Source organism: [Actinomadura] parvosata subsp. kistnae (assembly GCF_900323885.1).
In the GTDB taxonomy this organism is placed as follows: Bacteria; Actinomycetota; Actinomycetes; order Streptosporangiales; family Streptosporangiaceae; genus Nonomuraea; species Nonomuraea composti.
Window position 1 is genome coordinate 1 of record NZ_OOHJ01000022.1, and the last position, 57671, is coordinate 57671.

50 protein-coding genes, 4 pseudogenes and 1 riboswitch (1 of these 55 running past the window's edge) are annotated in these 57671 nt (G+C 72.4%); of the genes and pseudogenes, 7 read left to right on the forward strand and 47 right to left on the reverse strand.

From position 1 onward, the window contains the following. Positions 1-621: 621 nt before the first annotated feature. The 19 genes and pseudogenes from KIS93_RS42730 to mraZ all read right to left on the reverse strand — a co-directional run bounded on the left by KIS93_RS42730 (position 622) and on the right by mraZ (position 22864). On the reverse strand, positions 622-783 hold the full coding sequence (locus KIS93_RS42730) for a hypothetical protein (protein ID WP_186404755.1): 162 nt from the start codon (positions 781-783) through the stop codon (positions 622-624). Next, on the reverse strand, positions 780-2063 hold the full coding sequence (locus KIS93_RS42735) for a hypothetical protein (protein WP_186404756.1): 1284 nt from the start codon (positions 2061-2063) through the stop codon (positions 780-782). The genes KIS93_RS42730 and KIS93_RS42735 overlap by 4 nt, the downstream gene beginning before the upstream one ends. Before the next feature lie 763 nt (positions 2064-2826). Then, positions 2827-3705, reverse strand: a complete 879-nt coding sequence (locus KIS93_RS42740) for a DivIVA domain-containing protein (RefSeq protein WP_080041053.1) — start codon at positions 3703-3705, stop codon at positions 2827-2829. Positions 3706-3809: 104 nt separating this feature from the next. Continuing rightward, positions 3810-4097, reverse strand: coding sequence for a YggT family protein (locus tag KIS93_RS42745; protein WP_080041054.1), 288 nt, complete (start codon positions 4095-4097; stop codon positions 3810-3812). Positions 4098-4177: 80 nt separating this feature from the next. Continuing rightward, positions 4178-4678 (reverse strand): cell division protein SepF, encoded by a 501-nt coding sequence (locus KIS93_RS42750; protein ID WP_080041055.1) that lies wholly within the window; start codon positions 4676-4678, stop codon positions 4178-4180. A 138-nt stretch (positions 4679-4816) separates the two neighbouring features. Continuing rightward, entirely contained in the window at positions 4817-5509 is a 693-nt protein-coding gene (locus KIS93_RS42755) for a YggS family pyridoxal phosphate-dependent enzyme (RefSeq protein WP_080041056.1), read from the reverse strand. A 145-nt stretch (positions 5510-5654) separates the two neighbouring features. Further along, positions 5655-7160: a cell division protein FtsZ gene (gene ftsZ / locus KIS93_RS42760; protein WP_080041057.1), complete on the reverse strand. Its 1506-nt coding sequence runs from the start codon at positions 7158-7160 to the stop codon at positions 5655-5657. Positions 7161-7496: 336 nt separating this feature from the next. After that, a complete protein-coding gene (locus KIS93_RS42765) occupies positions 7497-8165 on the reverse strand; it encodes a cell division protein FtsQ/DivIB (RefSeq protein WP_080041058.1) in 669 nt (222 codons plus the stop codon). Between the two features lie 369 nt (positions 8166-8534). Continuing rightward, on the reverse strand, positions 8535-9932 hold the full coding sequence (gene murC / locus KIS93_RS42770) for a UDP-N-acetylmuramate--L-alanine ligase (RefSeq protein ID WP_080041059.1): 1398 nt from the start codon (positions 9930-9932) through the stop codon (positions 8535-8537). After that, positions 9929-11005 (reverse strand): undecaprenyldiphospho-muramoylpentapeptide beta-N-acetylglucosaminyltransferase, encoded by a 1077-nt coding sequence (murG, locus tag KIS93_RS42775; RefSeq protein ID WP_080047029.1) that lies wholly within the window; start codon positions 11003-11005, stop codon positions 9929-9931. Before murG ends, murC begins: the two co-directional genes overlap by 4 nt. 12 nt (positions 11006-11017) lie before the next feature. Continuing rightward, positions 11018-12289: a putative lipid II flippase FtsW gene (gene ftsW / locus KIS93_RS42780; protein WP_080041060.1), complete on the reverse strand. Its 1272-nt coding sequence runs from the start codon at positions 12287-12289 to the stop codon at positions 11018-11020. Continuing rightward, entirely contained in the window at positions 12273-13652 is a 1380-nt protein-coding gene (gene murD, locus KIS93_RS42785; RefSeq protein ID WP_080041061.1) for a UDP-N-acetylmuramoyl-L-alanine--D-glutamate ligase, read from the reverse strand. The genes ftsW and murD overlap by 17 nt, the downstream gene beginning before the upstream one ends. Next, positions 13652-14707: a phospho-N-acetylmuramoyl-pentapeptide-transferase gene (gene mraY / locus KIS93_RS42790; RefSeq protein WP_080041062.1), complete on the reverse strand. Its 1056-nt coding sequence runs from the start codon at positions 14705-14707 to the stop codon at positions 13652-13654. Before mraY ends, murD begins: the two co-directional genes overlap by 1 nt. Beyond that, positions 14704-16139, reverse strand: a pseudogene (locus KIS93_RS42795) (UDP-N-acetylmuramoyl-tripeptide--D-alanyl-D-alanine ligase). Before KIS93_RS42795 ends, mraY begins: the two are co-directional and overlap by 4 nt. Further along, on the reverse strand, positions 16139-17668 hold the full coding sequence (locus tag KIS93_RS42800; RefSeq protein ID WP_080041064.1) for a UDP-N-acetylmuramoyl-L-alanyl-D-glutamate--2,6-diaminopimelate ligase: 1530 nt from the start codon (positions 17666-17668) through the stop codon (positions 16139-16141). Before KIS93_RS42800 ends, KIS93_RS42795 begins: the two are co-directional and overlap by 1 nt. A gap of 40 nt (positions 17669-17708) precedes the next feature. After that, positions 17709-19442 (reverse strand): peptidoglycan D,D-transpeptidase FtsI family protein, encoded by a 1734-nt coding sequence (locus KIS93_RS42805; protein ID WP_471633770.1) that lies wholly within the window; start codon positions 19440-19442, stop codon positions 17709-17711. 1069 nt (positions 19443-20511) lie between these two features. Further along, positions 20512-21255, reverse strand: coding sequence for a hypothetical protein (locus tag KIS93_RS42810; protein WP_080041065.1), 744 nt, complete (start codon positions 21253-21255; stop codon positions 20512-20514). After that, complete coding sequence (gene rsmH / locus KIS93_RS42815; RefSeq protein ID WP_080047031.1) at positions 21245-22210, reverse strand: 16S rRNA (cytosine(1402)-N(4))-methyltransferase RsmH; 966 nt, start codon at positions 22208-22210, stop codon at positions 21245-21247. Before rsmH ends, KIS93_RS42810 begins: the two co-directional genes overlap by 11 nt. 222 nt (positions 22211-22432) lie before the next feature. Next, a complete protein-coding gene (gene mraZ, locus KIS93_RS42820) occupies positions 22433-22864 on the reverse strand; it encodes a division/cell wall cluster transcriptional repressor MraZ (protein ID WP_080041066.1) in 432 nt (143 codons plus the stop codon). Positions 22865-23290: 426 nt separating this feature from the next. Here mraZ and KIS93_RS42825 point away from each other — a divergent pair, with 426 nt between their 5' ends. From KIS93_RS42825 to KIS93_RS42835, 3 genes are read left to right on the forward strand one after another with little or no spacing between them, the layout of a single operon-like run. Continuing rightward, the gene (locus KIS93_RS42825; protein ID WP_418115041.1) at positions 23291-24325 is read left to right on the forward strand and encodes an AAA family ATPase; all 1035 of its coding nucleotides are present in this window, start codon (positions 23291-23293) and stop codon (positions 24323-24325) included. After that, the gene (locus KIS93_RS42830) at positions 24322-25584 is read left to right on the forward strand and encodes a DUF58 domain-containing protein (protein ID WP_080041068.1); all 1263 of its coding nucleotides are present in this window, start codon (positions 24322-24324) and stop codon (positions 25582-25584) included. The genes KIS93_RS42825 and KIS93_RS42830 overlap by 4 nt, the downstream gene beginning before the upstream one ends. Next, on the forward strand, positions 25581-28013 hold the full coding sequence (locus KIS93_RS42835) for a transglutaminase TgpA family protein (protein WP_080041069.1): 2433 nt from the start codon (positions 25581-25583) through the stop codon (positions 28011-28013). Before KIS93_RS42830 ends, KIS93_RS42835 begins: the two co-directional genes overlap by 4 nt. A 193-nt stretch (positions 28014-28206) precedes the next feature. Here KIS93_RS42835 and KIS93_RS42840 read toward each other — a convergent pair whose 3' ends face one another. The 7 genes from KIS93_RS42840 to KIS93_RS42870 form a co-directional block, all read right to left on the reverse strand. Continuing rightward, positions 28207-28614, reverse strand: coding sequence for a DUF3040 domain-containing protein (locus tag KIS93_RS42840; protein WP_080047032.1), 408 nt, complete (start codon positions 28612-28614; stop codon positions 28207-28209). Positions 28615-28844: 230 nt separating this feature from the next. Further along, positions 28845-30086: a DNA polymerase IV gene (locus KIS93_RS42845; RefSeq protein WP_080041070.1), complete on the reverse strand. Its 1242-nt coding sequence runs from the start codon at positions 30084-30086 to the stop codon at positions 28845-28847. A 58-nt stretch (positions 30087-30144) separates the two neighbouring features. Beyond that, positions 30145-30828: a methyltransferase domain-containing protein gene (locus KIS93_RS42850; RefSeq protein WP_080047033.1), complete on the reverse strand. Its 684-nt coding sequence runs from the start codon at positions 30826-30828 to the stop codon at positions 30145-30147. A gap of 446 nt (positions 30829-31274) precedes the next feature. Continuing rightward, positions 31275-31685 carry a transcription antitermination factor NusB gene (gene nusB, locus KIS93_RS42855; protein WP_080041071.1) on the reverse strand — a complete coding sequence of 137 codons (411 nt, stop codon included), beginning with the start codon at positions 31683-31685 and terminating at the stop codon, positions 31275-31277. A gap of 1 nt (position 31686) precedes the next feature. Then, complete coding sequence (gene efp, locus KIS93_RS42860) at positions 31687-32247, reverse strand: elongation factor P (protein ID WP_080041072.1); 561 nt, start codon at positions 32245-32247, stop codon at positions 31687-31689. A 26-nt stretch (positions 32248-32273) separates the two neighbouring features. Then, positions 32274-33311 (reverse strand): M24 family metallopeptidase, encoded by a 1038-nt coding sequence (locus KIS93_RS42865; protein WP_080041073.1) that lies wholly within the window; start codon positions 33309-33311, stop codon positions 32274-32276. A gap of 128 nt (positions 33312-33439) precedes the next feature. After that, positions 33440-35209, reverse strand: a complete 1770-nt coding sequence (locus tag KIS93_RS42870) for a serine/threonine-protein kinase (protein ID WP_186404758.1) — start codon at positions 35207-35209, stop codon at positions 33440-33442. A gap of 155 nt (positions 35210-35364) precedes the next feature. Here KIS93_RS42870 and KIS93_RS42875 point away from each other — a divergent pair, with 155 nt between their 5' ends. Next, on the forward strand, positions 35365-35970 hold the full coding sequence (locus KIS93_RS42875; protein ID WP_080041075.1) for a DUF2975 domain-containing protein: 606 nt from the start codon (positions 35365-35367) through the stop codon (positions 35968-35970). Next, positions 35970-36179 carry a helix-turn-helix domain-containing protein gene (locus KIS93_RS42880; protein WP_080041076.1) on the forward strand — a complete coding sequence of 70 codons (210 nt, stop codon included), beginning with the start codon at positions 35970-35972 and terminating at the stop codon, positions 36177-36179. Before KIS93_RS42875 ends, KIS93_RS42880 begins: the two co-directional genes overlap by 1 nt. Positions 36180-36224: 45 nt before the next feature. On the opposite strand, the gene KIS93_RS42885 is transcribed toward KIS93_RS42880, so the two are convergent. Both KIS93_RS42885 and KIS93_RS42890 read right to left on the reverse strand, forming a co-directional pair. Beyond that, positions 36225-37505, reverse strand: a complete 1281-nt coding sequence (locus KIS93_RS42885) for a dicarboxylate/amino acid:cation symporter (protein WP_080041077.1) — start codon at positions 37503-37505, stop codon at positions 36225-36227. A 216-nt stretch (positions 37506-37721) separates the two neighbouring features. Then, positions 37722-38762, reverse strand: a complete 1041-nt coding sequence (locus KIS93_RS42890) for an LLM class F420-dependent oxidoreductase (RefSeq protein WP_080041078.1) — start codon at positions 38760-38762, stop codon at positions 37722-37724. A gap of 93 nt (positions 38763-38855) precedes the next feature. On the opposite strand from KIS93_RS42890, the gene KIS93_RS42895 reads away from it, so the two are divergent. Continuing rightward, positions 38856-39743, forward strand: a complete 888-nt coding sequence (locus KIS93_RS42895; protein ID WP_230466407.1) for an endonuclease/exonuclease/phosphatase family protein — start codon at positions 38856-38858, stop codon at positions 39741-39743. A gap of 135 nt (positions 39744-39878) precedes the next feature. On the opposite strand, the pseudogene KIS93_RS42900 reads toward KIS93_RS42895, so the two are convergent. From KIS93_RS42900 to KIS93_RS42915, 4 genes and pseudogenes are all read right to left on the reverse strand, one after another. Continuing rightward, positions 39879-40297, reverse strand: a pseudogene (locus tag KIS93_RS42900) (nucleotidyltransferase family protein); the annotation flags it as partial. After that, complete coding sequence (locus KIS93_RS42905) at positions 40294-41385, reverse strand: XdhC family protein (protein ID WP_080041080.1); 1092 nt, start codon at positions 41383-41385, stop codon at positions 40294-40296. The gene KIS93_RS42905 and the pseudogene KIS93_RS42900, both read right to left, overlap by 4 nt. Continuing rightward, on the reverse strand, positions 41378-42457 hold the full coding sequence (locus KIS93_RS42910) for a vWA domain-containing protein (protein WP_080041081.1): 1080 nt from the start codon (positions 42455-42457) through the stop codon (positions 41378-41380). Before KIS93_RS42910 ends, KIS93_RS42905 begins: the two co-directional genes overlap by 8 nt. Positions 42458-42461: 4 nt before the next feature. Next, positions 42462-43328, reverse strand: a complete 867-nt coding sequence (locus tag KIS93_RS42915) for an AAA family ATPase (protein ID WP_080041082.1) — start codon at positions 43326-43328, stop codon at positions 42462-42464. A 122-nt stretch (positions 43329-43450) separates the two neighbouring features. Here KIS93_RS42915 and KIS93_RS42920 point away from each other — a divergent pair, with 122 nt between their 5' ends. Next, positions 43451-43699 (forward strand): hypothetical protein, encoded by a 249-nt coding sequence (locus KIS93_RS42920; protein WP_155128147.1) that lies wholly within the window; start codon positions 43451-43453, stop codon positions 43697-43699. On the opposite strand, the gene KIS93_RS42925 is transcribed toward KIS93_RS42920, so the two are convergent. The 15 genes and pseudogenes from KIS93_RS42925 to KIS93_RS42995 all read right to left on the reverse strand — a co-directional run. Next, positions 43696-44148 (reverse strand): PH domain-containing protein, encoded by a 453-nt coding sequence (locus KIS93_RS42925; RefSeq protein ID WP_080041084.1) that lies wholly within the window; start codon positions 44146-44148, stop codon positions 43696-43698. The two genes, KIS93_RS42920 and KIS93_RS42925, sit on opposite strands and share 4 nt — an antisense overlap. A gap of 19 nt (positions 44149-44167) precedes the next feature. Next, a complete protein-coding gene (ribH, locus tag KIS93_RS42930) occupies positions 44168-44635 on the reverse strand; it encodes a 6,7-dimethyl-8-ribityllumazine synthase (RefSeq protein WP_080041085.1) in 468 nt (155 codons plus the stop codon). A gap of 13 nt (positions 44636-44648) precedes the next feature. Next, entirely contained in the window at positions 44649-45866 is a 1218-nt protein-coding gene (locus KIS93_RS42935; RefSeq protein WP_080041086.1) for a bifunctional 3,4-dihydroxy-2-butanone-4-phosphate synthase/GTP cyclohydrolase II, read from the reverse strand. Beyond that, positions 45863-46522 (reverse strand): nicotinamide mononucleotide transporter family protein, encoded by a 660-nt coding sequence (locus tag KIS93_RS42940; protein ID WP_080041087.1) that lies wholly within the window; start codon positions 46520-46522, stop codon positions 45863-45865. The genes KIS93_RS42935 and KIS93_RS42940 overlap by 4 nt, the downstream gene beginning before the upstream one ends. Then, positions 46519-47109, reverse strand: a complete 591-nt coding sequence (locus KIS93_RS42945) for a riboflavin synthase (protein WP_080041088.1) — start codon at positions 47107-47109, stop codon at positions 46519-46521. The genes KIS93_RS42940 and KIS93_RS42945 overlap by 4 nt, the downstream gene beginning before the upstream one ends. Further along, on the reverse strand, positions 47109-47597 hold the full coding sequence (locus KIS93_RS42950) for a RibD family protein (protein ID WP_335673925.1): 489 nt from the start codon (positions 47595-47597) through the stop codon (positions 47109-47111). The genes KIS93_RS42945 and KIS93_RS42950 overlap by 1 nt, the downstream gene beginning before the upstream one ends. Continuing rightward, positions 47566-48651 (reverse strand): bifunctional diaminohydroxyphosphoribosylaminopyrimidine deaminase/5-amino-6-(5-phosphoribosylamino)uracil reductase RibD, encoded by a 1086-nt coding sequence (gene ribD, locus KIS93_RS66195; protein ID WP_246005446.1) that lies wholly within the window; start codon positions 48649-48651, stop codon positions 47566-47568. The genes KIS93_RS42950 and ribD overlap by 32 nt, the downstream gene beginning before the upstream one ends. 115 nt (positions 48652-48766) lie before the next feature. After that, a riboswitch (FMN riboswitch) is annotated at positions 48767-48897 on the reverse strand. 77 nt (positions 48898-48974) lie between these two features. Further along, complete coding sequence (locus tag KIS93_RS42960; protein ID WP_080041089.1) at positions 48975-49784, reverse strand: oxygenase MpaB family protein; 810 nt, start codon at positions 49782-49784, stop codon at positions 48975-48977. A 474-nt stretch (positions 49785-50258) separates the two neighbouring features. Beyond that, on the reverse strand, positions 50259-50921 hold the full coding sequence (gene rpe / locus KIS93_RS42965) for a ribulose-phosphate 3-epimerase (protein ID WP_080041090.1): 663 nt from the start codon (positions 50919-50921) through the stop codon (positions 50259-50261). A 49-nt stretch (positions 50922-50970) separates the two neighbouring features. Beyond that, entirely contained in the window at positions 50971-51960 is a 990-nt protein-coding gene (locus KIS93_RS42970; protein ID WP_080041091.1) for a phosphatase PAP2 family protein, read from the reverse strand. 33 nt (positions 51961-51993) lie between these two features. Then, positions 51994-53465 (reverse strand): annotated as a pseudogene (locus KIS93_RS42975) (RsmB/NOP family class I SAM-dependent RNA methyltransferase). A gap of 43 nt (positions 53466-53508) precedes the next feature. Continuing rightward, positions 53509-54434, reverse strand: a pseudogene (gene fmt / locus KIS93_RS42980) (methionyl-tRNA formyltransferase). Between the two features lie 4 nt (positions 54435-54438). Next, positions 54439-54987, reverse strand: coding sequence for a peptide deformylase (gene def / locus KIS93_RS42985; RefSeq protein ID WP_043638609.1), 549 nt, complete (start codon positions 54985-54987; stop codon positions 54439-54441). Positions 54988-55120: 133 nt separating this feature from the next. Next, entirely contained in the window at positions 55121-56458 is a 1338-nt protein-coding gene (locus tag KIS93_RS42990; RefSeq protein ID WP_080041094.1) for a hypothetical protein, read from the reverse strand. A gap of 37 nt (positions 56459-56495) precedes the next feature. After that, positions 56496-57671 carry the 3' portion of a hypothetical protein gene (locus KIS93_RS42995; RefSeq protein ID WP_080041095.1) on the reverse strand. The gene runs 294 nt beyond the window's last position, so only the last 1176 of its 1470 coding nucleotides appear in the window; its start codon lies beyond the right edge, outside the window; the stop codon is at positions 56496-56498.

Below are 57671 nucleotides of genomic sequence, written 5' to 3' on the forward strand. Positions count from 1 at the left end.
CGCGGCGTGGTGGCGCGAGGGCGTGCCGGCCCGGCGCAGGGGGCTGTGGACGCCCGCACCGCCCTGCCCCCGCGCCCTGCGCCCTGCGCCCTGCGCCTGCATCCTGTGACCGCGCCCCAGCCTCGCCCGGTCCGCACGCAGCGCGCCTGCACCCATGCGCCCTGTGTTCGCGCGCCGCTGTGGCCCCCGCATCCTGTGCCCCCGCACCCTGTGGCCCCCACCCGTGGCCGTGCGCCACTGCACCCGCCTGCGCCCAGCGCGTCCAGCGCCCCCATGCCCTCGACCTTCGTGCACCGCGCCGCACTCTCACACGCCCGAGCACTTCATTCGCGCCGCTCTCGTACGCCGCGCACACGTGCACTCCGCAGCCGTATAGCCGCAGCCGTACAGCGGCAGGATCCCGGTCCGGCGCCCCCGCGCCCTCGCTCTTCGCGCCCCGTGCACTCGCCTTGGTGCCTTCCCAGCAAAGCCCGCACCCTGCGTGGCCCACACCGCGTGGCCTGCACCCCGTGGCCCGCGCCTTAGCAGGAGCCCGCCCGCCGCCCCCTCCGCCAGGCCGGAATGCCGAAAGGCCCCCGGCAGGACGCTGGAGGCCTTGGTGGTGGAGCTCAGGTGGTGGGCTCAGCCGACCGTTTCGCGGTCGTGCTGGCACACCGAGCAGCTGGTCAGTCCGGCTGCCTCGGCGGCGGCGAGTGTCATCGTCTCCACGCCGGTCTCGCCCGCGCCGCGGATCAACGGGCAGGCGGTGCTGTGGTAACGGCGGGTGCCTATGATGACCTTCACCGTGCCCTGTCGTTCCCCCTTATCGCCCTTGGTGGGCTCTTCACCCGGCTTTCCGGTAGCCGCGCCGCCGGCAGCGTTCTTGGGCGGCTCGCCCTTGGAGACCCCTGCCTTGGGGCGGGCGGGCGCTCGGGCTCGGGGTCGGACGTGCTGGACTTGGGCTTTCCAGGTGCGGACGATCCCGGAGCGGTCGCGGGCTTGGACGGCTTGGCGCGAGCGCCCGGGGGCAGCGGGCCCTTGGGCTTGGCGGTCGACTCGGCCGAGGACGCGGGCCGCTCGTGCAGCACCACGGTCTCCCCCGACGCGGGCGGCTCCTCCATACGGCCGGACGGGCGCTTGGTGGCTGACTCGCCGGACGACGTCTCGGTCACCGGCATGCCGGACGCGGTCACTCGGGGCTGCGGCGCCGTGTCGGGCCCCGACACGTCATCGTCGTCGACCTTCCACGCGGCCACCCCGGACGCCACCCCGGCCCGGCCACCGGCCTGCTCGCCCTTGCCGCCGGACGGCTGGGGCCGGCCGGCCGGGCTCTGCGGCTGCTCACCGGTGCTCGCGGTCTTGGTCTCGGCGGATGTCTGAGGCTTGCCACCGGAGGTCTGCGGCTTGGCGCCGGCGGACGTCTCAGGCCCGGCGCCGGCGGTCTGCGGCCTGGCGTCGGGTGTTTGAGGCTTGCCGCCCGCCTGCCCCGGCTTGCCCGCCGCACCGGGCCGCGGCGCGGCGGCACTGCCGGTCTGCGTCGGCTTGCCACCCGGCTGCTCAGGCTTGCCGCCAGCCTGCTCGGGCCTGCCGCCGGCCTGGGTCGGCTTGCCACCCGCCTGCTCGGGCTTGCCGCCGGCCTGGCCCGGTTGGTCGCCGGACTGCCCGGCCTTGCCACCGGTCTGCGTCGGCTTGCCACCGGGCCGCTCAGGCGTGCCGGCGGGCTGGCCGGAGGACGTCTGGCCGGCGGTCTGGCCGGACGACGGGGCCTGACCGGGCCGGGACTCGGGCTTCGTACCGGCTGCGGGCTTGGGGCCGGTTACGGGCTTCGTTCCGGGCTGCTCGGGACTGGCGGTGGAGGGGCGGGAGGGCTTGGGGGTCGGGCGGGCGTTGGCCGGGGAGGTCTCCGTCTCGTCGGAGGCGGCCTCGCCGGACGCGGGGTCGGCCTTGCGCGCGAAGGGCGGCGGCCGGAAGTAGGAAGTCTGGGCGTCGTCCGCCTGCTCGTCGTCCGAGCCGGGCTCGGGGGCGGCGGACGAGGGGCCTTGGCCTGGCCGGCCGCGGGGGCGGCGGGGGATCGGCCGAACCACCCGGTGGCGCCTTCCTCGTGGGAGGCGGCAGGCTCCGGGCTGGGGGTGGAAGCCTTGGTGTCGGGCTTCGGCGGGGCGACCGGCGGACGTGCGTCGCGGGTCTCCGCGGAGCTTTCGGCCCTGCTCGCCGTGGGAACGTCGGCGGGGCCGGAGGTGACGGCGGGCTCGGGGTCGGCGGCAGGTGGTAGCTGCCGTCCGCCGAGCGCTGCGTCCGGCAGGCACGCCGTGCAGGGCGTGAAGCCCTCCTCGCGTGCCTCTTCGTAGGTGAGCTCCTCGTGATCCCGGCCGATCAGCTGCCTGCAGCCGGGCACGTGGTAGCGCTTGCGTCCGGGGATCACCAGCACGATCGCGTCCGGCGAGATGCCGCCCGGCGCGGGACGGCGCGGACCGGGGGCCGGTGCGGTCGCCGTCCGCTGCGGCGCGTGGGGAGGCGCCTGCGGATGCTGCCGTGGCTGCGGATGCTGCTGGTGAGCCATCGGACCGGTCTGGTTGTACGGCGGCGCGGGCGGCGTGAGCCCCTTCGGGGGGGTGGCCGGCGCAGCGGCCTGCCCACCTCCGGGAAAAAGCTCGTTGCGCCGCAGGAAAGCCCCGATCACCAGGAACAGCGCGGACAGCACGCTGACCACGATGGACCACATGATCAGGAACGGCTTCGCCAGTACGAAGCCCGCGATCAGCAGAACCACTGCCGCGAGCACCAAACCAGCACTGATAAGGATCACAGGGGGCTCTTTCGAGTGACAGGTCCTAGTGACCCTTTACTCTACCGGCGGTCGTTGTGCGGACCGTCACTGCCGGGGAAGGCGCCCTGCGGTGCCTCGCCGCCGAACGGGCTCGGGCCACCGGGGAGAGGCGGCTGGCCGCCCTGGGGCACGGCGTGCGACATGGCGGGGGCCTGACCCTGCGGACCACCGGACATGACCGGGAACCCGCCGCTGCCCTCGGCGGAGACGTTGAGCTCGGCGAGCTGGTTCTCCAGGTAGAGCTTGAGCCGGCTGCGGTATTCGCGCTCGAAGCTGCGCAGCTCCTCGACCTTGCGCTCGAGCTCGTCGCGGGTCTGGACCAGCGAGCCCATGGCCTGGCGGTGGCGCTCCTGGGCGTCGCGCTCGAGCGTCTCGGCGCGGGCGCGGGCGTCGCCGATGACCTGCTCGGCCTGGCGGCGGGCCTTGGTGAGGATCTCGTCGGCCTCGCGGCGGGCGCGGGTGACGGTCTCGTCCGCCTCGCGGCGGGCGTCGGCGATCGCCTGGTCGGCGGTCTGCTGGGCGAGCGCGAGCACGCGGGCCGCGGTGTCCATGTTGTCCTCGGCGGGAGGCATGCTCATCGCCACGGGGACCGGCGGCTGCTGCTGCACCGGCGGCGGCTCGGGGGCCCGCATGGGCTCCGGCTGCGGCGGCGCCATCATCTCGGGCTTGGGCTGCTCCTGGACCGGGGCGGAGGCCATGGGCATGTTCATGCCGCCCGGTACCTTCCCGCGCAGGCACTCGGCCAGCTTCGCGCGGAGCTCCTCGTTCTCTTGGATCAGGCGGTCGAGCTCAGCCTCCACCTCGTCGAGGAAGGCGTCGACCTCTTCCTCGTCGTAGCCCGGCCGGAGCCGGGTGGTACTGAACTGCTTGTTCCGCACATCAGCGGGCGTCAGCGGCATTTTTTGGTCTCCTTGGCGCGCTTGGAGTCTGTCCGGAGGACGGTAACCCGAATCACTTCAGCGCGGACACGAGTTGGATCACGACCGGCGCCTCACCGGCCCGGTCATCGCAGGGTCCCGGCGATCTGGATCAAGATCAGGACCACGATGAACAGGACAGTGAAGCTTAGGTCAAAGGCCACCGTACCCAACCGGAGCGGAGGAATGAAACGGCGGAGGAACTTGAGGGGTGGGTCCGTCGCGGTGTAGGTGGCCTCCGCCAGCACCAGGACGACGCCGGAAGGCCGCCACTGGCGGGCGAAAGCCTGCACCGTCTCAAAGATCATCCTGCCGATGAGCAGCACCAAATAGAGAGACAGGACAACGACCAAGATCCCACCGATGATCTCCACGGCCCGGCCGCGCCTCCACTTCTGATGTGCCCTCCCGGCCTCGGTGAGACCGGGTTGGGTCCGATAGGCATACAGAGACTCTAACTCTGGTTGAAGAACCCGCGTTCCGCGATTCGAGCCTTGTCCTCGGCAGTCACCTCGACATTGGCAGGGGACAACAGGAACACCTTGTTGGTAACACGTTCAATGCTGCCGTGTAGGCCAAAGACCAGACCTGCCGCGAAATCCACGAGCCGCTTGGCGTCGCTGTCAACCATCTCGGTCAGGTTCATGATGACCGGGGTGCCGTCGCGGAAGTGCTCGCCGATCGTCCGGGCCTCGTTGTACGTGCGGGGGTGCAGGGTGGTGATGCGGGCCAGATCGGTCGTACGGCGCTCGACGATGGTCGTGGTGGGTCTCGGCGCGGGGACCCCCGCTTCGGGCTCGTCCTCGCGCTCCTGGACCGCGACGGCGCGTTCCTCGCCGGGCCGCTGCACGTCGTCGTCGTAGGGGTAGTCGTCGGTGTAGGTCTCGTACCTCTCGTAGCGGTCGTCCTCCACGAGACCGAGGTAGACCGCCATCTTGCGCATCGCGCCGGCCATCGCTACGTCGTCCTCCTGCTCATGGTCGCACTCGCTCGGGCCCGTCGCCGTGTCCGAGGCGGTAGCCGTACCCCCTTGGAGCTCACCGCTGCTCGACCTCTACTTGGTCATGGGCCTGAAGACCCACTTGAGGGGACATTACCTGACGAAGGGCTTGCGACGACCGAGCAACGCCGTACCGACCCGTACGTGTGTCGCGCCGTAGGCGATGGCCTCGGCGAGATCCTCGCTCATCCCCGCCGAGATCATGGTGGCCCTGGGGTGCTGCTCCTGGAGGCGCAGCGCGAGGTCGCGCAGCCGGGCGAACGCCTTGGCGGGGTCCTCCCCCAGGGGCGCGACCGCCATGACGCCGCCGAGCCACACCCCTTCGGCCAGCGCCACCTCGTCGGCGAGCTCCAGCAGGTCGGCGGGGCGCACCCCGCCTCTGGCCGGGTCGTCGTCGAGGGCGATCTGCACCAGGCAGCCGATCCTGCGGCCCTGGCGCACCGCCTCCTTGCTGATGGCCTCCACCAGCCTGAGGCGGTCGACGGAGTGGATCACGTCGGCGTACCCGACCACGGAGCGGACCTTGTTGGTCTGCAGCTGGCCGACGAAGTGCCAGGTGAGCGGCAGGTCGGCGAGCTCGCGCGCCTTGACCGCGGCCTCCTGGTCGCGGTTCTCGCCGACGTCGCGCACGCCCAGCTCGGCCAGGACGCGGACGTCCTCGGCCGGTCGCGTCTTGGTGACGGCGATCAGCGTGACCTCGCCCCGGTCGCGCCCCACCGCGTGGCACGCCTCGGTGATGCGCGCGTCGACCTCGGCGAGACCGGCCGCGATCTCGTCCCTTCTCACGTGCCTCTCCCCCTCACTCAGGTGTCCTCGCCGGCATCACGGACGCACACCGTGCTTGACGTACGCACACCGTGCTCGACGTACGCACGACGGCGCCGCTCCCGTGTCCCTGGGGGGAGCGGCGTCAGGCGCGGCTACTTGACGGCTATTTGAGGAAGTCGGGAACGTCGAGTTCCTCTTCCTGCTCCTCGAAGATCACTCGAGGACGTTTGGGCGGCTCCGACATGCGGGAGGTGATGGGCGTGGGCGGGTTGGCGGGCTCGGGCGCGGGCCGGGGGATCGAGACGGGGCCGGACGGCTCGTCGGCCGGGTCGTCGGCGGGCCCGGAGTCGCGCACGGAGTCACGTACGGTGTCACGCCCGGAGTCACGCACGGCCTCGCGCAGCGGCTCGCGCGGCGTGTCGCGCACCGGCTCGACGGGGCGCACCGGCTCGGGGCGGGGCGGCTCGGGCCTGAACTCGGCACGCGGCTCCGGCCTGAAGTCCGCGCGCGGCTCGGGACGCGGCTCGGGGCGCGGCTCGGGCCGGAAGTCCGCACGAGGCTCAGGACGGGGCTCAGGACGCGGCTCAGGGCGCGGCGCGGGCGGCTCGGACTTGATGCTCGGGGCGGCCGCGCTGGGCCGCGGAGGCGACGCAGGAGCGGGCGCGGACGGCGGCGCGGGCGCGCGGCCCATCGGGCGTGGCGCCTGCTTCTCCGCGGGGCCTGGCACGTCGTCGAAGCCGGCCGCGATCACGGTCACGCGCACCTCGTCGCCGAGGGCGTCGTCGATGACCGTGCCGAAGATGATGTTGGCGTCGGGCGCGGCGGCCATGGAGACGAGCTGGGCCGCCTCGTTGATCTCGAACAGGCCGAGGTCGGAGCCGCCGGCGATCGACAGCAGCACGCCGTGGGCGCCGTCGATGCTGGCCTCCAGCAGCGGGCTGGAGACCGCCATCTCGGCCGCCGCCACCGAGCGGTCGTCGCCGCGGGCGTGGCCGATGCCCATGAGGGCGGAGCCGGCGCCCGACATGACCGACTTGACGTCGGCGAAGTCGAGGTTGATCAGACCGGGGGTGGTGATGAGGTCGGTGATGCCCTGCACACCCGACAGCAGCACCTGGTCGGCGGCCTTGAACGCGTCGAGCACGCTCACCTGCCGGTCAGAGATCGACAGCAGCCGGTCGTTGGGGATCACGATGAGGGTGTCGACCTCGTCGCGCAGCGTCTCGATGCCCGCTTCCGCCTGCGAGGCCCTGCGCCGTCCTTCGAAGCTGAACGGCCGGGTCACGACACCGATGGTGAGCGCGCCGAGCGATCTGGCGATGTTGGCCACGACGGGGGCGCCGCCCGTGCCGGTGCCGCCGCCCTCACCCGCCGTGACGAAGACCATGTCGGCCCCCTTGAGGACCTCCTCGATCTCCTCGCGGTGGTCCTCGGCCGCCTTCCGGCCGACGTCGGGGTTGGCGCCCGCGCCCAGTCCGCGCGTGAGCTCGCGGCCCACGTCGAGTTTCACATCGGCGTCACTCATCAGCAGCGCCTGGGCGTCGGTGTTTATCGCGATGAACTCGACGCCCTTGAGTCCCTCCTCGATCATCCGGTTGACGGCGTTGACTCCGCCGCCGCCGATGCCGACGACCTTGATGACCGCGAGGTAGTTCTGCGGTGCTGCCACGACGAGGGGCCTTTCCGCTCGTTGACTTGCCATTTCGGTGCGGATTGTCTCCGCTTTTTGTTAGTTCGGGTAACTCTCAACCTCAGGTTGAGATTTAGATTTATGTCAACCTGAGGATTGATACGGACAGTAGGAGTTACGCTCCAGGCGGGTCAACTAACCGCGCCGCAAGCACGTCCGGCGTGTCGCGGGCTGTCCGTTTCGCTCCGCAGTCTCGCCTGGTGGCGGCCCTCCTTCGCCGAAAGTCCGGCTTACAGGCTCTCACGTCGCGACCCCCGCCTCGCACAGGCTCGGCGATGCCCTTGCCGCTGAGTTGCCAGACCCTGACGATCACGATCACTTCAGGGTCACCACGTCGGGCGAGCTGACGTCGTACATCGTGGCCGACCTTTCGCGCTTCAGCAGCGTGCTCAGGATGCGGCCCTTCTCCTCGGGACGGTCGGGGCCGCCCCACAGCACGGTACGGCCGTCCGACAGCACCAGCGTGACACCCTCGGCGGTGCCCGCGCGTACCTGCCTGACCTTGGCCGCCACCTCGTCGGGCACCGCCTGCACGACCTTGAGCGCCGCCATCATGGCGGGGTCGCCCTGCTGCGGGCGGTCCACCTTGAGCAGCGGCAGCATGGGCGGCGCCGTCTGCCTCAGCTCGATCACCACGCCCTGGCCGTCGACGATCGCCACCTTGTCGCCCGCCGGGACGGCGGCGACCGGCTCGCGCTCGACCACCTCGATCCTGAGCGTGCCCGGCCAGATCCGGTCGACCTTGGCGGAGGCGAGCTGTCTGATGCCGAGGACGCGGGTCTGGACGTCGGCGAGGTTCACGGTGGCGAGGGGATGCAGATCCGCCACGCCGGCCTGCTGCTCGATGCGCTCGCTGGGGACTGTGAGATTTCCCACGATCTCGATCGAGCGTACGCCGAGCACGGGCGAGAAGAACACCAGCCACGCGGCCGATCCCACCACCCCTGCCGTCAGCAGTACCAGGAACGCCGTGCGCGCCTTCATCGCCCTCCCCACCACACGCGGCTCATGTCGGCACCGAACCTACGCCGACACGCGGCCCTACACCCGCGCGCCACGCCCAAACACCGACCGTCCGGGTCGCCGCCGCGGCGCACCCTTCGCCGTCCAGCACCGCCCGCGCCACCGCACGGGCTGAGGTCCTTCGAGGGGTGGCCCGCCGGAGAGGCGTCGCCCTCCGGCGCCCCACAGCCGAGCACCCGGCGGACCTGCGTCGAGCACCCGGCGAACCTGCGTCGGGAGCCCGGCGGGCGGGCGGCGGGGGCGCGGCAGGCCGGCGTCGAGGGCCCAGTGGGCCTGCGTCGGGGGCGCGGCACGCCGGCGTCAGGAGCCGAGCGGGCCGGCGTCGGGGCGTCAGGACAGGCGGGCCACGATCTGCGGCCCCAGCTCGGTCACGTCCCCCGCCCCCATCGTCAGCACGATGTCGCCGGGCCGGGCCCGCTCGGCCACCAGCCCCGGCACCGCCGAGCGGTCCGGCGCGTACGCGACCCGCTCCGGCGGCAGCGGCACCCGCCCCGCGACCATGGCCCCCGACACCCCGGGCTCGGGATCCTCCCTGGCCCCGTACACGTCGAGGACGATGGCCTCGTCGGCCAGCCCGAGCGCCGCGCCGAACTCGTCGGCGAAGAACCGGGTGCGCGAGTAGAGGTGCGGCTGGAAGATCGCGATGACCCGCCCGGTGCCGGAGTAGGACGCGACGACGTCGCGCGCCGCCTTGAGGTCGGCGGTCAGCTCGGTCGGGTGGTGGGCGTAGCTGTCGAACACGGCGATGCCCCCGGCCTCGCCCTTGGCCTCGAAGCGCCGCTTGGCCCCGGTGAAGGCCCCCAGGCCCTCCCTGATCTCCTCGAACGGCAGCCCCAGCTCGTCGGCCACGGCGATCACCGCGGTGGCGTTGAGCGCGTTGTGGGCCCCGGGGACGGCCAGCCGCACCTCGCCCCGCCCCTCGATGGCGAAGACGGTGCCGAACCCGTCGGGCCGGACGCCGGACACGCGGTAGTCGTCGCCCTGGAGGCCGTAGGTCTTGACGCGCAGCCCGCGCTCCCTGGCCCGCCGCGCCACCTCGGCCGCGCCGGGGTCGTCGGCGCAGGCGATGAGCAGCGAGCCGACCCGGTCGGCGAAGCGGGCGAAGCTGTCGTGGACGGCGCGCGGGTCGCCGTAGTTGTCGAGGTGGTCGGCCTCGACGTTGGTGACGACGGCGATGTCGGGGGCGAGCATGAGGAAGGAGCCGTCGCTCTCGTCGGCCTCGGCGACGAACATCCGGCCCTGCCCGTCGTCGGCGCCGAGCCCGGTGGTGACGAGCTGGCCGCCCACGCAGTAGGACGGGTCGGCGCCGCACTTCTGCAGCGCGACGGTGAGCATGGAGGTGGTGGTGGTCTTGCCGTGGGTGCCGGCGATGGCGACGGCGGTGCGCCCGGCCATGACGGAGGCCAGCGCGGCGGCCCGCGGGATGATGCGCAGCCCCTGCTTGAGCGCCTCGCCCAGCTCGGGGTTGGAGTCGCGGATGGCGGTGGAGACGACCACGGTGTCGACGTCTCTGATGTGGGAGGCGGCGTGGCCGATGTGCACGGTGGCGCCCAGCTCGCGCAGCTCGGTGATCAGCTCGGAGCTGCGCGCGTCGCTGCCGGTCACCCGCACGCCGCGCTTGAGCAGGATGCGGGCGATGCCCGACATGCCGGCGCCGCCGATGCCGATGAAGTGCACCCGGCCCAACTCTTCGACGGACACGGGGTCGACCAGCTTCACGAGACTCATCGGGCTATCTCCAACACTTTCCTGGCAAGCATGATATCGGCGTCCTTCCTCCCCAGTCTGGAGGCGGCCTCCGACATGACGGCGACCCGCTCGGGGTCGCGGAGGATGGGCAGCAGGTTGTGGATGATCCATTCGGGTGACAGCTGGGCGTCGTCGACCAGCAGGCCGCCGCCGCCCGCGGCGATGCGCTCGGCGTTGAGCCGCTGCTCGCCGTTGCCGTAGGGCAGCGGGACGTAGGCGGCGGGCAGCCCGACCGCGGTCAGCTCCGCGCAGCTCAGCGCGCCGCTGCGGCACAGGGCCAGGTCGGCGGCGGCGTAGGCGAGGTCCATCCGGTCGACGTAGGGCAGCAGGACGTACTGGGGGTCGCCGGGCGGTGGCTCGTGCGGGGCGGTGTTCTTCGGGCCCAGCACGTGCAGCACCTGGATGCCGGCCCGGCGCAGCGCGGGGGCGGCGGCGAGCGCGGCCTCGTTGATCGACCTCGCGCCCTGCGAGCCGCCGAACACCAGCAGCGTCGGCCGGTCGTTCTCCAGCCCGAACCAGGAGCGCGCCTTGTCGCCGGTGGACAGCCGGTCGAGCGTGACGATCTCGCGCCGCAGCGGCGTGCCGATGAACTCGGCCTTGGGCAGCGCGGCGTCGGGGAACCCGCTGAAGACGTGGTCGGTCAGCCGGGCGCCGAGCCGGTTGGCCAGGCCGGGGCGCGGGTTGGCCTCGTGGACGACGATCGGCACGCCGCGCCGCTTGGCCGCCAGGTAGGCCGGGGTGGCGACGTAGCCGCCGAAGCCGACGAGGACGTCGGCCTTGACCCGGTCGAGGATCGCCGCGGTGGCGTTGATCGCCCCGGCGAGCCGGCCCGGCACGGTGAGCAGGCTCGGAGTGATCGCCCTGGGCAGCGGCACGGCCGGCACCAGCTCCAGCTCGTAGCCCCTGGCAGGCACGAGCCGCGTCTCCAAGCCGCGCTCCGTGCCCACGCAGGTGATGCCGACGCTGCGGTCTAGATGACGCAGCGCGTCCGCAAGGGCGAGCGCGGGCTCGATGTGCCCGGCCGTCCCCCCACCGGCGAGGACCACCCTCATCTCGGTCACTCCCTAACGTGTCGCTCGGCCTCTGGACGTACCCCCCAGGCCAAGCCAGCTTAGGGCCCGGGCGGCCGGTCCGGGGCCACGAGCGGCCAAGGCCTCGCGTGCGCCGGGCTCCCGTTTGGCGAACGACAGCAGCATGCCGAGCGCGGCGAGCGTGGGCAGCAGGGCGGAGCCGCCGTACGAGACCAGCGGGAGGGGGATGCCGGTGATCGGGAGCACGCTGAGCACGGCCCCCATGTTGACGGTCGCCTGGCCGACGATCCAGGCCACCATGGCGGCGGCGGCGAGCCTGATGAAGGCGTCGTTGACCCGGATGGCCACGCGCAGGCCCGCGTAGCCGAGCAGCCCGAACAGGGCCACGACCATGAGCGTGCCCATCAGCCCCAGCTCCTCGCCGACGATGGCGAAGATGAAGTCGCTCTCGCCGTGGGGCAGCCAGCTCCACTTCTGGCGGCTGCTGCCGAGCCCGAGCCCGAACCAGCTCCCGGAGCCCATGGCGATCTGCCCCTGGACGGCCTGGTAGCCGGCGCCCTGGGCGTCGGCCCACGGGTCGAGGAAGGCGCCGATGCGGGCCATCCGGTACGGCTCCACCCTGATCATGATGACCGCGGCCAGCACCGCCAGCGCCATGATGCCGCCGAACAGCTTGACCGGCGCCCCCACCACCCACAGCAGCGACAGGAAGATCATGAACAGCACGAGCGTGGTGCCGAGGTCGCGGCCGAGCATGACCATGACGGCCAGGATCGCGGTGCCGGGCATGAGCGGGATCAGCAGCTGCCGCCACTCGATGCGGCCCTGCCGCGCCCGCCTGGCCAGCAGGTCGGCGCCCCACAGCACGAGCCCGAGCTTGGCCGGCTCGGACGGCTGGATGGTCAGCGGGCCGATGTAGATCCAGCGCTGCGCGCCCAGCTCGGACGAGCCGATGAACAGCACCATGACCAGCGCGATGATCGACAGCGCCATGAGCGGGTAGCCGGCCCAGCGGAAGAACTTGACGGGCAGGCGGGAGCACACGTACATGACGGGCACGCCGACCGCGGCCGACAGCGACTGCTTGATGAACCACGAGAACGGGCTGCCGGTCTTCTGCAGCGCCTCGATGCTGGAGGCGGACAGCACCATCATCAGCCCGAGCGCGAGCAGCAGCGCGCTGCACATGATGATCAGGTAGTAGGTGGTCAGCGGCCGGTCGAGCAGCTCCTTCAGCGCGCCGAGCTGCTCGCGCAGCCAGCCCTGCGGGTTCGCGCCCGGGGCGCTCTCAGCGCTCGTGCTCATGGTGTCGCGTCCTCAGGCCACGTACGGCACGCGCGAAGGCCTCCCCCCGCGCCGGATAGTTCGCGAACATGTCGAGCGAAGCCCCCGCCGGGGAGAGCAGCACGGTGTCTCCCGGGGAGGCCAGCCGCGCGGCTTCGGTGACGACTTTTTCCATCGCACCAGTGTCCCGATCCGGGATGTCCACGAGCGGGACATTCGGCGCGTGTCGCGCGATGGCTTCGGCGATCCTGGCGCGATCGGCGCCGAGCAGCACGGCGCCGCGCAGCCGGGGGGCGGCCTGGCGTACCAGGTCGTCGACGTCGGCGCCCTTGAGCTGGCCGCCCGCCACCCACACGATCGACGGGTACGAGGCCAGCGCCGCGGCGGCGGCGTGCGGGTTGGTGGCCTTGGAGTCGTCGACGTAGTCGACCTCGCCGATCCGGTCCACGTGGGCCAGCCGGTGCGGGTCGGGCACGAAGTCGCGCAGGCCCTGGCGGACGGACTCGGAGGGCACGCCGAGCGAGCGGGCCAGGGCGGCGGCGGCCAGCGCGTTGGCGACGTTGTGCGGCGCGAAGGGCCGGATGTCCGCCAGCGTGGCCAGCTCCTCCGCCGCCTCGACGGGGTCGGCCACGAACGCCCGGTCCACCAGCAGGTCCTCCACCACGCCGATCTCGCCCCGCTTGGGCACGCGCAGGGTGAACCCGACGGCGCCGGGGTAGGGGGCGGCCAGCCGGGCGGACTCGGGGTCGTCGGCGTTGAAGATCACGGTGCCGGCGCGCTCGAAGATGCGGCCCTTGGCGGCGGCGTACGCCTCCATGGAGCCGTGCCAGTCGAGGTGGTCGGGCGCCACGTTCAGGACGGCCGCGGCGTGCGGGGCGAGCGTGCCGGACCAGTGCAGCTGGAAGCTGGACAGCTCGACGGCCAGCACGTCGTACGGCTCTCCGACGGCCTGCACGACGGGCACGCCCACGTTCCCCACGGCCAGGGCCTTGCGGCCGTCGGCCTGGAGGATGGCGGTGAGCATGCGGACGGCGGTGGTCTTGCCGTTGGTGCCGGTGAGCGCCAGCCAGGGGGCGGCCTGCCCGGGCCGCAGGCGCCAGGCCAGCTCCACCTCGCCGACGACCTCGACGCCGGCGGCCAGCGCGGCGGCGATCAGCGGGTGGTGCGGCGCCCAGCCGGTGGTGACCACCCGCGTCACCCCTTCGGGCAGGGCCGGCTCGCCGAACCGGGTCTCCACGCCGATCCTGGCCAGCTCGGCCGCGGCGGCGAGCTGCCGCTCGCCCTCCGCCGCCTCGACGACCACGACCCGCTCGCCGCGCGCGGCCAGCACCTTCGCCACGGCGGTGCCGGACACTCCGAGCCCGGCCACACAGGTGTAACTCATTACTTGGGCATCCACTCCACGTAGAACAGCCCCAGCCCGAGCGCCGCGCACAGGATCGCGATCAGCCAGAAGCGGACCACGATCGTGGTCTCGGCCCAGCCCTTGAGCTCGAAGTGATGCTGCAGGGGGGCCATTCTGAACACACGTTTCCCGGTCATCTTGAACGACCCGACCTGGATGATGACCGACAGCGTGATGACCACGCACAGGCCGGCGAGGATGATCAGCAGCAGCTGCGTACGGGTGGCGATGGCCAGCCCGGCCAGCACGCCGCCCAGCGCCAGCGACCCGGTGTCACCCATGAAGATCTTGGCCGGCGGGGCGTTCCACCACAGGAACCCGATCAGCGCCCCCAGCACGGCGGCGGCCACCACGGCCAGGTCGAGGGGGTCGCGCACCCAGTAGCAGTTGGGGCCGAGCTGGTCGATGCAGTTGTTGCGCAGCTGCCAGTTGCCGATCAGCACGTACGCGGCGAGCACCGCGCCGGTGGCGCCGCTGGCCAGGCCGTCGAGACCGTCGGTGAGGTTCACCGCGTTGGAGAACCCGACGATCATGATGAGCACCCAGATGGTGAACCCGACGATGCCGATGGACGGGCCGATGTCGCGCAGGAACGACACGCGGGTCTCGGCGGGGGTGATGCCGTACACGTTCGGCTGGCGGGTCACCAGGACGGCGAAGACCGCGCCGACGACGAGCTGGCCGAGCGCCTTGGCGCCGCTGCGCAGGCCGAGGCTGCGCTGCTTGTAGATCTTGATGAAGTCGTCGAGGAAGCCGACGGCGCCCAGCCCCGTCATCAGGAACAGCACCAGCATGCCCGACACGGTCGGGGGCTCCAGCATGGCCAGGTGGGACGCGCCGTAGGCGAGCAGGGCGGCCAGCACGAAGACGATGCCGCCCATCGTGGGCGTGCCCTTCTTGCCGAGGTGGGCCTGCACGCCCTCCTCGCGGACGTTCTGGCCGATGCCGCGCCGCGAGAACAGCCGGATCGCCAGCGGGGTGCCCAGCATCGAGAGGATCAGGCCCACCGCACCGGCGATGATGATGTTGGTCACTGGGTGGCACCCCCGAGCACGAGCTCGGCCGTGCGCTCCAGCCCCATGGCGCGCGGTCCCTTGATCAGCACCGCGTCACCGGGGCGCAGCCACGCGGCCAGCTCGGCCGCCGCCGCCTCGGCGTCGGGCACGTGCACGATCCGCGTCCCCGGAGCCGGGCCGCCCGGCCCTCCCGGGGCCCGCCCGCCTGGGCGGCCCGCTGGGCCGCCTCGTGCGCGCCCGCCAGGACCGGCTCGGCATCAGGGCCCGCGATGATCAGCCCCGCCAGCCCCGCCCCGCCGGCCAGCCGGCCGAGCTCGGTGTTGAGCGCGGGCCCGTCGTCGCCGAGCTCCCGCAGCGCCGCGATGACCGCGAAGCGCCGCCGCCCCTTGCCCAGCACCTCGAACGCCGAGAAGGCCGCCTTCATGGAGTCGGGGTTGGCGTTGTAGGCGTCGTTGACCACGGTGACGCCGTCGGGCCGGTCGGTGACCTCCATCCGCCACCGGCTGCTCGGGGTGGCCGCCGACAGCTCCTCGGCGATCGTGGCGACCGGCAGGCCCAGCTCGTAGGCGGCCGCCGCCGCGGCGAGCGCGTTCTCGACGGCGTGCTCCCCGTAGAGCTTCAGCGCCACGTGCGCGGTGCCCGACGGGGTGCACAGGGTGAACGAGGCGCGCCCGCGCGCGTCCACCACGACCCCCTCGGCCCTGATCGCGGCCTGCTCGCCGCGCCCGTAGTAGGTGACCCGCGCGTCCGTACGGGAGGCCATGCCGCGCACCAACGGGTCGTCGGCGTTGAGTACCGCCACGCCGGCCCGCGGCAGCGCCTCCACCAGCTCGCCCTTTGCCTTGGCGATGGCCTCCTTGCCGCCGAACACGCCGAGGTGCGCGGTGCCGACGTTGAGCACGACGCCGATCTGCGGCGGCGCGATGCGGGTCAGCTCCTTGATGTGGCCGATGTTGCGCGCGGCCAGCTCCAGCACCATGTAGCGGGTGTCGAGGTCGGCGCGCAGCACGGTCAGCGGGTGGCCCAGCTCGTTGTTGAAGCTGCCCTTGGGGGCGATGGTGGCGCCGACCCTGGCGGTGAGCCGGGCCAGCAGGTCTTTGGTGCTGGTCTTGCCGGCCGAGCCGGTCACGCCGATGACGGTGACGTTCGGGAGCATGCGGACCTGCGCGGCGGCCAGCGCGGCGAGCGCGGCGGCGGCGTCGGGCACGATCACGGCGGGCGCCTCGACCGGCCTGGTGGCCAGCACGGCGACGGCTCCGGCCCGGACGGCCTGCGCGGCGAAGTCGTGACCGTCGACCCGCGCGCCCTTGATGGCGACGAACAGGGATCCCGGTTCTACGGCCCGCGAGTCGATCACGACGGGCCCGCGCACCACCGCGCGGGGATCGGCCATGCCCGACAGGGCGCCCGAGGTCATCTCGGCGATCCTGGCCAGAGGCAACGGGATCATTAGTGCTTCCTGCTTTCCTTGCGTGCGTCGATCGCTTCGGCGACCACTTCGCGGTCGTCGAAGGGGATCACCTCGCCTGAAACGTACTGGCCCTGCTCGTGACCCTTGCCTGCTACGACGATCACGTCGCCGCGCCCGGCCCGGGCGATCGCCAGGCCGATGGCGGCCGCGCGGTCGGGCTCAATGATCACATGAGCGCGGTCGTGCTGCGGAACGCGGAGCGCTCCCTCCATCATCGTCGCGAGGATGGCCAGTGGATCCTCCGAGCGCGGATTGTCGCTCGTGAAAATGGCCACATCCGCCAGCTCGGCGGAGATTTCCCCCATGATCGGGCGTTTGCCCTTGTCGCGGTCGCCGCCGCAGCCGAGCACGATCGTCAACTTGCCTTCGGTGACCGTACGCAGCGAGCGCAGCACCGACTCCACCGCGCCCGGCTTGTGCGAGTAGTCCACGACGGCCTGGAAGTCGTCGTGGGCGCCCGTGACGCGCTGCATGCGCCCCGGCACCCCGGTGAGAGTCCCGACGCCGTGCACGGCCGTGTGCAGCGGCACCCCGGCCTCCACGAGCGTGACGATCGCGCCGAGCGCGTTGGCCACGTTGAACGGGCCGGGCAGCGCCACGCTCGCGTCGGCCTCCACCCCGCCGGGCCCGACCACGCGGAACGTGCTGCCGTCGGAGCCCAGCCTGGCCTCCACCGCCCGCCACTCCGCCTCCGGGTCGCCCAGCGCCGAGAACGTCGTCATCGGCACCTTTGCCAGGTCGAGCAGCTCCCGGCCGTAACGATCGTCGAGGTTCGTCACCCCGACGCGGCTCAGCTCCGGCTGGAACAGCTTCGCCTTCGTCGCGAAGTACTCCTCGAAGGACTTGTGGAAGTCGAGGTGGTCCTGCGACAGGTTCGTGAACAGGGCCACGTCGTAGTAGATGCCGTCGACCCGGCCCAGCGCGAGCGCGTGGCTGGAGACCTCCATGGCGGCCGCCGTGACGCCCTCCTCGCGCATCAGCGCGAACAGGCCGTGCAGGTCGCTGGCCTCCGGCGTGGTCAGCGTGGGCTGGAAGCGCAGGTCTCCCGCGTGGATCTCGACGCCGCCCACCAGGCCCGCCCGGTGCCCGGCCGCCCGCAGGCCCGCCTCCAGCATGAACGTGGTGGTGGACTTGCCGCTGGTGCCCGTGACACCGAGGACCTGGATGTCGTGGGCCGGCTGCCCGTACACCCAGGACGAGATCTGCCCGAGCAGGGCGCGCGGGTCGGGCACGATGAGCACGGGCAGCCCGGTGGCCACGGCCGCGTCGCGGCCGGCGCGGTCGGTGAGCACGGCCACCGCGCCGCGCGCCATCGCGTCGGCGGCGAACGTGGCGCCGTGCACCCGGTTGCCGGGCAGCGCGACGTACAGGTCACCGCGTCTGACGTTACGGCTGTCGATGGTGACGCCGGTCAGCGCGGCATGAGGCGACCTCGAAGTGCCCGAATCGGCGTCGAGCATGGTCGCGAGCCCGGTCAGCGGGCGAGGCGGGCTGGTCGTGGGACGCATAGACGACGGGGGACGCACGGCGAGAGCGTACCTTCCCTGGTCACTGTCCGGCGCGCGTACGCACCGTCGGCGCGGCGGAGCCTGTGGGAGGAATCTTCTTGCTCTTGATGGCGAACGTCATCACATCCTTGAACACGGGGGCCGCCAACTGCCCGCCGAAGTGGCCTTTCTTCGGATTCTGCAGCACCGACAGCACCACCAGCCGCGGCTTGTCGGCCGGCGCGAACCCCACGAACGAGGCCGTGTAACCGTCGTAACGGCCGAGCTCAGCATCGTAGCGGTTGGCCGTGCCCGTCTTGCCCGCCACCCGGTAACCGTCGATGGCGGCGAGCTGGCCCGTGCCCTCCTCGCCCACCGCGCTCTCCAGCATCGTCGCGATCTCCTTGGCCGTCGTCTCGCTCACCACTCTGGTCTGCTTACCGGGAGCCGCCGGGACGAACCTGCCGGAAGCGTCCGTCGTGCCCGCCACGATCTGCGGCTCGATCTTCACGCCGCCGTTGGCGATCGTCTGGTAGACGCTGGCCATCTGCAACGCCGTCACCGACACGCCCTGCCCGTAGGCGACCGTACAGCTCTGGCTGCCCGACCACTTGCGGTAGTCGGGCAGCAGGCCCGCCTCCGCGCCCGGCACGCCGCCGCCCGGCGCCGTGCCGAAACCGAACGCCTTCAGCATCTCGTACAGCTTCTGGCTGCCGACCTTGCGCGCCGCCATGACCGTGGCCACGTTGCTCGACTGCGCCATCGCCTGGCGGAACGTCAGCGCCTCCACCTTGTGCGCGTGGGCGTCACGCAGCACCTGGTCATAGCACTTGATGCTGTCGGGCACCTGGTACACCGTGTCGGGCGTCACCACCCTGGCCTCCAGCGCGGCGGCGGCGGTGATCACCTTGTTGGTGCTGCCCGGCTCGAACACGTCGGCGGCGGCCTTGTTGATGTAGCGCGACTCGGGGGCCTTGCGCCAGTTGTTCAGGTCGAGCTCGGGGGCGTTGGCCATGGCGATGATCTGCGCCGTCTGCACGTCCATGACGATCACGGTGCCGCTGTCGGCCTCGGACTTCCGCACCTCCTCGGCGATCGACTTCTGGGCCGCCCACTGGATGTCGCGGTCGATCGTCAGCCGCACGTCCTGGCCGTCCACCGGCGCGGTGCGCTGGCTGCTCGTCATCGGGATGCGCTGGCCGTCGCGGCCCGTCTCCACGCGCTGCTCGCCGTCGCGCCCGGCCAGCAGCGAGTTCTTCGCCTGCTCCATGCCGCCCAGGCCGTTGCCCTCGTCGCCGACGAACCCGATCAGGCTGCCCGCCAGGTCGCCCGCCGGATACAACCGCTTGTACGTCTTCTTCGCCGACAGCGCGGGCAGCTCGCGCGCCTGCAGCAGCCGGGTGGCCACCACGGGATCGACGTCCCTGGCCAGGAGCTGGTAGTGGGTGCCCGTCTTCGCCAGCTTGGCGTTGATCTCCTGCTCGTCCTTGCCGAGCTGCTGCGCCAGGATCTTGGCGATCTTCGGACGCACCGCGGCCGGCACCTTCGTCGGGTCGACCGACACCTCACGGGCCTCCACCGTCACCGCCAGGTCGTGGCCGTTGACGTCGGTGATCGAGCCGCGCTTGGCCGGGATCGTCTCCGTGTGCTGGCGCTGGTCGGCCGCGGCGGCCTCGTACACCTTGGAATCGAGGCCCTGCATCTGGATCAGGCGGCCCGCGAAGATCGACAGGACGAACGTCATGCCGATCAGGCCGAAGTTGATCCGCCTGCGCGGGCTGCCCAGCCGCAGCACCAGTGGCGGGCGCGGCGGCTTGGGCGGCGGCCTGCGCGGGCCGCGCGGCGGCGGGACGTCGCCGCCCCTGCGCGCCGCCCGCTCGCGCGCCTCCCCGCCGGCCCGCCCGGCCTCCGCCCTGGTACGCCCCGCCTCCGGCCTGGTACGGCCCGGCTCCGGCCGCTCCCGGACGGGCTCCCGCCGCGCCCCGCGCGCTCCGGCACCCGCGGCACCCGCGCCCACCGGTCCGGCACCGCGACTCCCGGCACCACCGGCCGCGGCACCGCGGCTCCCAGCGCCACCGGCCGCGGCACCGCGACCCCCAGCACCGCCGGACGCCGCACCGCGACCCCCAGCGCCACCGGACGCGGCGCCCCGTGTACCGCCTGGGGCGGTCCCACGGCCTCCAGCGCCACCGGAGGCCGGGCCGCGCGAACCGGCCGGCCGGTCGTCAGCCCTGTCGCCGGCCCGATCGCCTGAACGGCCGCGCGCCCGCTCGTCACGCCCCTGCACGCGCCCCTTGAGCCGCTCGGCGTCCTCACGCCCCTGAGCGCCCCGCCCGCGCGGGCCGTCGCCGTCGTCGCGGGCCGCTTGCGCGCGCCGTCGGCCGGCTCCTGCCGGGACCGGCCCCGCACGTCGTCCCCACGCTCGCGCCCCGAACGGCCGCGCACGTCGCGCGCGTCAGGGGCGTCGTCACCCCGGTCGCGCCGCGCCCGGCCACGCCCCTCGTCGCCGGAGTCACGCCCCGGACGGCCGCGCGCGTCATCGCCCGGGTCACGCCCGGAACGACCGCGCGCGTCGTCACCGGAGTCGCGGCCGGTGCGGTCGGGGCGGTCGCGGTCCTCGTCGCGGCCGAACGCGTCGGGCCCGAACGGCAGATCGAGGGGGTCGCGCGGGCGTCGCGGCGGGTTCTCCGGCGACGCCGGACGCCCAGTGCCATCAGATCGGGTGCCGTCAGATCGGGAGGCGCCCCCTTGGCGTCCCGTCCGGCCCGGACCTCCCGGCGTACGACGAGCGGCGCCGGGCCCTCCTTGAGAGCCGGCGCCGCCAGCGCCGCGGCCGGGACCCTGCCCCCTGCCGCCTGATTCCCTCACCGCTCCGTGTCCACCTGGCTAGCCTGGTCGCCCGCGCTGCTCCAGCTGTTGACCTCGTCCCAGTCGCGGTTGTAGCCCTGCTTCTCGGCGAGGTCGGCGATGTTCTCGGGCTGCGTCTTGAGCTGGTACTTCTGGTCGATCTGCTCGTTCTGCAGGCGTGCTTCCGCGATCTCCTGGCGCAGGGTGGCGTCGGTGATGGCGTCCTTGGCGAGCATGGTGTTGAGCAGCAGCAGGCTCACCAGGCCGCCGCAGAGGAGCCCGACGACGAGCAGCACGAACGGCGCCCGCTGCCGGCGCGCGGGACGGCGCCGCGGCGCGGGACGGCCCGGCCCTGCCTCGGCACGCGGGCGCCCGCCCACCGGCCGCCGGCTCGCGGCCTGGCCGCGCACCCGCTCGACGAGCGGCGTGCCGCGGCCCTTGCTCCGCACCCGCTCAGCGGCCGGCGCCTCACGACCGGCGGCACCGCCCACCCGCTCACCGGCCTCACGACCGGCGGTGCCGCGGGCGCGCGCCGGCGCCGTGCCGCTCGCGTCACCGCGGGCGCGCTCGGCGGCCGGCCGTCTCCCGGCGGCGTCGGCGCGGGCCTGCTCGGCGGCCGAGCGCTTGGCCTCGGGCTCGTGCCGGGTGTCGGGACGGGGACGCGGCTTGGGCTGTTGCGTGGTCGCCGAGCGGCGCGTGCCCGTCTTGGGCACGGTGCGGCGGCCGGGCGTGCCCTTGCCGGTCTCCTGCTCAGTCGTCAACACGGATCCTCTCTGCCGCCCGTAGCCGGGCCGAGGCCGCCCGCGGGTTGCGGGCGAGCTCTTCGTCGCTTGGGAGCTCCGCTCCCCTCGTCAGCAGGCGGAACCTCGGCTGGTGAGCCGGTAGCGGGACGGGCAGCCCGGGGGGGCTGGTGTCCCTGGTTCGCGCCGTGAGGGCCTGCTTGGTGAGCCGGTCCTCGAGTGAGTGGTAGGAGAGCACGACGACTCTCCCGCCGAGCACGAGCGCGTCGAGTGCCGCGGGCAGCGCCGCCTCCAGGGCGGACAGCTCCGCGTTCACCTCGATGCGCAGTGCCTGGAAAGTGCGTTTGGCGGGGTTTCCCCCGGTGCGCCGGGTCGCGGCGGGGATGGCGTCGCGGACGATGTCCGCCAGCCGCTTCGTCGACGTTATTGCCTCTTTGGCGCGTTCCTTGATGATCAGGCTCGCGACACGCGGGGCGAATCTCTCCTCGCCGTAGTCGCGCAGGATGCGGGTCAGCTCCGCGGCGCTGTAGGTGTTGACGACCTGCTCGGCGGTCAGCTCTTGGGAGGTGTCCATGCGCATGTCGAGCGGCGCGTCGTAGGAGTAGGCGAACCCGCGCTCGGCCTCGTCGAGCTGCGGGGAGGAGACGCCGAGGTCGAAGAGGGCGCCGTCGATCGCGGTGCGGCCGGTGCGGGCCAGCACGTCGGCCAGGTCGGCGGAGGAGGCGTGGACCAGCGTGGTGCGCTCAGCGTAGGGGGCGAGCCTGCGGGTGGAGAAGTCGATGGCGAAAGGGTCGCGGTCGATGCCGATCAGGTGCAGCGACGGGTAGGCGGCGAGCAGGGCCTCGGAGTGGCCGCCGAGCCCGAGGTTGGCGTCGACGACGACGGGTGCGGGCCCGGAGAGTGCGGGGCCGAGCAGCTCCAGAACGCGCTCGAGCATCACCGGAACGTGACCGCCGATGCCGGCGTCGTCACTCATCTCCAACCCCCCTCTCGCGTCCTTGCTCGCGGATGACGCGTTCATCGATCGTTCGCCGGTCCTTTCCTGGGTCCCCACCCGGAGCCGCCCGGCCAGGTCCCCATCCGCACCCTCTTCGTGGACGCCTGCCATCTGACACCGGGGAAGGTGCATCAGCTGGCAGACAGTGGTTGCGGGTGGAGACCTCGCCGAACGACATCACCGACGGATCGACCGTGGTCACTACAAGATCCCTGGCAGCACCTCCTCCGACAGCTCGGAAAACGCCTGCTCCTGCTCACTGAGATAGGTGTCCCAGGCCTGTGCGTCCCAGATCTCCAGCCGGGTGTTGGCCCCGATGACGACGCAGTCACGCTCCAGCCCCGCGTATTGACGCAGGCTCTGCGGGATCGTGATGCGTCCTTGCTTGTCTGGTTTCTCGTCGGACGCGCTGGCGAAGAAGACGCGGCTGTAGTCACGCACCGCCTTGGCGGTGACCGGGGCGGTGCTGAGAGCCTCGGTAATGCGCTGGAACTCCTCCACGGGAAACACGTAGAGGCATCGCTCCTGGCCTTTGGTGATCACAAGACCCTCCGCCAGCTCCTCACGGTACTTAGCCGGCAGGAACAGCCGTCCCTTGTCGTCCAGACGCGGTTGATGGGTGCCGAGGAACATCGGCCCCACCTCCCGTGCCTCGTGAAGCGCTCAGCGCTGGTGCACCGGGCTCTCCACTGCGCACCACCATACTCCACTTCTCCCCACCGTCAACTGATTCGAACCGTCTTCATCATCGGTTTCCGTTGCGTTACCGCAGGTCAGAGCGATGGCGTGGGGTGGGGGGCGGTGGGCGGGCGGCCAACCCTCATGGGCGTGTCGAGAGTTGCGAACGCCGTGGAAATAGGGGCTGCGGGCGCGGTGGAGGCTCAGGGTGGGGGAAAGTGGGGCGCCCGGTGGGGGTGTAGCGGGCGGCACAGTGTCACTGGATTCGCACTGCTATGCCACAAGAACAGGAACTTTGCCGGTGTTCGCTGGAATATCCGCAAATGTCGCTCAAGAACCCGCAGCGTCGTAGGGTCGTACACACAATGGAAAAGGAATGGCATGGCTCCCGCAAAGGCACCGTACCGGGACAGCCGTCGCACTTCTCATGGAGGCCTGGTGGCAGTAACCCATGACGTCCCTCCCCAGCTCGACGAGCTGGTCTCCACAGCCCACCGGATTCGGCAGGCCATCGAATCGGTGATCGAGGGCAAGAGCGACGCCGTCCGCCTCACCCTGACCGTCTTGCTCGCGGAGGGCCACCTCCTGATCGAGGACGTGCCGGGCGTCGGCAAGACGATGCTGGCCAAGGCACTCGCCCGCTCGATCGACTGCCCGGTGCGCCGGGTGCAGTTCACCCCCGACCTGCTGCCCAGCGACATCACCGGGGTGAGCGCCTACAACCAGCAGACGCGCGAGTTCGAGTTCAAGCCCGGGCCCGTCTTCGCCAACATCGTCGTCGGTGACGAGATCAACCGTGCCTCACCCAAGACGCAGTCCGCGTTGCTGGAGTGCATGGAGGAGCACCAGGTGACGGTGGACGGGCACACCTACCAGCTCGACGCGCCGTTCATGGTGATCGCCACCCAGAACCCGATCGAGATGGAGGGCACCTATCCCCTTCCCGAGGCGCAGCGCGACCGCTTCACCGCGCGCGTCGCGATGGGCTACCCCGAGCCGACCGCCGAGCTGGAGATGCTCGACGTGCACGGCGGCACCTCGCCGCTCGACAAGCTCGAACCGGTGGCGACGACGGCCGAGGTGCGCGCCCTGATCGAGGCCGTGCGCGGCGTCTACGTCTCGCAGGCGGTCAAGAAGTACGCCATCGACCTGGTCGTGGCCACCCGCCACTCCCCCGACCTGCGGCTGGGCGCCTCTCCCCGGTCCACGCTGCAGCTCGTACGGGCCGCGCGGGCGCACGCGGCACTGGCGGGCCGCGACTACGTCATCCCCGACGACCTCCAGGACCTGGCCATCCCCGTGCTGGCCCACCGGCTCCTGCCGAGCGTCGAGGCGCAGGGGCAGCGGCGCCTGCCGGAGCAGGTGGTGACGGATCTGGTCAGGCGCGTCCCGGTGCCGGAGACCCGCTCCTCATGAGAGCCGGACTCAAGGCGCTGACGTCCAGGGGCAGATCGTTCCTGGCCTCCGGGATCGCGGCGCTGCTCATGGCGTTCCTGCTGGGCGAGAACGACCTGTTCAGGATCGGCGTCCTGGTGACGGCGCTGCCGCTGCTGGCCGCGATGGTGGTGGCGCGCACCCGCTACCGGCTGAGCTGCGCCCGGCGCCTGGACCCGCCGAGGGCCGAGGTGGGCGGAGAGGCCACCGTGACCCTGCGGCTGGAGAACGTCACGAGGCTTCCCACCGGGCTGCTGCTCATCGAGGACACGGTGCCGTACGCGCTGGGCGTGCGGCCCCGGTTCGTCCTGGACCGGGTCGAGCCGCGCGGCGTGCGGGAGATCGACTACCGGGTCCGCTCGGACCTGCGCGGCCGGTACACGATCGGCCCGCTGTCCATCCGCATCGCCGACCCGTTCGGGCTGGTGGAGCTGACCCGCTCGTTCACGATCAGCGACACGCTGGTGGTGACGCCGCACGTGGCGGCGCTGCCGCACGTGCGGTTGTCGGGTGAGTGGACAGGCGGCGGCGACAGCAGGACCAGGAGCGTCGCGGCGGCCGGCGACGACGACGTGGCGCCGCGCGAGTACCGGCAGGGCGACGACCTGCGGCGGGTGCACTGGCGCTCGACGGCCCGCTACGGCGAGCTGATGGTGCGCCGCGAGGAGCAGCAGTGGCAGAGCCGCGGCGCGCTCCTGCTGGACACGCGCCGGCACGCGCACCGCGGCGAGGGCCCGCGCTCGTCGTTCGAGGTGGCCGTCTCGGCCGCGGCCTCGATCGGCGTGCACCTCGCCCACGAGGGCCTCGGCCTGCGGCTGGTCACCGACCAGGGCGCCGAGCACCTGACCGACTCGGGCCTGAGCTACTCGCTGCTCGACACCCTCGCCGTGGTCCGGCACAGCCCGGCCCGCTCCCTGGAGATGGGCATCTCGGCGCTGCGCTCGGGCGGCGGCGACGGCCTGATCGTGGCGGTGCTGGGCGCGATGGACGCCGACGAGGCCAGGGAGCTGGCGCGGCTGCGGCACAGCGGCATCACCGCCGTGGCCGTCCTGCTCGACGTCAGCACGTGGGAGAGCCGCGACCGGGCCGCCGAGGAGAACCACCTGGCCGTGCAGACCGTGCTGGCCGGCTACGGCTGGCGCATCGTGCGGCTGCCCGCCGGCACCTCGATCGCCTCCGTGTGGCAGGACGCCGCCAACCGCGGCAGGTACGCGCTCAACCCCGCCGGAGGAGCGGCATGAGACTGACGATCGCCGCCGGGGTGGCCTCGTTCACCGCGGCGTTCCTGCTCTCCCCGCTCTTCCAGGGCGGCGGCTGGTTCTGGACGTCCCTCGGCGTCGTGCTGGCCGTGGTGGCGGCAGGCCTGGTGAGCAGCCGCCTGTCGCTGCCGGCGTGGGCGGCGCCGCTGCTGGGGCTGGCCGCGACGTGGATCTTCCTGACCCTGTCCTTCGCCTCCGACAAGGCGTGGGCGCTGGTGGTGCCCACGAAGTCCTCGGTGGTGGAGCTGGGCAGGCTGCTCGCCGTCGGCTGGGCCGACATCCAGCGCTTCGCGGCCCCCGTACCGGAGACCGAGGGTGTCACGCTGCTCACGGCGGGCGGCGTGGCGCTGATCGCGATCGCCGTGGACCTGCTCGCCGCGCGGGTGCGGCGAGCAGCTCTGTCGGGACTGCCGCTGCTGGCGCTGGCGACGGTGCCGGCCACGATCCTGTCCGAGCCGATCAGCTGGTGGGCGTTCATCGTGGCCGCGCTCGGCTTCATCAGCCTGCTGATCGCCGACGGGCGCGAGCGGGTGGGCCACTGGGGCCGCGCGGTGCTGGTGCGCCGCACCCGCCAGGCCACCTCCGGTACGCCGTCCGCGGCCCGGGCCGCCGCCGACACGAGCGGGCTGCGGCTGTCGGGCAAGCGCATCGGGTTCGCCGCGATCCTGCTGGCCGTGCTGCTGCCGGCGGCGCTGCCGGCGATGGAGCCGGTGTCGTTCTTCACGTTCGGCGTGGGCGGGCGCGGGTCGGGCCCGGGCAACTCGATCAGCATCCCGAACCCGATCGCCAACCTGAAGGGCCAGCTCGACCTGCCGGAGCGGCGGGTGGTGCTGACCTACGCCAACAACGACAACAAGCCCCGCTACCTGCGCATCTACGCGCTGGACACGTTCGACGGCCAGCAGTTCGGCATGACGCAGCCGAAGGGCGCGCCGCAGAACAGGACGGAGAACGGCCCGCTGCCCGAGCCTCCGGGACTCGGCCCCGAGCCGAAGATCAACAACGTCGTCACGAACATCAGGATCAGCGACGAGATCGCGCGGCTGCGGTTCCTGCCGCTGCCGTACCCGCCACGGGAGATCAGGGTGGACGGCGACTGGCGGGCCGACGTGGACACGCTGATGGTCTTCTCCACCCGCGAGGAGGCCGCCGGCCTGGAGTACGAGGTGGCCACCAGCGAGCCCCAGCCGACCGTGGACCTGCTCGACTCCCTCGACGGCATCCGCCCCGAGGTGGACCCGCGCTTCCTCGCCCTGCCGGAGGACCTGCCGCAGGAGGTCAGGGACCTGGCGGAGGAGGTCACGGCGGGCGCCACCACCACCTACGACGCGGCGCTGAAGCTGCAGGAGTTCTTCACCAAACCGGGCAACTTCCAGTACGACCTGCGCACCCAGGGGCACAGCAGCTCCGCGCTGCGCGACTTCCTGATCCGTGACCGGGTCGGCTACTGCGAGCAGTTCGCCGCGTCGATGGCGGTGCTGGCCAGGCAGGTGGGCATCCCGTCGCGGGTGGCGATCGGCTACACGGGCGGCGTGCAGGTCGGCGAGCGGTGGGAGGTGGGCACGAACGACTCCCACTCGTGGCCTGAGCTGTACTTCGAGGGCGTGGGCTGGCTGCCGTTCGAGCCGACCCCGTCGGGAGCGGCCGGGCAGGGCAGCGCGCGCGTGCCCGTGTACGCGCAGCCGCGGCCGGTGGAGACGACCGGGACGAGCAGCACGCCGACGCCGGGGGCGAGCAGCTCCGCCGCCGACGAGCCGCAGAGCCCGACGGCTCGGCGCAACATCCGCGAGCTGGACCGCGAGGGCACGGTCGCGACCGGCACGCTGCCGCCCGACGACTCGATGCCGCTGATCGCCAAGATCGGGATCGGGCTGGCGGCGCTGCTGCTCCTCCTGCTGATCCCGGCGGCCGCGCGGCTGGTGACCAGGAGCCGGCGGGTCCGCAGCCTCGGCTGGAAGGTGTCGGAGCCCTCCGACGAGCTGACGGCCAGGATGGTCTCGGGCCGCGGCCGGCTCACGGTGGCGGCCGCGTGGGCGGAGCTGGACGACGTGCTGTACGACTACGGCATGGCCCGCGAGACCAGCGAGACCCCGAGGGCGCTGGCCCGGCGGCTGACCCAGCAGTACGAGCTCGACGCCGAGTCGGCGGCGGCCCTGTCGGCGATCGCCTCGGCGGTGGAGCGGGTGCTGTTCGCCCGGGACCCGGGCCGGATCGAGCCGATGAGCAAGGACCTGCGCAAGGTGCGGCAGGCGCTGGCGGCCACGGTGTCACGCGGCAGGCGGATGCGGGCGGTGCTGCTGCCCCCGTCGACGCTGCGCCGGCTGCGGCTCCTGGGCGAGCGGCTGCTCGACGGGTTCGACCTGCTGGAGACGATCAGGCTGCGGCGGACGGCGGCCCAGAAGGGCGGCTGAGCCGCGGAAAGCGCGTGCGCGGGCGTCCATCGCCCGCGCACGCGGGGGCGCCTGCGATGTAGCTGGGAACATCCGAAGTCGCTGGAAAGCTCACCGAAGCCGCTGGGAACACCCGAAGTCGCTGGGAACACACCGACCGCACATGCGGCCGTCCCCGGGAAGGGGGGCGGCCGCATGTGCGGTCGTGCTTCGTTCAGCGCTCGTCGTGACGACGGCGCCAGCGCTCTTCCATGCGCTCCATGAAACTGCCCCGGTTGCCCCTGCGGGCCTGCTTGCCCGGAGGAGGTGCCGTGCCTGAGGCGGGGGCGGTGTCACCGAACCCATTCATCTTTTTCCAGCTGGACAGGCCCCACAGACACGCGGCGAGCATGACCACGAAACCGCCGACGCCGAGCGGGATCAGGGCAGCGCCACTCGACACCACGCCGACCATCATGATCACGACGCCGAGAGCAAAGCCGATGGAGGCTTTGATCAGGCGACGCTTGTAATGGCTGCGCGGGTCACTGATCCTTACGGTGTTGGCCCACTTCGGGTCCTCGGCGTAGAGGGCCTGCTCGATCTGGTCGAGCAAGCGCTGCTCGTGCTCAGAGAGCGGCACGGCGCCTCCCAAGGACGGCCCCAGGACGGGGAAGACGGCAACGGACGACACGGGGTGTCCGAACCTCGCGGTCGGTTATCCCCAGAATACGAGGCTGTAGACGTAGGCGAAAGCAAACGTCCAACGCAGACCAAACCGGAGGTGACGTCATGGCTCTATTGTGGCCCATCTCGCCCCCCTCTCCCCAAAATCCTGACACGGGCGCCCCCAGCATGTCCGGACATCGAACGTCATGTCTCTATTTCATCAAGCTTGCCACGTACTAGCGACGCCGGGAGCACCGCATCGGGCCCGAATCTCCGGATCGCCTTGTCCATGGCCTGCTCCGCCTCGCGCCACCCGGTCTCCTTCTCCCCCAGAGCGAGCTGGCGGGTGGCCTCGTCGGCCGGCCGGAGATTCTCCATCCGGACCCCCACCAGGCGCAGCCGCACCCGGTCGAGGCCGGCCGCCTCGAACAGCTCGCAGGCGGTGGCGTAAATCACCTGGGCCACGTCGGTCGGCTCACGCAGCGTGCGCGAGCGGTTGATCGTGGTGAAATCGGCTCGGCGAAGCTTCACACTTACAGTTCTTCCCACGTGACCGGCCTTACGCATGCGGGCCGCCACCCGCTCCGACAGGCGCAGCAGCTCCCGCTTGATCACATCGGGGTCGTCGACGTCGGCCGCGAACGTCTCTTCGTTGCCGATGCTCTTGTCGGGAACGTGGGCGGTGACGGGCCGCTCGTCACGCCCCCAGGCCAACGCCGCCAGGTGGGCCCCCACGGCCTGCCCCAGCTCCCGCTGCAGCGTGCTGGACGGCACTCTGGCCAGATCTCCGACCGTGCGGATGCCCAGGCGTACCAGGGACTGCTCGGTGCGCTCACCGACCCCCCACAGGGCCGAGACGGGCAGCGGATGGAGGAAGTCGACGACCTGGTCGGCGGGCACCACCAGCAGGCCGTCGGGCTTGCACTGCTTGGACGCCAGCTTTGCCACGAATTTGCTGCTCGCCACGCCCACGGAGCACGTGATGCCGTAGCGGTCGAGCACCTGCTCCCTGATCATCGCGGCCACGGTGGCGGGCGGGCCCAGCCGCCGCCGCGCGCCGCCGACGTCGAGGAACGCCTCGTCGGAGGCGATCGGCTCGACCAGCGGGGTGATCGAGTGGAAGATCTCCATGACGCCCTTGGAGACCTCGGAGTATTTGCCGTGGCTGGGCGGGATGATCGTGGCCTGGGGGCACAGCCGGCGCGCCCTGCTCATCGGCATCGCCGAGTGCACGCCGAAGGCCCTGGCCTCGTAGGTGGCGCTGAGCACGACGCCGCGCCCGGCGGGCGAGCCCACGATCACCGGGCGGCCGCGCAGCTCGGGCCGGTCGAGCAGCTCGACGCTGGCGAAGAACGCGTCCATGTCGACGTGGAGGATCGGGCAGCCGCTGTCATCGACCCCGGTCCGCGGAGCGGGGCCGATGCCGGTGATCTGCTTGCGAGACACGCCTTCGAGTCTATCCGAACAGGCGTTCTACACCGAGGGGGGCCGGCACAGATCTTCCTCAGTTGCGGTGGCCGAGGACGTGGAGCTGCGTGGCGATGTCACGCAGCACGGGATGGGTCGCGGCGACCTGCTCCAGCGCCACCAGCGACTCCGCGGCGCCCGGCTCGCCATCGACGAGCCTGCTGGGCACCAGGTCGGCGAAGACCCGCACACCGTGGATCGCGCCGACCGTGAACCCGGTCGCGGTCAGCAGCTCGACGAGCGTGTCGGCGGCGAAACGCCTCGGCGTGGGGTCGCGGTCGCCCCACGTGCCGCTCGGGTCGTCGAGCACCGCCCTGGCCTCGTCGAACTGCCCCGACAGCGCCCGGTGGATGGCGCTGCCGACCGGGTTGGCGGCCAGCACGCTGACGGCCCCGCCCCTGCGCAGCAGGCCCGCGACCGCGGTCAGCGCGCTGATCGGATCCTCGACGTACTCCAGGACGCTGTGGCACAGCACCAGGTCGGCGGCGTCGCGGCTGAGCAGCTCGCCCAGGTCGGCGGCGTCGCCCTGCAGCCCGCGCACGCTCACGCCCTGCTCCTTGGCCCGACGCTCCAGCGCGGCCAGCGAGTCGGGGCTCGGGTCGACGACGGTGACGGCGTGGCCCAGCGCGGCCAGCGGCACGGCGAAACCCCCGGTGCCGCCGCCGGCGTCGACGATGTCGAGCGACTCCCGGCCGGTGGCCGCCGTGCGCTCGGCCAGCATGGTCCGCAACGCGTCCCAGACGACGGCGGTGCGGACCGCCGGGGTCCTCGTGGTGACGCCTTCAGCACGCAACGTCGGCTCGCCTCTCTCCCCGCGAAAGTGTGCACGGCCGAAGGTGCACGTCGCGAACGGCTCTCTTCGTGGTCGGGCCCCAGCCTACGCCGTACGCGGGAGCTCCCGCTCCCCACCGCCGATACCCGTGCCATGCGAATCGCGCATCGGGCCCCGGACATGGAAAAGGGCGCGTCGCGGCTGGTGACGCGCCACTTTCCCGTACGGTCTCACTCCGGCCACACGGTCAGGCCCCCGCCCGGGCTGCGGGTGCGGTGCCCGACCGCGCGACATTACACGTCCCTCGCCTCGCGGGCCATGGTGTGGGCCGGCGTGGTGAGAACGTACCCCGAACGCGCGGCCCCGGCCCCCGAAGCCGTGAACAGAAAGGGTGTCTAAAGGGTGAGGCTTGGCTTGAGTTGTTTGAAGCGGGCCAGCAGGCCGTTCACGAACTGCGGCGACTCGTCGGTCGACAGCTCCCCCGCCAGGTGCACCCACTCGCTGATGACCACGCCCTCGGGCACGCCCGGCATCCAGAGCAGCTCGTACGTGCCGCCGCGCAGCAGGTTGCGGTCGACCGCGGGCATCCGGTCGAGTGTCCAGCCCTCGGCGTAGGTGGTGATCAGCTCGTCGATGCGCGCGTGGTGGCGGGCGACGCCCTCGACGATGGTCGAGGTGTACTCGTTCACCGGCGGCTCCTGCCGCTCCACGCGCTCGGCGAGGATCTTCAGCGGATCCTCGCCGCGCAGCTCGGCCTCGAACAGGATGTCGAGCGCTCGCCTGCGTGCTTTGCCCCGTGCCGACACCTCAGGCCCGGCCGAGGTATTCGCCGCTGCGGGTGTCGACCTTGACCTTCTCGCCGGTGGTGATGAACAGCGGCACCTTGATCTCGGCGCCGGTCTCCAGCGTGGCGGGCTTGGTGCCGCCGGTGGAGCGGTCGCCCTGCAGGCCCGGCTCGGTGTTGGCGATGGTCAGCTCGACGGCGGCGGGCAGCTCCACGTAGAGCGCGGAGCCCTCGTTGAAGGCCACCGTGGCCGTGGTGTTCTCCAGCATGTAGTTGGCGGCGCTGCCGACGGTGACGCTCGGCACGTTGACCATGTCGTAGGTCTCGGTGTCCATGAAGACGAAGTCGTCGCCGTCCTTGTACGAGTACTGCATCTCGCGCTTGTCGACGTTGGCCACCTCGACCTTCACGCCGGCGTTGAAGGTCTTGTCGACGACCTTGCCCGACAGGACGTTCTTGAGCTTGGTGCGCACGAACGCACCGCCCTTGCCCGGCTTGACGTGCTGGAACTCGACAACGCTCCAGAGCTCACCGCCCTCGAGCTTCAGCACCATGCCGTTCTTGAGGTCGTTGGTCGTCGCCACTCGTTCTTCTCCCGGGTGCGGCCGCTCTAAAGGACGAGCAGCTCCTTGGTCGTCTTCGTGAAAAGTTCCGGCCCGCCCTCACGTGTCACGAGGGTGTCCTCGATCCGGACGCCGCCCCGGCCCGGAAGGTAGACCCCAGGCTCGACGGTGATCGGAACTCGATCCTCTAGTCTACCGGTCCGCGAAGGGCCCAGGAACGGCTCCTCGTGGATCTCCAGCCCCACCCCGTGGCCGAGACCGTGCCTGAAGTGCGTCCCGTGGCCGGCGTCCTCGATGACGGAGCGGGCGGCGGCGTCCACCTCGCCGGCGCTCGCGCCGGGGGCGAGGGCGTGCCTGCCGGCCCGCTGCGCGGCGGCGACCAGCTCGTACACCTCGCGCTGCCAGGCGGCGGGCGGGCCGAGGCTGACCGTCCTGGTCATGTCGGCGTGGTAGCCCTGGTAGCGGGCGCCGAAGTCCATGGTGACCAGGTCCCCCGCGCGCAGCTCCCGCGCGGTGGGCGCGTGGTGCGGCACCGCGCCGTTCTCCCCCGCCGCCACGATCGTGTCGAACGCGGGCTTGTCGGCGCCCAGCTCCGTCATGCGGCGGTCGAGCAGGCCGGCCAGCTCGCGCTCGGTCATCCCCGGCGCGATCTTCGGGGCGACGTCGGCGAAGGCCCGGTCGGTGATCTCGCAGGCGGTACGGATCAGCTCCAGCTCGCCCTCGTCCTTGACCGCCCGCAGCAGCTCCACCACCGGCCCCAGCGGCACGAGCCCCTCCCCCAGCCGGTGGTAGGCCGCCACGCTCATGCTCGCGGCCTCGATCCCGGCGCCCGGCTCCTTCAGCCGGCCCGCCACGTCCGCCGCCTCGACCGACGGCACGTCCAGCTCGCGGGCCGCCCCGATGTAGCGGTTGTCGGTGGCCAGCAGCGCCGTCCCGTCCGCCCTGACCAGGACGGCGGCGTTCGAGCTGGCCAGGCCGGTGAGGTAGCGGACGTTGACGGGGGAGGTGACCAGCAGGGCGTGGACCTCGTGGGCGGGCAGCAGCCGGGCGAGCCGCTCCCGGCGCGCCGCGTAGTCGAAGGTCATCCGCCCAATGTACGGGTCACGCCGCTCTCGTCACCATCGCCCGGGATGCCCCGGATGTCCGCTCACGGGAGGTCAGGCAGGCGCCTGATGTCCGCTCCCGGGAGATCGGGCAGCCGCCTGATGTCCGCTCACGGGAGGTCGGGCAGCCGCCACTCCCGCAGGAACTCCGCGGCCGGGCCCGTCGGGTCCATCTCGCCCTTCTCCTGCGCCTTGGCCAGGTCGCGGTAGACGTGGGAGATCTGGTCGAGGGTGGGGCCGACCTGGCCCTCGTTGAACTTCCTGGCCGCCTTGCGGAGCTTGTCCCTGGCCTTGCCCGCGACCTTGGGGTCGATGCCGCCCATGCTCTGCTGCGCCATCAGCGCCTCGTCGAACTCCTGGAGCCACTTGGCGTACCCGCCGGGCGGGATCGCGTCGCCCAGGGTGGCCTTGGGGAGCGAGGTCTCGCGCAGGAAGTCCGGCTCCTCCTCGTTCTCGGTCGGCTCGGGCTCAGGGGTCGGGCCGATGGTGGAGGTCTGCGGCAGGATGCTGGGCTCCGGGGCCGGCGTGGTGGCCTCGGCGGTCGGCGTGCTCACCGCGACCGGCGGCTCCTCGCGCGCGCCCGCCCACATCACCATGCCGACGGTCACGGCCGCGATGGCGACGACGGCGATGCCGAGCTGGACGATCAGCTTGCGGTTCGAGGACGAGGGCCGCTCCGGCTCCAGGTCACCGGCCTGGAAAACCGCCGTGTCCCCGGCCCTGGGCGGCCCGCCCGGCCCCATCGACCCGCCCGGCCCGACCGGTCCCATCGGCCCGCCCGCCGCCATGCCACCCGGCACGGTCGGCCCGCCCGCCGCCGGGCCGCCCGGCCCCGCGAAGGCGCCGGCCTGGAAGACCTCCGTCGCGCCGCCCGCGGAGTCCCCGCCCGCGCCGGCCGCGGGGCGCGCGCCTTCGCCGCCCGGAGCGAGGCCGGGGTCGCGCAGGCCGGGGTCGCGCAGGTTGACGCCGGTCACCGGCGCCGCGGCCGGGCCCGGCTTGGGCCGGGCGATGGCGGCCAGGGCCCGGCGGATGGCCTCGCCGCTGCCGGGCCGCTGCGCCGGGTCTTCGGCGAGCATGGCCAGCACCAGCCGGTCCAGCTCGGCCGGCACCTCCGGCCTGATCGCACTGGGCGGAACGGGCATCCCTCGCCCGGCGCCCTCCTGTCCCTGCCCGGCGCCCACCTGTCCCTGCCCGGCGCCCACCTGCTCCTGGCCGGTGCCCACCTGCTTCAGCCCGGCGGCCTCCTGCCCTCGCCCGGCGCCTTCCTGCCCTTGGGCGGCGGCGCCGCCGGTCTCGAAAGGCGGCCGACCGCACAGTAGCTCGTAACACACGCACCCGAGCGCGTACACGTCCCCAGGCGCCCGCGCCGGCTCGCCGGCCGCCCGTTCGGGCGCCACGTACCGGCTCCCGGGGGGCGCGGGCTCGCGCTCGTCCATCGCGAACCCGACGACCTTGAGCACGCCACTGCTGGCCTGACGGAAGCTGTCGGGCCCGACGCGCCCGTGCACCACGCCGGCCCGGTGGGCGGCGTCCAGGCCGGCCGCCGCCTGCCCGATCAGGTCGCACACCTCGACGATCCGCAGGGGCCCGCGCGCGGCCAGCTCCTCGCCGAGGCTGAGCCCGGTGAGGAACTCCATGACAAGGAAGGGCGTCCCTTCGTGCTCGCCGACGTCGAGGACCATGGCCACGTTCGGGTGGATCACCCTGGCGACGGCCTGGGCGTGCTGCCTGAGCACCTCCCTGGTGGCGGCCCCGGCCGCCCGCGCGCCGAGCACCTTCACGGCCACGACCCAGTCGGCCCGCGTGTCGTACCCGCGCCACACCTCGCCCATCGGCCCGCTGCCGATGCGCTCGTCAAGCCGGTACCGGTCAGCGACCAATGACGGCGCACGCTCCGTCCCGTCGGACATATCCCCGCCAAATACTCGAAAATCAGGATTTCCGACCCACCATAGGGCCCTCACACCCCCACCCGTCGCACCTTCGCGCCGCACCACCCTCGACATAACGACTTTCGATATTTACGATTATCGTTATGTCTACTCGTTGGATCCTCCGGCTCGAGGTGGTGCTGAGCGTCGCCCTGACCCTCAGCGTCCTCGGCACCGTGGCCGCCCTCATCGGGAACTTCGTGATCGCCTTCGTCGGCAACGCACACGGCATCGGCATCCCGTTACAGGTCTTCGACGTCCCTTCCACGGGGATGGCGGCCGGCGGCGCCGTCGTCGAGGACGTCAGCGCCGAGGTGACGGTCCGTCCCCAGGGCGCCTCGCCCGCGGCCGGCCTGCTCTACCTGCTGATGTGGGCGCCGGGCACGGTGACGGGCCTGCTGGCGCTGTTCACGGTCGTGCGCGCGCTGGGCAGGGCCAGGTCGGGCGATCGCGCGCTGTTCTCCACGGTCACGGCCGGCCACCTGCGCAGGCTGGGCTGGATCCTCATCGCGGGCTCGATCGTGTCGGCGGTGCTCGACTCGGCGGCGCAGGTCATGCTCGCCTCCATGCTGCTGACGGAGAGCCGGCCGTTCTACCCGCCGTCGGGCGAGGTGGTCGGCGGGGTCGTGGCGGGGCTGGTGGCGCTCGGCGTGTCGGAGATCGTCCGCCGGGGCCTGGTCCTGCTCGAAGAGGTCGAGGCCACGATCTGATGGCCGAGCCCGTCATCAGGGTGCGGCTGGACGAGCTGCTCAAGGAGCGCGGCATGACGCTCACCGAGCTGTCGCACCGCGTCGAGATCACCGTGGTCAACCTGTCGATACTGAAGAACGGCCATGCCAAGGCCGTGCGCTTCTCCACGCTGGCCCGCCTGTGCGAGGCGCTGGGCTGCCAGCCGGGAGACCTGCTGACGTACGAATGAAAGAAGGGGGGCGGCCGGAGCCACCCCCCTCATGTCAGCGCCTCGTCAGGCCGTGGCGGGCTCGGGCACGCGCCGCACGGGCGCGCTGTCGAGCGGCTGCGGCGGCGCGTTGAAGGTCGCCGTGTCCAGGCGCCCCTCGGAGCGCGCCACGAGCACCGGCACCACCATCTGGCCGGTCACGTTGGTCGCGGTGCGGATCATGTCGAGGATCGGGTCGATGGCCAGCAGCAGGCCGACGCCCTCCAGCGGCAGCCCCAGGGTGCTGAGCGTGAGCGTCAGCATGACGGTGGCGCCGGTCAGCCCGGCCGTGGCGGCGGAGCCGACCACCGAGACGAACGCGATCAGCAGGTAGTCGCCGAAGCCGAGCGGCACCCCGAACACCTGGGCCACGAAGATCGCGGCCAGCGCCGGGTAGACCGAGGCGCAGCCGTCCATCTTGGTGGTGGCGCCGAACGGCACCGCGAACGAGGCGTAGTCGCGGTCCACGCCGTTGCGCTCGACCGTGACCCGCTGGGTCAGCGGCAGCGTGCCGACGGAGGAGCGGGAGACGAAGGCCAGCTCGATGGCGGGCCAGGCGTTGCGGAAGAACGTGACGGGGCTGACCTTGCCCCAGACGGCCAGCAGCGTCGGGTACACGGCCAGCAGCACGATGAAGCAGCCGATGTAGACGCCGGCGCTGAACTTGGCCAGCGGCGCCAGCAGCTCCCACCCGTACGTGGACACGGCCTTGCCGATGAGGCCGGCGGTGCCGATGGGCGCCAGGCGAATCACCCACCACAGGGCCTTCTGCACCAGCTCCAGCACGGAGCGGGCGAGGTTCAGGAACGGCTCGGCCTTCTCGCCGACGGCCATGGCCGCCGCGCCGAGGACGATCCCCAGGAACACGATCTGGAGGACGTTGACCTCGGTGAAGGCCGTCACGACGTTGGTCGGCAGGATGCCGGTGACGAAGTCGAGCCAGGTGCCCTGCGTGTCGGTGGCCTTGGCGGCGGAGGTGTCGAGGGTGACGCCCTGGCCGGGGTTGATGAGCAGGCCGAGCCCGATGGCCAGCGACACCGAGACGAACGCGGTGATCAGGAACCACATCAGGGTCTTGGAGGCGAGCCTGGCGGCGCCGTTGACGTTGCGCAGGTTGGCGACGCTGACCAGCACGGCGGTGAAGACCAGCGGCGGCACGGCCAGCTTCAGGAGCTGGACGAAGAGCGAGCCGACCTGCTTGAGCGTCTCAGCGAGCCAGGCGACGTCCCAGACCTTGGCGACGAAACCCAGGGCGATGCCGACGACGAGGCCCAGCAGGAGCTGCAGGGAAAAGGAGAATCTCTTCACGGATGAGGAAGCCTTCGCGAGAAGGGCATGCCGGAGCGGGCATGCCTGGTGAGGGGTGGACGGAAAGAGCCGTCAGCTACAGAGCGACCCGTGCAGCCGGCACAGATCGATGTGCAGCCGCTCGACGAGCCACACGAACACCAGGGAAAACCTCACGGAGCACCACAACAGCGGCGAAAAGCCCCACATTCCCCGCAAACCGGGTGATCTACCTCACTACGCGGCAAACTCCTTGATCTTCTCGATCAGCCGGAGCCGCTCCTCGTGCGTCCCGGCGATCGGCGTCACGTTCAGGGTCGTCACGCCCGACTCCTTCATCGCCTGCACCCGGTCGCGCACGTAGCCCTCGCTGCCGATCAGCGACATCTTCTCCAGCAGCTCGGCCGGCACCTGCGCGGCCGCCTCGTCCTTCTTGCCCGCCAGGTAGAGGTCCTGGATCAGCTCGGCCTCCTTCTCGTAGCCGTAGCGCCGGGCCAGGTCGTTGTAGAAGTTCTTGCCGCGGGCGCCCATGCCGCCGATGTAGAGGGCCGCCGCCGGCCGCCCGAACTCCAGCAGCCCGGCCACGTCGTCGCCGATCGCCAGGCTGGCCTGGGCGATCACGTCGAGCTCGCCCAGCTCGGGGTCGCGCTTGGCCTTGCCGGCGGCCAGGGCGGGGCCCCAGACGTCGGCGGCCTTCTCCGGCACGTAGAAGATCGGCTCCCAGCCCTCGGCCAGCTCGGCGGTCAGCTCGACGTTCTTCGGGCCGATGGCGGCCACCACGATGGGGATGCGCGGGCGTACCGGGTGGTTGATGATCTTCAGGGGCTTGCCCAGGCCGGTGCCCTGGCCGGCGGGCAGCGGGACGGTGTAGTGGCGGCCCTCGTACTGGACGCGCTCGCGCCGCCAGACCTGGCGGCAGATCTCGATGACCTCCCTGGTACGCGCGAGCGGCGCGGTGTACGGCACCCCGTGGAAGCCCTCGATCACCTGCGGCCCCGACGCGCCGATGCCGAGCGTGAACCGCCCGTCGGAGACGTAGTCGAGACCGGCGGCCGTCATCGCCAGCAGCGTCGGCGTGCGCGAGTAGATCGGCAGGATGCCCGAGGCGATCTGCACCCGCTCGGTCTTGGCCGCGATGTATCCCATCTGGCTGACGGCGTCGAAGGTGTAGGCCTCGGCCACGAACACGATGTCGAGCCCGGCCTTCTCGTAGTCGGCCAGCTCGGCCACGGACTCCTTGAAACCACCCGAGTACTTGAGTGCCATTCCGATGCGCATGCCGGGCTCCCGCTGGACCGAATGTTGTTCTGTTGCGACTCGGACATGCTATCGCGTCGGTGTCGCGGGCAGGGAGCCGCTAGCCTGGTTCGGGTGCTGAGTCGGGTCGTCATCGTCGTCTCCGTGGTGGTGGCCGCGGCCCTGGCGGGGCATGGGCTGATCCCCGCTCTCGGCGGGTTCACCCCCGTCCTGGAGAGCCTGCTGCCCTGGATCGGGCTGGCCGTCCCGGTGCTGCTCGCCGGCGCCGCCGTGGCACGTTCCACCGCCGCCGCTGCCGCCGCGCTGGTGCCCGGGCTGGTGTGGGCGCTCATGTTCGGCTCCACGCTCTTCCGCTCGCCGCCCGGCGGGCCCAGCGACCTGGCCGTCGGCACCGTGAACGTCGGCGTGCGCAACAGCGCCTCGGGCGAGGCCGTGCGCGCGATCGCCAAAGACCTCGACGTGCTGGCCGCGCAGGAGCTGACCAGGGGCGGGCCCGCGGCCAAGCAGCTCAACAAGATGTTCAAGTACCACTATCCGGTCAGCACCGTCGGCCTGTGGAGCCGCTACCCGATCAGCGAGACCAGGCCGCTCGACGTCGGCCTCGGCTGGCCGCGCGCCCTGCGCGCGGTCATCACCACCCCCAAGGGCAAGGTGACCGTCTACGTCATGCACCTGGCCTCGGCCAGGCCCGGCCACACCACCTCGCGCGACGCCTCGCTGGCGGCCGCGCGCAAGCTCATCGACGCCGACCCCAGCAAGCGCATCCTGCTGCTCGGCGACCTCAACACCGCCACCACCGACCGCGGCATGCGCGGCCTGACGCCGCCGCTCACCGACGCGCAGGTGGCGGCGGGCGACGGGTTCGGCTTCACCTGGCCGTCGGAGTTCCCGGTCACCCGGCCCGACCACATCCTGTTCAAGGGCATGACCGCCACCAAGGCGGGCGTGGCGCCGGCGACCGGCAGCGACCACCGGGCCGCGATCGCCTCCCTACGCCTGTAGGCGGGCCAGGTCCTCCGGTGTGTCGATGTCCGCCGGGTCGCCGTGCTCGTCGCACGGCACCTCCGTGACCAGCTCCGGATGCGCCTTCATGTACGCCCGCGCCCCCACGTCGCCCACGGCCAGCTCCGCCACCCCGGCGAAGTGCGGCCGGGTGATCAGCACGGGGTTCCTGCGCCGGCCGCCGTAGGTCGCGACCGCCAGCCCCTTCGCGCCCGAGCCGATCAGCGCGCGCACCGCGCCCGGCCCGATCAGCGGCTGGTCGATCAGCGCGACCACCACCGACTCGGCCTCCTCGGGCAGCGCGGCCAGGCCGACCCGCAGCGACGACCCCATCCCCGAGGCCCAGCCGGCGTTGCGCACCGTCACCGCCCCGCGCACCTGCACCGTCGCCGCGCCGAGCACCACCACGACCGGGTGGCAGCCGCCCTCCTCCAGCAGCCGCACCCCCGGTCCACCAGCCGCTCGCCCGCGTACTCGACCAGCGCCTTGGGCCGCCCCAGCCGGCTGCCCTCGCCGGCGGCCAGGAGCAGCCCGGCCGTCTTCGACGCCCTCATGGCAGCTCGTGGTGGATGCGGCCGTCCGTGGTGGACAGCGGGCGGCCCGAGCCGCCCCAGCGCAGCTGGATCAGCTCGGCGGCGATCGAGACGGCCGTCTCCTCCGGCGTGCGCGCGCCCAGGTCGAGGCCGATCGGCGAGCGCAGCCTGGCCAGCTCGTCCTCGGTGAGCCCGGCCTCGCGCAGCCGGGCCAGCCGGTCGTCGTGGGTGCGGCGCGAGCCCATCGCGCCGACGTACCCGGCGCCGGTGCGCAACGCCACCTCCAGCAGCGGCACGTCGAACTTCGGATCATGGGTCAGCACACAGATCACCGTACGCTCGTCCACCTGCACCGACGACAGGTAGTCGTGCGGCCACTTGACCACCACCTCGTCGGCGTCGGGGAACCGCTTGGCGGTGGCGAAGACCGGCCGCGCGTCGCACACCGTGACGTGGTAGCCGAGGAACTTGCCCACCCTGGCCACCGCCGCGGCGAAGTCGATCGCCCCGAACACCAGCATCCGCGGCGGCGGCGCGAACGAGTGCACGAACACCGACAGGTCGTCCAGCCGCCGCTCCCCCTGCCCGCCGTAGTGCCGCAGGCCCGTCAGCCCCTGGGCGAGCATGCCGCGGGCGTCGTCGTCCACGGCGTCGTCGAGGCGTTCGAGGCCGAGCGAGCCCTTGGCCCGGTCCGGCCAGATGACGCGGCGCGCCCCGACCTGGCCAGGGCCGGAGACGATCGTGGCCACGGCGACCGGCTCGTGCGCGTCCACCGACGCCGCGATCTCGCCCAGCTCGGGGAACGTCTCGATCGAGACCGGCTCCACCAGGATGTCGATGATGCCGCCGCAGGTGAGCCCGACGGCGAACGCGTCGTCGTCGCTCACGCCGTACCGCTGCAGGACGGGCGTCTCGATCTCGGCGGCCAGCTCGAACACCGCGCCCTCGACGCAGCCGCCCGACACGCTGCCGACCACCTCGTCACCGCGCACCGCCATCGCCGCGCCCGGCGGCCTGGGCGCGCTGCTCCACGTGCCGACCACCGTGGCCAGCCCGAACCTGAGCCCCGAGCGCCACCACTTCATGATCTCCGGCAGCACGTCACGCATGGGCGAGCCTTTCGCTGAGTTGCTCGAAGGCGGCCAGGCTGTGCCCGGCCACCAGGTCGTCAAGGTACGGCAGGGCGGCCCGCATGCCGCCGGTCAGCGGCTGGTAGTCCTCGTACCCCTTGTGCGGGTTGACCCAGATCACCTGGTACGCCTGCCTGGCCAGCCTGGCCATCTGCGTGCCCAGCAGCTCCGGATCGCCGCGCTCCCACCCGTCGGAGGCGATCACCACGATCGCGCCCCTGGCGCTGAAACGGGCGAGATACTCCTTGAGTTCCTCCCCCAGCCGGGTGCCGCCGCTCCAGTCGGGCACGACCTTCGACACCTCGTTCAGCGCGGTGCCCGGGTCGCGGTGGCGCAGCTCCGCGGTGATCGGGGTGAGGCGAGTGCCGACCGAGTAGACCCTGGTGGCCCTCGGCTCGCTCCTGACCAGCGCGTGGGCGAAGCGCAGCAGGGTCTCGGCGTACGGGGCCATCGAGCCGCTCACGTCCACGAACAGCACCACCGTGCGCGGCCTGGTGGTGTGCCTGCGGTGGCGCAGCCGGGCCACCTCGCCCTTCCTGAGCGCGTCGCGGATCGTGCGGCGCTGGTCGAGCGCGCCCCGGTGGGCGCTCTCGAAGCGCCGCGAGCGCCGCCGCGCCCGGCCGCCCTTCAGCAGCGCCATCATGCGGTGCACCTCGGCCCGCTCGGCGTCGGTGAGCCGGGCGACGTCGCGGTGCCGCAGCACCTCGATCCGGCTGGCGGTGGCCGGGGCCGTCGTGCCGTCGTCCTCGCCACCGCTCACGCCGTCGTCCTGCCGCTCGGCCAGGTGGCGGGTGACGCTCGTCGTGGCCGTACGCTGCAGCGCCGCCTTCCTGCCGCCGAAGTACGCGGCGAAGCACCGGTCGTAGCGGGGCAGGTCGTCGGGGCCGGCGCACAACGTCAGCCGCCCCGCCCAGTACACCTCCCCGGGATCGGTCACGTCGAGGTGGCCGAGCGCCTTGAGCAGGCTCTGCGTACGCTCGTGATCGGCCGCGACGCCCGCCGCGCGCAGCGTCCTGGCGAACCCCGTCATCGTGGCGGCGAGCTCGTCCATGGGCTCATCCATGCGTGAGCAGCCCGTTGCCGAGCGCCGCCGCGACGTCCTCGCGGTACTTCAGCGCCGCGCCCAGCGTGGCGGCGGCCAGGCCCGGGTCCAGCTCCTTCGCGCCCAGCGTCAGCAGCGCCTCCGTCCAGTCCAGCGTCTCGGCCACGCCCGGCGGCTTGACCAGGTCCGCCTGCCGCAACCGCTCGGCCGCCCGCGCCACCTGCACCGCCAGCGTCTCGGTGCAGCCGGGCAGCCGGCGCAGCAGGATCGCCACCTCCCGGTCGAAGCTCGGGTGCTCCAGCCAGTGGTAGAGGCAGCGTCGCTTGAGCGCGTCGTGCACCTCGCGCGTGCGGTTCGAGGTCACCACGACCACCGGCGGCGTCCTGGCCTTGACCGTGCCCAGCTCGGGGATCGAGATCGTGAAGTCGGAGAGCACCTCCAGCAGGAACGCCTCGAACTCGTCGTCGGCCCGGTCGATCTCGTCCACCAGCAGCACGCTCGGCTGCGTCTCGATCGCCTTCAGCAGGGGCCGCGCGATGAGGAACCTGCGGTCGTAGATCTCGCCCTCCAGCCGGCCCACATCCGTGATCCCGGCGGCCTCGGCGGCCTTGAGGTGGAGGAGCTGGCGGGCGAAGTCCCAGTCGTACAGCGCCTGGGCGGCGTCAAGGCCCTCGTAGCACTGGAGCCTGATCAGCGGCGCCTTCAGCAGCGCGGCGAGCGTCTTGGCCAGCTCCGTCTTGCCGACCCCCGCCTCCCCTTCGAGGAACAGCGGCCGCCCCATCCGCAGCGCGAGGAAGGCGGCCGTGGCCAGCCCCTCGTCGGCGAGGTAGGCGTGCCGGTCGAGCAGCTCGATGAGCTTGTCCGGCGACTGGATGTCCATTGCCGTGATTGTCCGCCGCAGCACCCCTTCAGGCTACGTCCCCACCCGCTTCGGCGATATTCGCCCGGCGCCCCCGTCACGGGCTGTAAACTCCTGCTCACCGCACGAAAGGACGACAAGGCGTGCCCGTACCCCCAGGCATGCCGGAGTCGTGGGACGACCACCACGTATCGCCGGCAACCAGAGAGCTCCGCAAGATCACCGCCGCCCGCAGGGCGATCGACGTCGCCCTGCAGACCCGCTTCCTGTGGATCAGCCAGGAGAAGCGCGACGCCATCGCCACCTGTGACGACCTTGAGCTGCTGCGGCAGTGGCTGATCCGCATCCTCACCGTCGACACGGTCGACGAGCTGTTCCCCGAGCCGAGCTAGTGGTCGGGGGCCTCGCCGCGTGCCTTGATCAGGGCGCGCAGCTCCGCCGTGGCGCGACGGGCGCGCTCCTTCTCCGACCCCTGGATCCCCATGGCCCCGACCGTACGCCCGTCGGCCAGGTCGAGCCGCGGCCACGGATCGCCCACCACCATCTGCACGTCCAGCACCTCCGGCCACGTCACCCGGTGGGTGCGGACGGCGTTGACGATGGTGAGCCCCTCGTCGTCGGCCTCCACGCGTACCCGGCCCAGCAGGTGCAGCACCCACGCCACCGCGCACGCGAACGCCACGATCGCCACCCGGTCGGGCAGCTTGAACGGCGGGGCGATCAGGACCGCCATCACCACCGCCCCCACCACGATCACGACCGCGAAGCCGTAGGCGACGACACGGCCCCGGCGCGGACGCCAGGTGACGGGCAGGGGCGGCGGGGACACGGGCTCTGGCACGAGGGAAACCTACCGTAGATCAGCGCAGGGTCCGCAGGAGGAGGGCGGTCTCGAGCGCGGCCACGACCGACTCGTACCCCTTGTCCTCCTTGCTGCCCGGCAGGCCCGACCGGTCGAGCGCCTGGTCCATGTTCTCGCAGGTGAGCACGCCGTTGCCGACCGGCGTCTCCTCGTCCAGCGAGATCCTGGTCAGGCCCGACGTCACCGAGTCGCACACGTAGTCGAAGTGGGCCGTCTCGCCGCGGATGACCGCGCCCAGCGCCACCACCGCGTCGCAGCGGCGGGCCAGCGCCTGGGCGACCACCGGGATCTCCAGCGAGCCCGGCACCCGCACCACGGTCGCGCTGGCGCCGCTGTCGTCGCACGCCTGCACCGCCCGCGAGACGAGCTGGTCGGTGATCTTGGCGTGCCAGCTCGCCGCGACCACCCCCACCGTCAGCCCCGAGGCGTCGGGCACCGCGACTCCCGGCCGTCCTTCCCCGCTCATTCGCTCTCCCCGTTCATGATGCTTCCGAGATGTCGTGGCCGAGGCGCTCGCGCTTGGCCGTCAGGTAACGCTCGTTGTACGGGTTCATCGCCACGGGCATGGGCTCGCGGCCGAGCACCTTGATGCCGTAGCCGTCCATGCCCTTGAGCTTGGCCGGGTTGTTCGTGAGCAGCCTGATCGACTTGACGCCGAGGTCGGCCAGGATCTGCCCCGCGTTCGAGAACTCCCGCGCGTCCACCGGCAGCCCCAGCTCCAGGTTCGCGTCTACAGTGTCGTGGCCGTCGTCCTGGAGGCTGTACGCCTTGAGCTTGGCCAGCAGGCCGATCCCCCTGCCTTCGTGCCCGCGCAGGTACACGATCACACCGCGGCCCTCCTGCGCGATGGCCGACATGGCGTTGTCGAGCTGCACCCCGCAGTCGCAGCGCAGCGAGCCGAACACGTCGCCGGTCAGGCACTCGGAATGCGCCCTGACCAGGACGTTCTCGCCGCCGTCGAGGTCGCCGTAGACGAGCGCGACGTGCTCGCCGCCGTCGAGCGCGCTGGCGTAGCCGAACGCCCGCCACATGCCGTACACGTTCGGCAGCCGCGTCTCGGCGACCCTGGTGACCATGCTCTCGGCCCGCCGCCGGTAGTCGACGAGCTGCTCGATCGAGACCAGCGCCAGGTCGTGCTCGTCGGCGAAGCGGCGCAGCTCCGGCAGCCTCGCCATGGTGCCGTCGTCGTTGACCACCTCGGCCAGCGCGCCCGCCGCCGACAGGCCCGCCAGCCTGGCCAGGTCGACGGCCGCCTCCGTGTGGCCGCGCCGGGCCAGCACGCCGCCCTCGTGGTAGCGCAGCGGGAAGACGTGCCCGGGGCGGACCAGCTCGTTCGGCTCGGTGGCCGAGTCGGCCAGCGTGCGGATCGTCTTCGCCCGGTCGGCCGCCGAGATGCCCGTGCTGACGCCGTCGCGGGCGTCCACGGTGATCGTGTACGCCGTGCGCATGCGCTCCTTGTTGTGGAAGACCATCAGGGGCAGGCCGAGCCGGTCGAGCTCCTTGCCCTCCATGGCCACGCAGATCATGCCGCTCGTGTGCCTGATCGTGAACGTGCACAACTCCGGCGTGGCCTTCGACGCGGCGAAGATGAGGTCGCCCTCGTTCTCCCGGTTCTCGTCGTCGACGACCACCACCGGCTTGCCGTGGCGGATGTCGTCGATGGCCCGCTCGATCGGGTCGAGCTTGATCTCGTTCACTGCGCCACCGCCACGCTCAGGGGCCCCGTACGGTATTCGCGCAACCACTTCACGAACCCGACCAGGACCAGCACGAAGAACACGCCGTACACCGCTCCGGAGACCACCAGCCCCGAGCTGAACGCCAGCGGCACACCCACCAGGTCCACCGCCACCCACACGATCCAGAAGTCCACCAGCGCCCGGCCCTGCGCCCAGGTGGCCATCGCGCTGCCGACGAAGATGTAGGCGTCGGCCGCCACCAGGAACGCGCCCTTCGGCAGCGGCACCTGCGCGCCCCACGACAACCCCGTGACGAAGAACAGCAGCCCCACCACGGCCGTGCCCACCAGCATGATGCCGATCAGCAGCGAGCGCTCCCACCACATGGCCGGCCGCACCGCGAGCCGCCCGCCGTCCTGCGTGCCGCGCCGCCACGCCCACCAGCCGTAGACGGCCAGGCCCGCGAACAGCGCCTGCTTCAGCGCGTTGCCCGTGACGTGGGCGTTGATCGAGGCGGCGAACAGCAGCACCGCCCCGGCGAACTGCACCGGCCACGTCCACATCGACTTGCGCATGGCGAGCAGGACCGTGGCCAGGGCGGCGATGTTGCCCACCAGGTCGGTCCAGAGCACATGCGTGCCGAAGATCTCAAATCCGGCGTTGAGCCAGCTCATCGCCTGACCACCAGCCTCTCCACATATTTGGCGATCACGTCCACCTCGATGTTGACCACGTCACCCACCCGCCGCTCACCCATCGTGGTGAGCTTCAGCGTGGTCGGGATGAGGCTCACGCCGAAGCTGTCGTCGTCAACCGTCGTCACCGTCAGGCTGATTCCGTCGATGGCGATCGAGCCCTTCTCCGCGACGTACGGGGCGATCGGCTCCGGCAGGGAGAAGCGCAGGTCGTCCCAGCTCTCGCCCGGGTCGCGGGAGAGCAGGACGGCGGTGCCGTCCACGTGGCCCTGCACGATGTGGCCGCCGAGGCGCTGGTCGGCGCGGACGGCGCGCTCCAGGTTCACCGCCGAGCCCTCGGCGAGGCCGCCCAGGGAGCTGCGGTCGAGCGACTCCTTGATCACGTCGACGGTGAACACGTCGTCCTTGACCTCGACGACCGTGAGGCAGACGCCGTTGACGGCGATCGAGTCGCCGTGCTTGGCGTCGGAGGTGACGACCGGGCCGCGCACCGACAGCAGCGCGCCGCCGCCCGCCTGGTCGATGGCCACCACTTCGCCCTTTTCCTCAATGATTCCGGTGAACATCACTTCTCCCTGCCTGATTGGTTGACGGGCCGGGCAACAAGCCGCACGTCCGGCCCGATAAGGGAAACTTCGTCAAATCTCAGGCGATGCAGGTCCGCGATCGTCCCCACCCCGGCCGCCCCCAGCGCCGCCCGCCCCGAGCCCAGCAACGCCGGCGCCAGATACGCCACCACCCGATCCACCAGCCCCTGCCGCACGAACGCCCCGGCCAGCGTGGGCCCGCCCTCCAGGAACACGCTCACGACGTCCCGCGCGGCCAGCTCCCGCAACAACACCTCAAGATCGAGACCGCCGTCGCGACGGGGCAGGCGCAGGAGATCGGCGTCGAGGCGGGTGTCGGCGTCCTCGGCGACGGCGATGAGGGTGGGGGCCTGGTCGTCGAGCACGCGAGCGGACGGAGGCGTCCGCCCCTCGGCATCGACCACGACCCGCACCGGCCCCCGCCTCCCGGCCCCCTCACTCCGGCCCACGCCCTCCCGGCCCCTCACCCCGGCCCGCGCCCCTCCCGGTCCCCTCGCTTCGGCCCGCGCCCCTTCCGGCCCCCTCGCTTCGGCCCGCGCCCCTTCCGGATCCAGCGGACCCCGCTGGCCTCACGGCACTTGAGCCGCCGACAGCGCCGCCCAGCGCATCGTCGAGCTCCTCAGCCGAGCCGACGCCACTCAGGCCCACCGCCGCCCCCGAAACGGCGCCGTTCGGGTCCGCTGCCGGAGCCGAGCCGGCCCTGCCACGCGACGCATCGCCGGGCCGCGCAGCGGAGTCGCCACCGCTCGGGCCGGCCCCCGCCCCGGAACCGGCGCTCGCGACCCCCTGCGGCCCGGTCGGAGCGTCCGAGTGTGCGTGGGCGGGCGCTGCGGCGGCGACGGGCCATGCGGCGGCGGTGGCGGATGCCGTAGTCGTGGTCGTGGGTGGGCGGGCGGTGAGGTGGGGGTCGTCGGCGAGGACGGTGCCAATGCCGGCGATGATCGCGTCGGCGGCGGCCCGGAGCCGGTGCACGTCGGCACGTGCCTCGGGCGAGGTGATCCACTTGCTGGTGCCGTCCTCGGCCGCCGACCGCCCGTCGAGCGTGGCGGCGAACTTCCACGTCACGTGCGACCGCCCGAGCCGCGCGTACGTCAGCCACTCCTCGTTGACCCGCTCGGCCGCCTCGGCGAGCACCCCGGCCGTGACGGCCACGCCGTGCTCGCGCAGCCGCGCCGCCCCGCCGGCCGCCTTCGGGTTGGGGTCGGGCACGGCGATCACGACCCGCGCCACCCCCGCCGCCAGCAGCGCGCGGCTGCACGGCCCCGTGCGGCCGGTGTGGTCGCAGGGCTCCAGCGTCACGTACGCGGTGCCGCCCCGGGCCCGCTCCCCGGCCTGCGCCAGGGCGACGACCTCGGCGTGCGGCCCGCCGGCGTAGGCGTGGAAGCCCTCGCCGGCGACCTGACCGGCGGCGTCGAGCACGACGCAGCCCACGACGGGGTTGGGGCTGGTGCTGCCGTGCCCGTGCGCGGCCAGCTCGACGGCGCGCGCCATGTGGGCGGCGTCTTGCGCGGGTGTCTGCAACCCCGGGTCTCCTACTCGCCAGTAGCTCCAAGCCACGGCGGGCCCCGGGGGATCTTGTGCCAGGATGCGGCAACTGCCGCACCACGGCAGGCGCCCGGCTGGGACGCCGGACACCTCGCGCGCTTCCTCCCATCCGGACTTTAACCGTCGGTCCCGGAATTTCACCGGGTCAACCGGCCGATGGCATCGGCCGGGTCGCGGACTGTCACCGCCGGTTCGGAATTTCACCGACCCCGGAGCACGCTAGCTCTCTTCTCCTACCAGTTTGCCATGCCGATACCCGGGCACGCGACCGCCCCCGCGAAAACAACCAAGCGCTAGCTTCAGGCCGCCATGAGCCGGTGCGCCCGCCGCGCCGCCGGGCTGTACCGCACCTGCCCGGGCACCAGGCCGATCCCGGTGTGCAGGGTACGCAACGTAGCGGTCGCCCACAGGTCGCCGACCGGCGTGGCCGGCAGCCCGTACAGCCGCCTCGCCCAGCGCGGCAGCGTCGCGAACGCCAGCAGCGTCAGCGCGGGCATCACCGGCTTGAGCGGGGTGAGCAGGCGCGGGAGCGGGGCGTTCAGCGACAGGCGCAGCGGATGGGCGGCCTCGGGCACGAAACGCAGCCCGGGGCGTTGGGCCTCGATGTAGTCACGCAGCTCCGCCACCGACCCCGGCACGCTGTCCGCCGCCAGCCCCACCACCTCGGCGGCCCGCCGCCACTCGTCCACGAACGTGTCCGCCTCCGCGTCGGACAACCCGACCCCGGCGCGCCGGGCGACCGACAGGTACGAGTCCACCTCGCCCACGTGCACCCAGCGCAACGCCTCGGGCTCGTCGAGCCGGAAGGTGACCCCCGTGTCGGGATCGTTGGCGGTCAGCTTGGCGTGGATCTTACGCACCCGCCGACCGGCCCGCTCGACCTCGGCGCGGGTCCCGTAGGTCCGCACCCGGACGAACTCGGTGGTCCGTACGAACCTGGACCAGGCCTCCTGCGGATCCATCAGCGCCGAGTTCTGCAGCACGCCCCGCATGGCCCTCGGATGCAACCCCTGCATCAGCAGCGCACGGAACCCGCCCACCAGCAGGATCGGCTCACCCATCACCCGCCACGTCACCGAGCGGGGCCCGAAGATCCCATGGTCGCTCATAAGTGATGATTTACCCAGGTGATGACCGCTTCATGTCACCAACCACCCCGATCCGCCACCCGGCTGGTCACACAACCGGCCCCGCCCAGCACCCGCGCCGACCGCCGGTCCAGCGGCCGGCACAGCCCAGTCGTCAACACAACGTCGGCCGCTCGGCACACCATCGCCTGAAGCCCACGCGGGCGGGCGCTGGGCAACCGACGCGACGGTCGGTCAGGTGCCGGCGAACCGGCGGTCACCGGCAGTCACGACCAGCGAGCGGCCGACGCCACGAACGATCGACGCCACGAACGGCCGACGCCACGAACGGCCGACGCCACGAACGATCGACGCCACGAACGGCCGACGCCACGAACGGCCGACGCCACGAACGGCCGACGCCACGAACGGCCGACGCCACGAACGGCCGACGCCACGAACGGCCGACGTCACGACCGGCCGACGTCACGACCGGCCGACGTCACGAGCAGTGGGTCAGGAGGTGGCGCGGTTGGCGGCGGCGCGCAGCTCGTCGATCGCCGCGACCGGATCCGACGCCCCGTAGACCGCGCTCCCGGCCACGAACACGTCGGCGCCCGCCTCGGCGCACCGCTCGATGGTGCCGGTGTCCACGCCGCCGTCCACCTGCAGCCACACCCGGCCGCCGTGCCGCCCGATGAGCTCGCGTGCCCGCCGCACCTTCGGCAGCACCACGTCGAGGAACTTCTGCCCCCCGAACCCGGGCTCGACGGTCATCAGCAGCAGCATGTCCACCTCGCCGAGCAGGTCTTCGTACGGCTCGACGGGGGTGGCGGGGTTGAGCGCGAGCCCGGCCCTGGCGCCGAGCGAGCGGATCTCGCGCAGCGTGCGGATGGGCGCCTTAGCCGCCTCGGCGTGGATGGTCACGCTGCCCGCCCCCGCCTCCGCGTACTGCGGCGCCCAGCGGTCGGGGTCGGCGATCATGAGGTGGCAGTCGAGCGGCGTGTCGGTCGCCTTGCGCAACGCCTCGACCACGGGCAGCCCGAGGGTCAGGTTGGGCACGAAGTGGTAGTCCATGACGTCGACGTGCAGCCAGTCGGCGTTCGGGACGGCGGCGGCCTCGTCGGCGAGCCTGGCGAAGTCGGCGGCGAGAATGCTGGGCGAGATCTGTACGGCCATGATCCCCCTAGTCTAGTGACCCGCCCTCCCCCGCTCTCGCCCCCGGCCCTCATCCGGCCCCCTGCCCGACGGCCGCGCGTTGCCCGCGCCGTGCCATCAGCCCGAGCCTGATGAACAGCACCGGCGCCCCGGCCTGCACCCACAGAGCCAGCACCGCGTAGGCCAGGTACGTCCCCACGGCGCCCTCCGGCAGCACTTCGCGCTCGGCGTACCAGATGAGCACCGCCACGACCGTCCCGATCACCCACCGCAGGGCTCGGGCGCGCAGCGGCCCGCCCGCGTCGAACCACCCCAGCCGGTACATGACCGACGTCCCGGCCAGCGTGCCCAGCAGCACTCCCGCCATGGTGACGACGGTGTCGAGGCTGTCGGGGTCGATCGTCCCGGCCCAGCTCCACCCCGGCGGCACCACCCACCCGGGGTGCAGCGCGTTCGCCAGCACGGCGCAGCCGATCAGCGCGCCGGACAGCACCGCGGACGCGGCGAGCTGCACCCACAGCGCCTGCCCGCGCCACCACGCGGTGGCGGGTCCTTCCAGTTTCCGTACGAGCACCAGCACCACGATCCCGAGCGCCACCCCTGCGACGACGTCGGAGATGAAGTGCACCCCGAGGTAGATCCGGCTCAGGCACACCAGCGCGACGGCCGCCCCCGCCGCCCACCACGCCCACGGCCGGGCCACCGCCATCGCGAGCCGTCCCAGGGCCGCGGTGCCGCTCTGGGCGTGCCCGGACGGCAGCCCGAACGCCCCTTCCGCCGAGAACGCGTGGATCCTGGGGTCGATCCAGTACGGCCTGGGCTGGTGCAGGGCGAGCTTGCCGATCGCGTTCGTGGCGGCGGACGCCATGACGGTCAGCCCGAGCCGCAGGGCCAGCGCCGGGTTGACGCACCAGTAGAGCAGCGGCAGGCAGAGCAGGAAGAACGCGTCCGTGCCCAGCACCGACACCAGCTGCATGACGGGCCGGACGGCGTCGGGCCAGCTCTGCAGCCAGATGATCGGGGTCAGCTCCGCCAGGTGTAGTTCGTCCAGGATGTCCACGTTCTCGATCGGACCACACGGACGGGCGACGCGTCAGCCGATCTTGCGCAGCAACGCCAGGAACATCGCGTCGGTGCCGTGCCGGTGCGGCCAGAACTGGGCGTGCGGACCGTCGCCGAGCCCGTCGACCTCGGGCAGGTAGGCGCGGGCGTCCAGTTGCTCGACGTCATTCCTGCGGGCCAGGATGTCGCCCACCACGACCTTGGTCTCGGCCAGGTGCGGCGAGCAGGTGACGTAGGCGACGACGCCTCCGGGCCGCACGGCCTCAAGGGCGGTGTCGAGCAGCCGCCGCTGCAGCTTGCCCAGGTCGGCGATGCCCGCCGGGTCGCGCCGCCAGCGCGCCTCGGGCCGGCGCCGCAGTGCGCCCAGCCCGGTGCAGGGCGCGTCGAGCATCACCCGGTCGAACACTCCGGGCCGCCACGCGGGCTCGGTGCCGTCGGCGGTCACCACCGCGGCGCTCTTGGTGGTCTCCCACACCAGCCGCGCCCGATGCGCCTGCACGTCGGCGGCCAGCAGCCGCGCCCCACCGGGGAAAGCCCCCGGAGCATCACCGTCCGGCACGGGGGCTCGCCCTCGGACGCGCGCCGGCGGGCCTCCTCGCTCAGCCCGGCGAGATCGCCATGGGTGGCGATGGCGTCGAGCAGCCCGGCCTTGCCGCCCGGCCCCGCGCACATGTCGAGCCACAGCTCGTCGCCGTCGCCTCGCACGGGGACCCGGGTGAGGGCGAGCGCCACGAGCTGGCTGGCCTCGTCCTGGACGGCCGCGCGCGTCTCGGCCACCGCCTCGATCTGCCCGGGATCGCCTTCGCGCAGGTACGCGGCGTACGGCGAGTAACGGCCCGGCATGGCGCCGAAGTCCTCCAGCTCCTCCACGGAGCTGCGCCCCGGCCGCGCCACGAGCGTGACCAGGGGGCGGGCGTTGTCGGCGTCGAGCAGGTCGGCCATTTCGTCGGACGTGCCCAGCGCGTCGCGGAAGGCGGAGACGATCCAGCGGGGATGGCCGTAGGCGACCGCGAGGTGGCCGACCGGGTCGTGGGCCGGGTCGGGCGCCACGATGGGGATCCACTCCTCCAGCGTCCTGGAGCCGATCTTGCGCAGCACCGCGTTCACGAACTTGGCGGCGCCGGCGCCGATGCGCAGGCGGACCAGATCGACGGTGGTGCCGACGGCGGCGTGCGGCGGGACGCGCATGCGCAGGAGCTGGTGGGCGCCGAGCCGCAGCGCGTCGCGCACGTCGGGGTCGGGCGCGCGGTCGCTGCACATCTCGATGACGGCGTCGTAGGTGCCGAGGCCGCGCAGCGTGCCGTAGGTGAGCTCGGTGGCCAGCGCGGCGTCGCGCCCCTTGATGCCGCGCTCGCGCAGCAGCCGCGGCAGGAGCAGGTTGGCGTACGCGTCGCGCTCGTCGACCGCGCGCACGACGTCGTAGGCGGCGTTGCGCGCCGGGTCGCGCGACGGCCTGCGCGGCCCTCCCGTGCGGCCGGCCCCCTGCTGCCCCCTGGTCTTCATGCGCTCGAACCTTCGCTCTGGGCGGCGTCCCGGCGCCGGCGGGTCACGCGAAGACCTCTTTGCCCTCGGGGCGAACGCCGCGGGCCCACTCCACGGCCCCATCAACCGCTTGCCCTGCGGCTGCACCTCGCCCAGCTCGACCGCGTCGCTGGCCGTGCCGACCAGCACGGACGTCTTGGTGGCGACGACCTCGCCAGGCGCCAGGCGCTCCCCTGACACCACCCGCACCGGCCCCACCTTCACCCGCTGCCCCCGGAACTCGCTCCACGCGCCCGGGTTGGGCGTGCAGGCCCGGACCAGCCGGTCGACGTGCATGGCGGGCTTGCTCCAGTCGATGCGGGCGTCGGCGACCGAGATCTTGGGTGCGATGGTGACGCCGTCGGCGGGCTGGGGGCGGGCCTCCAGGGTGCCGTCCTCGACGCCGTCGAGGGTGGCGGCGAGCAGCCCCGCACCCGAGACCGACAGCCGCTCCAGCAGCGCCCCGCTGGTGTCGGTGCCGCGGATCTCCTCGGTCACCACGCCGTAGACGGGGCCGGCGTCGAGCTCCTTGACGATCTGGAACGTGCTCGCCCCGGTGATCTCGTCGCCGTGCAGGATCGCGTGCTGGACGGGCGCGGCGCCGCGCCAGGCGGGCAGGATCGAGAAGTGCAGGTTGATCCAGCCGTGCCGGGGCACGTCGAGCGCCGACTGCGGCAGCAGGGCGCCGTAGGCGACGACGGGGCAGCAGTCGGGCTCCAGCTCCCGGAGCCGGTCGAGGAAGGCGGGGTCGCCGGCCTTCTGCGGGCGCAGCACCTCGATGCCCGCCTCCTCCGCGAGCTCGGCCACCGGCGAGGGGTGCACCTTGCGGCCGCGGCCCGACTGGGCGTCGGGACGGGTGACGACCGCCACCACCTCGTGCCGGGGCGAGTCGATCAACGTGCGCAGTGACGGCAGTGCCGTCTCGGGCGTGCCCGCGAAGACCAGACGCATGCGCTCAGAGTGCCTTTCCGCCGGTGGCGTGGGGCGAGACCTTGATCACGGGGGCGGACAGGCCGCTCCACTCCGCCTCGCGCACGGCCTTCATGGCCAGCTTGCGCTGCTTGGGGTCCATCCGGTCGATGAACAGGATGCCGTCGAGATGGTCGGTCTCGTGCTGGAAGCACCGGGCCATGAGGTCGGTGCCCTCCAGCGTGACCGGCTCGCCGTGCATGTTGAAGCCCTTGGCGACCGCGCGGATCGCGCGCGGCGTCGGGAACGACAGGCCGGGGAAGGACAGGCAGCCCTCCTCGCCCTCCTCGTCGAGCTCGGAGGACAGGTCGAGGTCGGGGTTGATCAGGTGGCCGAGCTGGTCGTCCACGTAGTAGGTGAAGACCCGCAGCCCGACGCCGATCTGGGGGGCCGCCAGGCCCGCGCCCGGGGCGTCCATCATCGTGTCGGTGAGGTCTTTGACCAGCTTGCGCAGCTCCTTGTCGAAGTCGACGACCGGGGCCGCCGGGGTGCGCAGCACCGGGTCTCCGAACAGCCGGATCGACTGGATCGCCAAGGGGGTCACTCCGTTCTCAAGGCGTGGATCAGCCCAGTTTAGTGCAGGTGCGAGCCCTCTCATGTGGCCCTCTTACGTCGTTGCGCGCGGCCGGCCGCCGCGGCGCGCGTGCTCAGAGCGGGCACGCGCGGGGCTAGCCGCTGCGGCGCGCGTGCTCCAGCGAGCGGGCCTTCATCGCGGCCTTGCGCGCCGCCTTGACCACGGCCTTGTCGTCGTGGGCGCTGGCGAGCATGTCGAGGACGGCGATCGTGTCGGGATGCCCCACGGCGGGCATCTCGTCGACCAGCTTGATCAGGTCTTCGCCCGGCTCGGGCGGGTCGATGCGGCCAGCGGCGGGGCCCGACAGGTGCATCAGGGCCGCCAGCGAGTCGACGGCGATCCAGGTGTGGTCCTCAGGGCTGAGCGTGGGGGCCTCGAGGTCGCGGATGTGCAGCCAGGAGGCGGCGTAGCGGCGCATCAGCGGATGGTCGAGCGCCTGCCTGACCGGGGCCTCCGCCTCGGGGCCCAGCTCCTCGAGGATCGCGCCCACGGCGCCGCGCTGGCCGGCCGTGCCGGAGGCGGCGATCTCGATGAGGTCGCGGGCGGCCGACTCGGGCGAGCGGCGCTCCAGCCACCCGGCCACGGCGCTCTGCGAGGCGCTGCCCTTGACCAGCGCCTCCACCAGCTCCGCCGCCGACAGGTCGGCGAACACCTCCACCTCCGCCGCCGTCGGCGCGTCGTGCCCCTCGCGCAGCAGGTCGCGGCGGATGGCCCAGACGCCGAGCGGGGTGAGCGCGGTGCGACCGGCGGGGGTCTGCTCGACCAGCCCGCAGTAGGTCAGCAGCGACAGCGCCTCCAGCAGCTCCGCGGGCAGCGCGGCGGCGATCTTGCGCATCTCCACGGGGCCGGGCGCGCAGGCGACCTCGTGGGACTGCAGGATGCCGCGGGCGAGGTTGGCCGTGGCGACCCCCGACCGTACGGAATAGATCGTCGCCAGCATCTCGGCGAGGTGGCCGTCGACCACGGCGGAGCCGGTCAGGCCCTCGTCGGCGCGGTCGAGGACGTCCATGACCACGCCGTCCCAGAACTCCAGCGTGGCCTCGACCGTCAGCTGCATCGACAGCGGCCCGCGCGTGGCCTTGCCGCCGAGGATCTGCAGCAGGCCGGTGTTGACCGCGACGATCCAGACCAGGCGGACGCGGGAGGCGGGCAGGCCCAGCTCCCTCGCGGCGGCCTCGGCGTCGGCCTCGGGCAGGTGCCCGTCGGGCGTGACCTGCCGCTCGCCCGTCCACGTGGTGAGCCTGATGGCGTCGGCCACGAGCGGCACCGCGGGCACCGCCCTGGCCAGCTCGGCGTCGGGCGCCAGCAGGACCGGCGGGAACGTCAGCGCCTCATGCTCCACGTGAGTCTCCTCAGGAGGCCGTGGAGGCACGGCGGCCTGCTCATCGATCAGCTTCCGCAGCTCGGCGAGGTCGAAGACGTTGTTTGCCACCCACGAAACTTACTGCACAGCGGTCACATGAGCGTACTCAACGGATGCTCCGGGAACGGGCTTTGAACGCCGCCTTGCGCGCCGCCTTGGCCACCGTACCGTCGGTGATGGAGCGTCCGAGCAGCTCCAGCACCTCGACGACGTCGGGGTGGTCGACCCGCCACATCTCCTCGATGAGGTGGGCGGGCGGGCCGGAGGCGGCCATGTTCTCGGCGAAGTTGTCGGGGTCCTCCTCGGCGGCGGGCATCGCCAGGGCCAGCATGTCGACGCTGACCCACAGCAGCTCCTCCTGGGTGAGCGGCGGCGCGGGCAGCTTCCTGGCGGCCAGCCAGTGGATGGCGTGCGGGCGCAGCTCCTGGTCGTCCAGGTAGTCGCGGACGGCGGGCTCGGCCTCGGGGCCGAGCCGGTCGACGATCGTGATCGCGATGCCCCGGGCCACGGCGGGCGCGCCGGAGGCGGCGGCCAGCAGCTCGGCGGCGGCCTCCGCGGGCTCCCTGACGGACAGCCAGCGGTTGATGTCGTCTTCGGCGATCTCGGTGGGGACGCCGTCGAGCAGCCCCTCGATGAGCCCGCGCGCGTCGGCCTCGGCCAGGTCGGGCGCCTGGGGCGCGTCGATGCCGAGCGAGAGGTAGTGCTCGCGCAGCGCCCACACCCCCAGGGGCGTCAGCTCGGCGCAGTCGCCGTCGACCCGCAGCAGCCCCGTACGCTCCAGCCGGCCCAGCACGGCGGCCAGGTCGACCTCGCCCTCGCCGCCGAGCTCGTCGAGGTAGTCGCCGATCACGCCGACGGGCACCCGCACCTGGAGCCGGTAGATCATGTCGAACAGGTCGTAGAGCCCCTCGTCGAGCTCGGCCGAGCCGGTGACCGCGCCCCCCGTGTCCTGCTCCAGCAGGTGGGCGACGCGCCGCGCCCACGCCTCCAGCGGGTCGCCGTCGCCGGGCAGCGGCTCCTCGGCCAGCATCGGGACGTGCTCCAGCGCCGCCAGCAGCTCCTCCGGCGCGGCCAGCCGTACGGCGGGCAGCGGGGTGCAGCCGGGGCAGTCGCAAGGCGCCTCGCCCAGGTCGGGCAGCTCCCCCGACGGGATGGCGATCGACTGCTCCAGCGACTCGGGGCCGATGGAGCTGAACAGGCTCTTCGCCATGCCGAAGTTCGAGGTGTCGGCCAGGGCCTCCGCCATGCGCGGCCCGATGGCGTCGAGCCGCTCGCGCATCCG

Coding starts and splice junctions, on each gene's coding strand:
- KIS93_RS42915 (WP_080041082.1), bottom strand. CDS start 43,328: ATGGACATCCAGTCGCCGGACAAGCTCATCGAGCTGCTCGACCGGCAC.
- KIS93_RS42740 (WP_080041053.1), bottom strand. CDS start 3,705: ATGCCGCTGACGCCCGCTGATGTGCGGAACAAGCAGTTCAGTACCACC.
- murC (WP_080041059.1), bottom strand. CDS start 9,932: ATGAGTCTCGTGAAGCTGGTCGACCCCGTGTCCGTCGAAGAGTTGGGC.
- murG (WP_080047029.1), bottom strand. CDS start 11,005: ATGAGGGTGGTCCTCGCCGGTGGGGGGACGGCCGGGCACATCGAGCCC.
- KIS93_RS42865 (WP_080041073.1), bottom strand. CDS start 33,311: ATGACCTTCGACTACGCGGCGCGCCGGGAGCGGCTCGCCCGGCTGCTG.
- KIS93_RS42850 (WP_080047033.1), bottom strand. CDS start 30,828: ATGCTGGCCGAGCGCACGGCGGCCACCGGCCGGGAGTCGCTCGACATC.
- KIS93_RS42835 (WP_080041069.1), top strand. CDS start 25,581: ATGAGACTGACGATCGCCGCCGGGGTGGCCTCGTTCACCGCGGCGTTC.
- KIS93_RS42765 (WP_080041058.1), bottom strand. CDS start 8,165: ATGAAGGCGCGCACGGCGTTCCTGGTACTGCTGACGGCAGGGGTGGTG.
- ftsW (WP_080041060.1), bottom strand. CDS start 12,289: ATGAGCACGAGCGCTGAGAGCGCCCCGGGCGCGAACCCGCAGGGCTGG.
- KIS93_RS42825 (WP_418115041.1), top strand. CDS start 23,291: ATGGCTCCCGCAAAGGCACCGTACCGGGACAGCCGTCGCACTTCTCAT.
- KIS93_RS42890 (WP_080041078.1), bottom strand. CDS start 38,762: ATGCGCATCGGAATGGCACTCAAGTACTCGGGTGGTTTCAAGGAGTCC.
- KIS93_RS42750 (WP_080041055.1), bottom strand. CDS start 4,678: ATGGCCGGCGCGATGCGCAAGATGGCGGTCTACCTCGGTCTCGTGGAG.
- rpe (WP_080041090.1), bottom strand. CDS start 50,921: ATGGCCGTACAGATCTCGCCCAGCATTCTCGCCGCCGACTTCGCCAGG.
- KIS93_RS42880 (WP_080041076.1), top strand. CDS start 35,970: ATGGCCGAGCCCGTCATCAGGGTGCGGCTGGACGAGCTGCTCAAGGAG.
- rsmH (WP_080047031.1), bottom strand. CDS start 22,210: ATGAGTGACGACGCCGGCATCGGCGGTCACGTTCCGGTGATGCTCGAG.
- ribH (WP_080041085.1), bottom strand. CDS start 44,635: ATGAGCGGGGAAGGACGGCCGGGAGTCGCGGTGCCCGACGCCTCGGGG.
- KIS93_RS42875 (WP_080041075.1), top strand. CDS start 35,365: ATGTCTACTCGTTGGATCCTCCGGCTCGAGGTGGTGCTGAGCGTCGCC.
- KIS93_RS42830 (WP_080041068.1), top strand. CDS start 24,322: ATGAGAGCCGGACTCAAGGCGCTGACGTCCAGGGGCAGATCGTTCCTG.
- mraZ (WP_080041066.1), bottom strand. CDS start 22,864: ATGTTCCTCGGCACCCATCAACCGCGTCTGGACGACAAGGGACGGCTG.
- KIS93_RS42800 (WP_080041064.1), bottom strand. CDS start 17,668: ATGCGTCCCACGACCAGCCCGCCTCGCCCGCTGACCGGGCTCGCGACC.
- KIS93_RS42945 (WP_080041088.1), bottom strand. CDS start 47,109: ATGTTCACCGGAATCATTGAGGAAAAGGGCGAAGTGGTGGCCATCGAC.
- KIS93_RS42960 (WP_080041089.1), bottom strand. CDS start 49,784: ATGAGCGACCATGGGATCTTCGGGCCCCGCTCGGTGACGTGGCGGGTG.
- KIS93_RS42905 (WP_080041080.1), bottom strand. CDS start 41,385: ATGCGTGACGTGCTGCCGGAGATCATGAAGTGGTGGCGCTCGGGGCTC.
- KIS93_RS42940 (WP_080041087.1), bottom strand. CDS start 46,522: ATGAGCTGGCTCAACGCCGGATTTGAGATCTTCGGCACGCATGTGCTC.
- murD (WP_080041061.1), bottom strand. CDS start 13,652: ATGAGTTACACCTGTGTGGCCGGGCTCGGAGTGTCCGGCACCGCCGTG.
- KIS93_RS42910 (WP_080041081.1), bottom strand. CDS start 42,457: ATGGACGAGCTCGCCGCCACGATGACGGGGTTCGCCAGGACGCTGCGC.